The sequence below is a fragment of the Amycolatopsis sp. NPDC051372 genome (assembly GCF_040682095.1).
Lineage (GTDB): Bacteria > Actinomycetota > Actinomycetes > Mycobacteriales > Pseudonocardiaceae > Amycolatopsis.
The window spans coordinates 1-56,807 of sequence record NZ_JBFBAF010000012.1 but is presented as its reverse complement, the minus strand read 5'-3'; the positions used below and the strand labels follow the sequence as shown (position 1 = coordinate 56,807).

Below are 56,807 nucleotides of genomic sequence, written 5' to 3'. Positions count from 1 at the left end.
ACCTTCTCTCTCGCGGTCGTCTGCAGCGCCTTCTCGACCTCCGGCTCGGCGCGGATCGCGACGACGCGTACGTCGAGCACGGCCGAACCCGTCTGCGCGAGCCGCGTGTCCTCCTCGGCCAGCCCCGCGCGGATGCGGTCGCGCACGGCGCCGACACCGTCCACAAGGGCCTCCGCGAGCTGCGTGCGGGTGAGCACGTCGAGGGCGTACTGCTGCACGTTCTCCGTGAGCAGCCCGCTGATCTGCGCCAGCGGGTCGCCGCGCCAGCGGCCCGTATCCGGGTCGACGGAGAAGTCGAGGCGCTGGGCGGCGAGCGCCGGGTCGACCACGCGGAACGTGAGGGCGAGCTGCACCGTCACGTCCTGGAAGTCGGCCGTGCGCGCGTGGAAGAGCAACGGCAGCTCGCGGTCGTCCACCGGGATCTCCGACAGGGCCGCGGCCAGCGGCCGGTACCAGAACGACAGCCCGGTGCCGTCGTGCACGAGCTTGCCGCCGCGCAGGTGCCGGATGTGCGCGGTCGGCACACCGCGCAGGTGCCGGAACCCGAACCGGCGCTTGATGTCCACCATGGGGCCTCCTTATCGTCGCCGTGACGATATGGGCCCGACGGTCTTTTCGTCAAGCTGACGATTACGGTGTAGTGTGCGACACATGGAGGAGTTCCCGCCCAGCGCGGTCACCGTGGACCTCGTCGTGCTCACGATCACGGGGGAGCAGCTCTGCGTGCTGTTGGTGCGGCGGGGGATCGAGCCCTTCCGCGATGCCTGGGCGCTGCCCGGCGGCTTCGTCCTCGCCGACGAGGACCTCGACGCCGCGGCGCGGCGCGAGCTGGCGGAGGAGACGGGCCTGGCCGCCGGCACCGTCCACATCGAACAGCTCGCGGGCTACGGCGACCCGGGCCGCGACCCGCGGCTGCGCGTGGTGACCATCGCCTACCTGGCGCTCGCGCCCGACTTGCCGGTGCCGCAGGCCGGCACGGACGCGGCGGAGGCGCGCTGGACCCCCGTCGCGAGCCTCGACCCGGCGACGCTCGCCTTCGACCACGCGAAGATCTTCACCGACGGCCTCGAACGGGCTCGCGCGAAACTCGAGTACACCCCGCTCGCCGCGGCGTTCTGCCCGCCCGAGTTCACGGTCGCCGAGCTGCGCCGCGTCTACGAGCTGGTGTGGGACGCGCGGCTGGACCCGCGCAACTTCCACCGCAAGGTCACAGGCGCCGAAGGGCTCCTCGAACCCGTCGGCACCACCACGACTCGCGACGGCGGCCGCCCCGCCCGGCTGTACCGGAGGGGGCCGGCCGAGCTGCTGTCGCCGCCGATGCTGCGCACCCGCGGTTGAGGTTCAGGACAGGCGGAGTGTCGCGATTTCCCACGGCCGCAGGGAAAGCCAAAGCTCGCTGTCGGTCACCGGCACGGTTTCGCCGGGCTTGCCCAGCAGGTCCACTCGCCAAGCCGAGGCGAACGGGCCGCGCACCACCGCGTTGGTCGCCTCAGGAGACTGGGCGACCAGCCGCACCTCCAGCGTGCCGTCGCGACGCCGCAAGCTGGTGAGCACCGCGCCCTCGACTGTGAGCCCGTGCCGGGACGCGGGCGGCGCGTCGAGTGGGCCCGCACCGAGGGTGGCGTGCAGTGAATGGCGGTAACGCTCGGCGGCGTCGAGCAGGGCACCGGCGCGCCAGTCGCCCGTGTGCGGGAGGACGGCGAGCTGCACGGTGGTGGTGCCGATCTGCTGGGCGAGTGGCGTCGCGATCTGCGGACCGGCGGGCTCCTCGCGGTACGGGTGGACGTTGCGGCTGAGCCGGCCGCTCGTGCGCAGCACGGTAAGGGCGAGCGCGTCATCCAGGAGCTCGTACTCGCACGCCTGCGTCAGCAGCAGTCCGGCGCCGCCGGCGTCGGCGAAGCCGTGGGCCGGGAACGTCGGGATCGGGTACTCGCTGAAGCCGCCCTCGGCTGTGCGCCCGCGTTCGACGACGGCGAACTGGCCCTCGGCGTGCGAGGTGTGCGCGGCGCGGGCGAGCGGGACGTGGAACCGCACGCGGTGGTCGCGCGAGGCGTTGTCAATCGTGAGGTCGAGGCGGACGAACGGCTCACCCGCGCGCAGTTCGACGGCCATCGTCACCGTGCCACGAGAAGTCGACGGGCTGCGCCGATCGCCCGCCCAGTCCATCTCCGCCGGCCACGAGTAGGTCCGCTCCACGGTGAACGTCGTGCGCAGCGGCCCCTCGACGCCCGGTGTCACCCGCACCGAGTCCGGCCGCGTGACCACGGTGTCCGTGCCGGGTGGGGCGTAGTTGTAGGAATCGCCACGATCGCCGCCGTCGACGATCGTGGCGACGCCGTCGAGGACAGTGCCGTCGGCCGCGGTGATCCGCAGCGTGCCGTCGTCGTGCACCTCGACCGTCACGAGGCCGTTGCTCAGCGACGGGCAGGCGACGACGGGCGCAGTGACCGGATCAGAGCCCGGCACCACGCGCGCGGTCGTCCAGCCGAGAGCCGGCACGTCGACCAAGGCGGTCACCGTCCGCCGCTCGGCCTGGCGGATGCGGATCGTCCACGCGCCCGTCGCGTCGGTCACCGCCGCTCGCACGGCTTCGACGTCGAAGGGTTCCTCGCCGCCGTGCCGCGCGACGGAGAACTCCAGCAGTCGCGCTGAAGACTCGCACCGCCAGCCGGTGATCTCACTGCCGAACAGCTCACGTCCGTGGATGCGCGGCAGGAAAAGCACCAGGTCGGCGCCTGAAGCCGCTTCCTCGTGCAGTAGCTCGCCGGCCACAGCCTCCACCTGCGCGGGCAGGCGCGTGCCGTCGGGCAGCTCCAGCGCGATCTCTGCCCACGGCGCTTCCACGTCCAGTGTCACCAGGTCGCGGCGAGCAGCGGGCGTCGGGTTGAGCACCAGCAGCGAATCCCGTGCGACGGAGCGCGCGAGCCGGCCGGCCACGCGGTCGCGCACCGCCTGCCCGAGGTGGCCCGCCTCGCTGATCCGCGCGAACACCTGCGTCGCCGTCTCGTCGACCCCGCAGCCGGTCACGGAGTCGTGTCCCGACGCGTCGACCAGCCGCCACCACGCCAGCTCCAGGAACCGCTGCGGCCACTCGGCCGAGAACAGCGCGGCGAACGGTTCGGCATAACGCTCCACGAGCCGCTCGGCCCGCGCCATCGCCTGCTTGAGCTGCGGGCGCACCGAAAGGACACCCGGCAGGATGTTGGCCGCGGCGTGGCTGCGCAGCTCACCCCGCACCACGGGCAGCGAAGGGTCCGTGGCGTCGCGCGCGCCGACGTACTCGGCCAGCGTGCTGATCCGCACGTCGACCGACGCCGGATCGAGCCCGGCGACGAGCTTCACCAGCGAGCCGACGGGCGCGGAGTGGTCGGTGCCGTACATCGCGAGCACGGGGTCGGCCCCGAACGAGGGCCGCAGCCGCCGCCCGAGCTCGGCCATGCGGGAGGCGAAGAAGCCGGGGTCGGAGAAGACGTAGGCCGCGTTGCCGTAACCGTCGGCCAGGTACTCCACGCGCACGGAGCTGCCGTCCGGCGCCGTCCAGCGGAACGCGTGGCCGTCCACTCCGGACGGAACCCCGCGCCACACGCACGCGTGCTCGAACCCGGCGCCCGCGAGGATCTGCGGCATCTGCGCGCAGTGGCCGAACTCGTCGGGCAGGTAGCCCACGCGCATCGCGCCGCCGAGCTCGGTGGCGCGCGCCCAGCCGAGCTCCAGGTTCCGCACGATGTTCTCGCCCGAGACGAGGAACTCGTCGAGCAGGATCTGCCACGGCCCCACCGCGAGCTGCCCGGACGCGACCAGCGCGGCCACCCGGTCGCGATTTTCGCCGCGCACCTCCAGGTAGTCGTCGACGGCCGCCATCTGCCCGTCGAGCGTGAACCGCAACCGCGGGTCGGCCTCGGCGCGGTCGAGGACCTCGTCGAGCAGGTCGACCAGGCGCAGGCGGAACCGCTGGAACGGCTCGTACCACTCACGGTCCCAGTGCGTGTGCGGGACGAGGCGGACCTCGGGCGCACTGGTCATCGGGCGGCTCCTTCGGGCGTGATCGGGGAGAACGTGAGTGTGAGGCTCGCCTTCTGGGCGTGCAGGCGGTAGCGCGGCAGCACGCCCGGCCCGCAGGAGGCGGTGCCGAGCCCGTGCTGGGCCAGGTCGAGGTTGAGGTGCACGAGCTCACCCGGCACCAGGTCGACGGTGTGGCGAGCGGCGTCGAGGTCCTCCGAAGTCCAGCGCCGCGCGGTGAAGTCGAACACCGGCTCGCCCTCGATCCGGATCCCGGCCCCGCCCGCGGACGTCAGGCGCAGCCAGCGCGCGTCGGCGCGGTTGCCGTTCTCCTGCGGGTACACGTACGGCGTCTGCAAAGCGTCCACAGTGGAGGAAAACCGGCCGATCCGCGCCGCCTGGCGGCTGTCGGCGTAGGCCTCGCCCGGGCCGGCGCCGAACCACTCGACACCGCCGAACGCGCCGGGCACCGCCATCCGCAGGCCCAGGCGGGGGAGCGTGCACGGCCACTCGCCGTCCGGCTCCAGCTCGACACGCAGGCGCACGCGGTCGCCGTCGGCGGCCCAGCGGTACTCGGCGAACATGCCGACCCCGAGCCCGGGCGGCGCGACCCGCGTCCGCACGACGAGAGCCGACGCTTGCCCGTCCACCTCGGCCACGCGATGCTGCAGCCGGTGCAGGCCCGCGGCCCGCCACCGCGCGGCTTCGGGGTCGTCGGAACCCCGGTCGTTGTCGGTCGGCGCGCGCCACAGGTCCACTCGCGGCCCCTCGACGCGGTGGCCGCCGAGCGCGACGAGCCGGCCGGTGGCGGCGTCGAACGCGCCGGGCCCGAGCCGCAGGAGTCTGCGTTCACGCAGCAGTGGCGCACCCACCGCGGGAGGCACGGGGTCGGTCGCGGGCGTCACGGGCAGCTGCCCCCACGCCACGACGTGGCCCGTGGACGCCCAGCCGGTGTCGGCCGCCAGCACCGCTCGCACGGTGAGCACGCCTTCGCCCGACGTGTCGGGCAGCCGGGGGAGCGGCAGGTCGAGGCTTTGTCCGGCGCGGACCTCGGGCACGGCCAGCTCGCCGGCCGCCAACTCGACGCCGTCGTCCTCGAAGCTCCAGCGGAACACCAGGTGCGCCGACCCGACCACGTCGTAGTGGTTCGAGATCCGCACCCCCGCGGCACTCGCGTCGATCCGCACCGGCTCGAAGACTTTCGCGAACTCGGCCAGCGCGGGCGAGGGCGTGCGGTCGGGGTGGACCAGGCCGTCGATCACGAAGTTGCCGTCGTGGATCTGCTCGCCGAAGTCGCCGCCGTACGCGAAGTACTCGCGGCCTCCGGCGTCGCGCCGGGCGAGCCCGTGGTCGAGCCATTCCCACACGAACCCACCTTGCACGTGCGGGTACCGCTCGAACAGCTCGCGGTACTCCAGCAGTCCGCCCGGCCCGTTGCCCATCGCGTGCGCGAACTCGCAGAGCAGGAACGGCAGCGACCGGCGGCGCTCGTTCGGGTCGTCGCGGCGGCCGATCCGGTCGACCTCCGCGTGGTCGGCGTACATGCGGCTGTACACGTCCACGTACTCGCACTCGAAGTCGCCTTCGTAGTGCACCGGCCGCGACGGATCGCGCTCCCGCGTCCACGCCGCCGTCGCGGCGAGGTTCCGGCCGGTGTGGGCCTCGTTGCCGAGTGACCACAGCACGATCGACGGGTGGTTCTTGTCGCGCTCGACGGTGCGGCGCATGCGGTCGAGGTAGGCCTCGCCCCAGCGCGGGTCGTCACTCGGGTTGCCCGCCCAGCCCAGATCGCCGAAGCCGTGGGTCTCGAGGTCGCACTCGTCGATCACCCACAGGCCGTGGATGTCGCACAGCTCGAGGAAGTACGGGTCCGGCGGGTAGTGGCTGGTGCGCACCGCGTTCACGTTGTGGCGCTTCATGAGCAGCACGTCGGCCAGCGCGAACTCGCGCGGCAGCGCGCGGCCGAACCGCGGGTGGTGCTCGTGCCGGTTGACTCCGCGGAACAGCACCCGCCGTCCGTTCACCTCGAGCACGCCGTCCTCGATCCGAACGGTCCGGAACCCGATCCGCACCGGCACGCGTTCGGCCGGGGTGTGCACCTCACCGTGGTAGAGCCGCGGCGATTCGGCGCTCCACGGCTCCACGGCGATCTCCACCGGCGACCCGGCCGGCAGGTTCTCGACGCCGAGCTCGGGCACGCTCAGCAGCACGCCCTCGGCGGCGGTGACCGAGAGCGTGCCGAGGCCGCTGGCGTGGTCGAAGTCGGCGTGCAGCTGGTAGTCCTCGACGCCGCCCACCGGGCGCGAGAGCAGCGTGACTCCGCGGAAGATGCCCGAGAGCCACCACATGTCCTGGTCCTCGAGGTAACTGCCCGAAGACCACTGGTGCACGCGCACGGCGAGCACGTTTCCGCGCGCACGCAGCAGGTGGCCCACCGCGAACTCCGACGGCAGCCGGCTGCCGCGCGTGACGCCGAGCTCCTCGCCGTTGAGCCACACTTTCGCGCACGAGTCGACGCCGTCGAAGCGCAGCACCGCCGGCTCATCCGGCCAGCCGGCCGGCAGGTCGAACGTGAGCCGGTGATCCCCCGTAGGGTTGTCCGAAGGCACCAGCGGCGGCTGAACCGGGAACGGGTAGTGCACGTTGGTGTAGGCCGGTTTCCCGTGGCCCTGCAGCTGCCAGTGACCCGGCACCGTGAGCGTGTCCCAGCCGCTGTCGTCGAAGTCGTCGCGCGCGATCCCTTCGGGCGCGGCCGCCGGAGAGGGCGAGAGGCGGAACCGCCACGTCCCGGCCAGGCTCACCGACCGCGCGTCCGAGGAGAACGCGGCGCGGGCCGGCAGCGAGCCGTGGCCGGGGGCGGGGTCTTCGACGTACGACGACATGGGTTCCTTTCAGCCCTTGAGAGCGCCGGCGGCGATGTTGCGGATGAAGTGACGGGCACCGAAGAGGAACACGATGATCAGCGGCACGATCGCGACGAGCGTCCCGGCCATCACGACGCTGTAGTCCTTCACGTACACACCCTGCAGCTGCGAGAGCGCCACCTGCAGCGTCACGTGGTTGGAGTCGATCAGCACGACCAGCGGCCACAGGTAGTCGTTCCAGGCGTTGACGAAGGTGAAGATGCCGAGGAACGCGAGCGCCGGGCGCAGCACCGGCAGCCCGACCGACAGGTACGTGCGGAAGAACCCCGCGCCGTCCATCCGGGCCGCTTCCAGCAGCTCGTCCGGAATGGCGCCGCGGGCGTACTGGCGCATCCAGAAGATGCCGAACGCGTTGGCGGCGGCCGGGATGATGAGTGCCTTGAGGTCGCCGACCCAGCCGAAGTTCGCCATCAACGTGAACTGCGGGATCGCCGAGAGCTGCGTGGGCACCACGAACGTTGCGAGCAGGATGCCGAAGAGCACGCTGCTGCCCGGGAAGTCGTACTTGGCGAAGGTGAACGCCGCCAGCGAGTCGAAGAACAGCACCAGCAACGTGGTGACCACGGCGACGATCAGCGTGTTGAGCAGCGAGCCGAAGAAGTCGATCTTCGCGAACACCTCGCCGATGTTGGCGAACAGGTGCCCGCCGAACGTCAGCCGCGGCGGGGTCGCGTAGATGTCGGCGGTGGTGTTGGACGCCATCACGGCGAGCCAGTAGTAGGGGAAGAGGGTGATCAGGCCGCCGACGATCAGTGCCACCAGCGTCAGCACCCGTGCCCGTCTGCTCGTCATCGGCCGGCTCCCTTGGTCTGGACCTGGCCGCGCTCGGGCCGCATCACGAGCCGCCAGTTGAGGATCGAGAAGAGGACGACGACCACGAAGATGCCCCACGCGATCGCGGCGCCGTAACCGAAGTCGTTGTCCGCGAACGCCGTGTTGTAGAAGTAGAGGACCATCGTCATGCCCGCGCCGCCGGGGCCGCCGCGATTGCCGAGCAGCACCTGCGACTCGGTGAAGATCTGCAGCCCGTTGATCGCCGACATCACCACGGAGAACAGCAGCACCGGCCGCAGCAGCGGCAGCGTGATGCGGAAGAACGTCTGCACCGGGCCGGCGCCGTCGATGCGGGCCGCCTCGAACACGTCCGGTGGCAACGCTTGCAGCCCGGCCAGGAAGATGATCGCGTTGTAGCCGGTCCAGCGCCAGATGATCATGATCGAGATCGCGCCGCGGATGGCCCACGGGTCGCTCAGCCAGTCGATGTTGCCGATGCCGAACAGGCCCAGGAACCAGTTCAGGATCCCGAACTCGTCGGAGAAGATCGAGCCGAACACCAGCGACATCGCCACGATCGAGGTCACGTTGGGCAGGAAGTACGCGACCCGCAGCACACCCTTGTACCGCACCGAAGAGTTGAGGCCGACCGCGATGAGCAGCGCGAGCGCCGTCATCGGGACCGTCGAGGCCACCCAGATGATCAGGGTGTTGCCGATCGAGTCCCAGAACGTGGTGTCCGACAGCAGGAACGCGAAGTTCTCCAGCCCGACGAACTTCATCGGGCCGACGCCGTCCCAGCGCTGCAGCGCGAGATAGAGCGAGTACAGCACCGGGTAGACCCCGAAGATCGCGAACAGCACGAAGAACGGTGCGACGGCCAGGTACTGCGGCAGGTAGCGCCACTGTTTGCGGCGGCCGTCGGCAGTGTGGCGGACCGGAGCGCGGCGAGCGCCGGCCGTCTCGGCGGGCAGGATCGCGGTCACGAGAGCACCCCCTGGCGGCGCAGCAGGCGTTCCACCGAAGCGCGGGCGTCCTGCCACGCGTCCTCGGGGTCCTTGCCCGCACTCTCCACATTGGTCAGTTCATCGGTGAAGGTGTCGCTGATCGTGATGTCCCAGGGGCTGAAGTACACGGGCTTGACCTCCCGCGCGATCTTCGAGAACACGTCCATCGTCACTTGTCCGCCGAAGAACGGCTCGGGTGCGAGCAGCCGCGGGTCCCCGTAGGCCGACGGACTGGGCGGGAAGAGGCCCAAGTCCAGGAACGTCTGCGGCTGGTTCTGCGGCGACTGCAGCCACTTCACGATCTCGAACGCGGCGTGCGGGTCGGGGCAGTACTTCGTGATCGCCAGGAACGAACCGCCCTGGTTGCCCGCACCGCCGGGCGGCCGGCACACGCGCCACTTGCCCGAGGTGCCTGGCGCCGACTCCTTGAGCTCGCCGGTGATCCAGGAGGCGTTGACGAAGCTGAGCTCCTTGCCGCTGTTCCAGGCCGCGTGGCGGTCGATCGACTGGCCGTTGACGCTCTGCGAACCCGCGTACCCGGCGGTCAGGCCCATCCGGAACGCCTGCACGGCCCGGTCCCACGCGCGGCGCACCTGCGACTGGTCGTCGAGGTAGTGGTTGGCGTGGTCGAAGTACTTGCGCGGTTCCTGCGCGAGCGAGTACGTGAACACCGTCTTGGTGTCGGTGATCATGTAACGGCCGGGCAGCTTCTTCTGCACCTGCGCGCTGAACGCGAAGTAGTCGTCCCATGTGGACACGGCCGCCGCGACCTCGTCGGGCTCGCTGGGGAAGCCGGCCTGGGCGAACAGGTCGTGGCGGTAGTACAGGGCGGCCGGGCCGACGTCGACGGGGAACCCGAGCTGGAAGCCGTCGGGACTGGTGCCCGCCTGCCACTTCCAGGGCAGGTACTCGTCGCGCAGATTGTCCGCGCCGAGGCTGTTCAGGTCGACGAAATGGTCGGTGTCGGCGAAGTAGGTGGCGATGTCGTCGCCGAGCATGGTGATGTCGGGCAGGTAGGCCTCGCCGGCCAGCGCGGCGAGCAGCCGCTGTTTCAGCTCGCCGCTGACCTGCGAAGGGGTCAGCTTGTCGGCGGCGAACCGCTTCACGGCCTCGCCGAGCACGGCGTCGGACAGGCCGTTCGAGGTGTACCAGAGCGTGATCCGCCCTGGGTTGGCGGTCGTGGGACTGGTGCAGGCAACTGCGCCGAACGCCGAGGCGCCGAGTGCCGCCGCGCCGGTCAGGAACCGTCGTCGAGTCAACGTCATCGGGGACCCTCCGGGAAGCTCCGTGAACGCTCCCGTGAACGTTCACGAATTGCCCGGAAGTGTGCGCGAGGTGCCGTGAGGTGTCAAGCGGTGAGGCTCAGGCGGATTCGCGGACCAGCAGCTCGGCCTGGATCACGAGCTCGTCGGCCGACAGGGGAGTCGCGCCGGTAAGCAGGCGGGCGGCCTGGTCGATCGCGAGGGCGCCCAGCCGGCGCGTGTCGAGGGCGACGCTGGTCAATGCCGGGTCCACGACGGTGCCGAGCTGGAGCCCGTCGAACCCGACCACGGCGAGGTCGCCCGGCACCCGGCGCCCGAGGCGGCGGGCGGCGCGCAGGGCGCCCATGGCGATGATGTCGTTGAAGGTGAACACGGCCGTCACGTCGGGGTGCTCGGCCAGCAGCGCTTCCAGGGCCGCGGCCCCGCCGTCCACCGACTGGGCGGCCCGCTCGACGACCTCGGCTTCGAGCCCGTGCGCGGCGACCGCGGCGGCGAACCAGTCGCGCCGGACGCTCGGTTCGGCGCGGCCTGCGTGGTCGAGCATGCCGATGCGCCGGTGTCCGGCCCGCACGAGGTGCGTGATCGCGGCCTGCACGCCGTTCGCGCCTTCGACCCGGATCGAGCTGAACCGGGGCGTGTGGTGTTCGCGGCCGATGAGGACCACGGGGATGCCGCGGGTGAAGCGGTCGAGCTCGTCCTCGGGCCGGCTGAAGTAGCCGACCACGGCGTCCACCTGCGAACCGATCACCTGCAGCGTGCCGAGCTCTTCCTCGGCGCTGTCGGAGGTGTCGTACACGACCACGTGCCAGCCGCGGGCGCGCGCGGCCTCGAGCGCGGCGGCGGCGACCTCGGTGAAGAACGGGTTGAGCAGGTCGGGGATCACGAGCCCGATCGTCGTGGTGTCCTGCCGAACGAGGCCGCGGGCGAACCGGCTCGGCCGGTAGCCGAGCTCACGGGCCGCGTCGAGCACCCGCTGTTTCGTGGTGCCGTCGATCTCGGCTTTGTCGTTGAGCGCCCGCGACACGGTCTGGCGCGACACCCCCGCGCTGCGGGCGACGTCGTGGATCGTCACCTTCCGGGACGTTTCCGACGACACCATCACGGACCTCCCGCCGTGCGACGCGTCCACGCCGCCGGATCCGAGTATGCCCGCACCGCACACGCCGGGCCGGGAACGGTGCCCGGCCCGGCGTGTGCGGTGCGGCCCGGTGCCGGGCTCAGGCGTTGTCGCCGACGCGCACGCCGCGCCGGCGCGACACGATCCTCCAGCCGACCGCCAGGACGATCGCGAGCACGGGGATGGAGTAGAACGCGATCTTCTCGGCGCCGTCGGAGAAGCCCATCAGCACGACCACCAGCAGGAGGAACCCGAGCGTGGCCCAGCCGGTGTAGGGCGCGCCCGGCATGCGGTAGCTCGGCCGCTCGACCTCGCCGCGCAGCGCGGCCTGGCGCATCCGCATCTGCGAGTAGATGAGCGTGGCCCACGTGGCCACCACACCGAGCGAGGCCACCGCGATGGCGATGTCGAACGCCTCCTGCGGCACGATGTAGTTCAGCACCACGCCGAGCACGTAGACGATCGACGTGAACAGGATGCCGCCGTAGGGCACGTGACGGCTGTTCATGCGGCCCACGAACTTCGGCGCCTCGCCGTGGTCGGCCAGCGCCCGCAGGATGCGCCCGGTCGAGTAGAGACCCGAGTTGCACGACGAGAGCGCGGCGGTGAGCACCACGGCGTTCATCACGTCGCCGATGCCGCCGATGCCCAGGCGCGAGAAGACGGTGACGAACGGGCTTTCGGCGCCGCTGTAGAACGACCACGGCATCAGCATCGCCAGCAGCAGCACCGAACCGACGTAGAAGACGCCGATGCGCCAGACGACGCCGTTGATGGCCTTCGGCAGTACCTTGCGCGCGTCCTTGGTCTCGCCGGCCGCGATGCCGACGACCTCGATCGCGGAGTAGGCGAAGATCACGGCCTGCAGGGTCATGAGCGCGATGCCGATGCCTGCGGGGAAGAAGCCGCCGTGGTCGGTCAGGTTGTGCACGCCGGCCGGCGTGCCGCCGATGTTCGCGCCCGCGAACACGAGCCCGATCGCCGTGATCAGGAAGACCACGATCGCGAGCACCTTCACCACGGAGAACCAGAACTCCAGCTCGCCGAACAGCTTCACGCTCACCAGGTTCACGCCGATCAGCACGCCGAGCGCGACGAGCGCGGTGATCCACTGCGGCACGTCGGGCAGCCACTTGTGCACGTAGATCGCGACGGCGGTGATCTCGGCGATGCCGGTCATCGCCCAGTTGACCCAGTACATCCAGCCGGAGACGAAACCGGCCCACGGCCCGATGAACTTGCGGGCGTAGGTGACGAAACTTCCCGAACTCGGTTCGTGCAGGACGAGTTCACCGAGTGCGCGCATGACGAAATACGCGGCGATGCCGCAGATGGCGTAGGAGAGCACCAGTGACGGGCCGACCTGCTGGAGCTTGCCGCCGGCCCCGAGGAAGAGGCCGACACCGATCGCGCCGCCGATCGCGATCATCTGCACCTGGCGGTTGCCCAGTGCTTTCGTGTAGCTGTCACCTTCGCTGGCGACCACTGTGGAATCCATGGTTGCGTGACGCTAGCGGTGCGGGCGCGCGTGACCAAGCACACCAAGGAAGACTTAAGGTGTGCGACACCTCACTCGGGGGAAATCTCGGGAAAACGCTCCCTCGATTTGACAGCGGCGTCATTCTTCCGGTGATTTGATCAAGACTTGACTCGCGCGGGGCGGCGATTCTGCCGACCGGGATTTCGGAATATCTCTCAGGTTCGCGGGGAACTTCAGGAACACTTCCGTGGCCGGGAGGGTAATGCGGCGGGCGTGCACGCGCGACGGCCGTTACCTTCGCGACATGACCACCGAACTGCCCGCGTCCCAGCTCTCCGTGTCCATCGTGGACGAGATCGAGCAGCTGAAAGGCACCTACCCGGGTTACCGCCGGGCCCACGCCCGGGGCGTCTGCTACGACGCCACTTTCGTCCCGTCCGGCGTCGCCGCCGACCTCACCACGGCGACGCACCTGCGGGGCGAGCCCGTGCGCGCGACCGTGCGGTTCTCCCACACCGACACCAACCCGCATCTGCCCGACGCCGGCACGGCCGTGCGCGGGCTCGCGGTGAAGTTCCACCTCCCGGGTGGCGGCAACACCGACATCGTCGGCGTGAACCTCGACCGGTTCATCGCCGCGACGCCCGAGGACTTCCTCGCGCTGCTCAAGTCGGCCGAGCCCGACCCCGCCACCGGCGCGCCCGACCTCGGCAAGGTGCAGGCCCACGTGGGCGCGCACCCGAGCGCGGGCCCGGGCCTGTTCACCGCCTCGCAGCTGCCCACGCCGGTCAGCTACGGCACCACCACCTACTGGGCGATCCACGCGTTCTTCTGGCGCGCGGCCGACGGTTCCCTGCGCCCGGTGCGTTACCGCTGGGTGCCCGAGGCCGGCGACCACGTGCTCGCCGCCGGCGAGGGCGGCGACTGGTCGGCCGAGCATCTCACCGAAGAGCTCGGCGAGCGGCTGGCGCGCGGACCGGTCGAGTTCACGCTCAAGGTGCAGCTCGGCGAGCCGGGCGACCCGACGAACGACGCCACGCTGGTCTGGCCCGAGGACCGCACGGAGATCACGGCCGGCCGGCTGGCGATCACCGCCGAGGTCACCGACCAGAAGCACTGGAACTCCCAGGTCTTCGACCCCACGCTGCTCACCGAGGGCATCGAGCTGTCCGACGACCCGATCCTGGCCGCCCGCAGCGCGATCTACGCGGTCTCCTACGACCGGCGCAGTCACGACCGCTGACCGGGTGCGGGGTCAGATGAGCGTGCTCATCGTGGTGGCCGCCTTCAGCCCCGAGCCGGTGAGGATGACGGCGGTCCTGTCTCCGGGCGCGAGCACGCCGTCGGCGCGGAAGACGTCGACGGCGGCCGCCGCGGTGGCGCTGGTCGGCTCGGCGTAGAGGCCGATCCGCGGAAGCTCCCGTGCGGCGCGGGCGATCTCGTCCTCGGCGATCGCCACCGTCGCCCCGCCCGAGCGGCGGATCGCGGCGAGCACCTCGGGGAGGCGGACGGGTTCGCGGATGGCGGTGCCCTCGGCGATCGTCGGCGCGAACCGCGTCGGCACGGCGTGGTCGGCGCCGGCGCGGAAGGCGGCGTCGATCGGCGCGCAGTTCGCGGGCTGCGCGACGAGCAGGCGCGGCCGCTTCGCGATCGCGCCGGAGGCGAGCAGCTCGCCGAACCCTAGGTCGAGGCCGAGGACGATGCTGCCCGCGCCGGCCACGGTCACGACCGTGTCCGGCGCGGTGTACCCGAAGTCCTCCCACAGCTCGTACGCGAGTGTTTTGGTGCCCTGCAAGAAAAACGGGTGCCAGTTGTGGCTCGCGTAGGTGGTTTCACCGGATCGGCGCAGAGCTTCGGCGGCGGTGGCGTCGCGGGTGCCCGGCACGAGGTCCACGATCGCGCCGTACGCGCGGCTCTGCAGGATCTTCGCGGGCGACGTCGACTCCGGCGCGAGGATCGTGGCCGCGATGCCCGCGGCGGCCGCGTAGGCCGACACCGAGGAACCGCCGTTGCCGGAGCTGTCTTCGAGGACCTCACGCACGCCGGCCTGGGCGAGCGCCGAGAGCATCACGCTGCTGCCGCGGTCCTTGAAGCTGCCGGTGGGGCTGAACCACTCGAGCTTGAACCGCGTGTCGTGCCCGCGCCACGGCCGCTCGACCAGCGGCGTGCAGCCCTCGCCGAGCGAGATCGGCCGCAGGTCGCCCGGCAGTGCGGCGCGGTAGCGCCACAGCGACCGCGTGGCGGTGTCCACCTGCTCGCGCGTGATGCCCGGCAGCGCTTCCACAGTGAGCGGCGCGCCGTCGTCCCCGCACCAGCGCAGCGCGTCGAGCGGGTAGCGGCGGCCGGAGCGTTCGTCCACGTAGTCCACGAGGGACACTCTGGCCACGCTCACCCGTCCGGTCAATGTGACGCGTCACGGGTGGTCCCGTCACCGGAACGAGTGGCTATCCACAGTGGACACCTCGCCCTACGGTGGACCCGCGGGAACGACCGCCGAGCGGGTGACGAGGAGGGCGCATGACGGCCACCGCCGAGGTGACGCAGGAGGAGCCGGCCGCGCTGGGGGCCGGGTTGTCGCGGCGGAAGATCAACGCGGTGTTCAGCGCGGTGCTGCTCGGCATGCTGCTCGCGGCGCTGGACCAGACGATCGTGGGCACGGCGTTGCCCACGATCGTGGGTGACCTCGGCGGGGCGGGGCACCTGTCGTGGGTCGTCACCGCGTACCTGCTGGCCGAGACAATCATGACCGTGGTCGTCGGCAAGCTCGGCGATCTGTTCGGGCGCAAGCTGATGTTCCAGCTGTCGGTCGTGATCTTCGGGGTCGGGTCCTTCTTCTGCGGCTTCGCCGACAGCTTGGTGTGGCTCATCGTGTGGCGGGCCGTGCAGGGGCTGGGCGGCGGTGGCCTCATGGTGACCTCGACGGCGCTCATCGCCGACGTCGTGCCGCTGCGCGAGCGCGGCAAGTACCAGGGCGCGCTCGGCTCGGTGTTCGGCGTGGTGACCGTGGCCGGGCCGATGCTCGGCGGCTTCTTCGTGGACCACCTGTCGTGGCGCTGGGCGTTCTACGTGAACATCCCGCTGGTCGTCGTGGTGCTCATCGTGGCCGCGTCCGCGATGCCCAACGCGCGGGCCGCCCTCAAGCCCGTGATCGACTACCTCGGCATCCTGCTCATCGGCCTCGCCGCCACCGGGCTGACGCTCGTCACGAGCTGGGGCGGCACCACCTACGCGTGGGGCTCGCCGACGATCATCGGGATGGCGATCGGCTCGATCGTGCTGCTCGGGCTCTTCGTACTGGTGGAGCTCCGGGCGAAAGAACCGATGCTGCCGATGCGGCTGTTCCGCAACCCCGTGTTCACCGTGGCCGGGATCATGAGCTTCGTCGTCGGCTTCGCGATGCTCGGGGCGCTGTCCTACCTGCCCACGTACATGCAGTACGTGCAAGGCGTCTCGGCGACGTCGTCCGGGGTGCGGCTGCTGCCCATGGTGCTGGCGCTGCTGTTCGCGTCGATCCTGTCGGGCAACCTCGTGAGCCGCACCGGCCGGTACAAGATCTTCCCGCTGGTGGGCTCCGCCTTGATGACGGCCGGGCTCTACCTGCTCTCGCGCCTGGGCCCGGACACCGGGTTCTGGGAGTCGGCGCTGTACATGGCGGTGCTGGGTCTCGGGATCGGCCTCGGCATGCAGGTCCTCACCATCGCCGTGCAGAACACGGTCGACTACCGCGACCTCGGCGTCGCGACGTCCGGTGTCACGTTCCTGCGGTCGATCGGCAGCTCGTTCGGCGCGGCGATCTTCGGCACGGTCTACGCCAACCAGCTCGGCCCGAACCTGGCCCACGCTCTCGCGGCGCACCCCCTGCCGCCGGGAGTCGATCCGCGGGCGACGCAGGTGCCGCAGGCGTTGCACCAGCTTCCCCCGGCGGTGTCACAGCCCGTGATCGCCGCGTACAGCGATTCACTGCATGTGGTGTTCTTGTCGGCCGCTCCGGTGGGCCTCGTCGCGCTGGCGCTGGCGTTCTTCCTGAAGGAAGTGCCGCTGCGGGACACGTCCAGGGCGGCCGCGCCCGACCTCGGCGACGGGTTCGCGATGCCCGAGGCGCGTGACCACGATCGCGAGCTGGAACGGGCTGTCGCCACGCTCTTCTTTCGCGAGCGGCGCAAGGTCGCGCCCGCCATCGCGGCGCGCTCCGGTTCCGAGCTCGACCACGGCGGCCTGTGGTGCCTCGTGCAGGTCCACCTGCGTGAACGCCGTGGCGAACCGGCGACGCTCACGGCGATCGGGCAGCACTACGGCGTGCCCCCACAGGTACTGGAACCCGCGTTCGCGCGGCTGGAGCTCACCGGGTACCTCAGGTTCTCCGGCGGGAGCTGGGCGCTCACCGCGGCCGGGCGCGAGGAGTTCGGCAAGCTCGTGCGCGCCTGGCGCGACTGGCTGGCCGAGCGGCTCGCCGACTGGGGCACCGGCGACCGCGCCGAGCTCGACGCCGCGATCGGCCGCGTCGCCGCGCGCATGCTCGACCAGAGCGCTGACGCTGAGCGCACGGGCCGCCACGCTCTGGTCTGAAAGAACCGGGACGTTACGGGCGGGGCGTTAACATCGCCGGAACGAATACCCCCTATTGTTCCCGGACCATGTCGGTGGATGAGTCAGTGGTCACGATCCCGGAAGATGCGGACAGCCGTGTCGAGCCCCGATCCAGGAGTGCCGTACGGTCACGCTCCGTGCGCTTCCGTTGGCTGCCCTGGGCCGCGGCCATCCTGGGCCTGTTGTCGTTCTTCCTCGTGCGGGGGAGCCTGACCGACGACGGGTACATCACCCTCGCCTACGCCAAGAACCTCGCGCTCCACGGCGAGTGGTCGCTGGTGCCGGGCATCACGGCGAACTCGGCGACCTCGCCGCTCGACGTCTTGTTGCTCGGGCTCCTCACGCTCGTCACGCGCATCAGCGGCGCGGCTCACCCGGTGGTCGCGCTGGGCGCGCTCACCGTGCTCTCATCCGCCGCCATCGGCTGGGCGTGGCAGCGCCTGGCGCGCTCGTTCGGGCTCGCGACGTGGGTCGGCCTGCTCGGCGTGGTGATCGTGGTCGTGAACCCGTTCCTGCTCTCGGCCACGGGCCTCGAGGTCCTGCTGGTGCCGGCGATCCTCCTGTGGCTCACGGTGTTCGCCGTCGAGGGCCGGCCGGCCCTGTTCGGGGTGTTCGCGGCGCTGACGGTGCTCACCCGCCTCGACCTGGTCGTGTTCGTCCTCATCATCACGTTCAGCACGCGCGCCATCCGGCAGCACTTCTGGCGCGCGTTCGGCACGGCCGTGCTGGTCGCCGCGCCGTGGTTCCTGTTCAGCTGGTTCGCGCTCGGCTCGTTCATCCCCGACACCCTGGTCATCAAGCAGGACCAGGAAGGCCTCTTCGGCGCTTGGGGCTACTTCAGCGGCCCGGTGATGTACTTCCTGTACCAGCCAGTGACGGTGATCTTCACGTTCGCGGCGGCGGTCGCGGGCACCGTGGTCCTGCTGGCCTGGCTCGGGCTGCGTTTCGCGCGTCGCTGGGACGACTTCCCGGCTCTCGCGCCGGTCGTTGGGCTCGGCCTGGGCGGCGTCGTCTACTACATCGTGTACTCGACGCTCGGCGTCGGCCCGTACCACTGGTACTACGTGACGCCGACGACCACGATCGGGTCGTTTGCCGTGCTCATGACCGGCATCTGGCTCGCGGAGTCCGGCCGGCGGCCGGGGCTGCGCAAAGCCGCACCGCTCACGGCGCTGGGCCTGGCCTGGGTGACCGCGCTCGGCATGGTGTCGATCGACCTCGCGCAGGGCGTGCCGTGGTCCTCGCCGGTCATCTTCGGCAACTGGGCTAGCTCGACCGACTACGCCCGGGTGGGCCGCGAACTCGGGCAGCGGCTCAACGGCGCGTCAGTGGCGGGGCCGGGGGAGATCGGCACGCTCGCCTACTACTGCGACTGCCAGATCCTCGACGTGTTCTCCGACCGCAGCCAGGTCGCGTCGATCGTGCGCAAGCGGATCGCGGAGGACGGGGCCGTCTCGCGGCTCGGCCTGCGCATCAACTACCACTGGTTCGACCGGAATCAGCCGCCGCGCCAGGTAGACTACCGGCTTCTTTACGGCAAGGGCCCGGCTTCGGGACCCGACTCGTGGACGGTGTACTCGGCCGCCAAGGGCATCGGGCACTTCACGCTGGAGCCCGCGCGCTGAGACCCTGCCCGACCCCTCCCGACGAGGAGTCCGCGTGGCATCGACCAGCACCACCGCACCCGGCGACGTCGAGGACGCCGGACCGGCACCACGCCGCCACGGCGTGCTCGCGCTCGTGGTCGCCGTGCTCTCGGCCGGCGCGTTCGCCTTGTTCCGCAACCACCTGATCGACGACACCTTCATCACGCTCTCCTACGCCCGCAACCTCGCGTTCCACGGGCACTGGGGCCTGATCGAGCTGGGCACGTCGAACACGGCGACCTCGCCCTTGAGCGTGCTGGTGCTGGCCGGGCTGACGCTGGTGGTGCGCGACGCCGTGCCGGCCGCGGCGATCCTGTACGTGCTGTGCCAGGTTGTGATCGCCGTCGGCCTGGCCCGCCTGGGTGACCGCGCGGGCCTGCCGCGGTGGTTCTCGCCGCTGGCCGTCGCGCTGCTCACCGTGAACCCGCTGCTGATCTCGTCGATCGGGCTCGAGGTCGAGTTCGGCGTGGCGACGGTGGTGTGCCTGCTGGTGTTCTCGGCCGAGCGGCGGCCGGTGCTCGTCGGCGTGGCCACCGGCGTGCTCGTGCTCATCCGGGTGGACCTGGTGCTGATCGCGATCGTGGTGGTCCTCCTGCGGGCGCGGTTCTGGGCCGGGCTCGGCAAGTCGGTGCTGGCGGCGGTGGTCGTCGCGCTGCCGTGGTTCGTGGTCAGCTGGTTCGTGCTCGGTTCCGCGGTGCCGGACACGCTGATCATCAAAACGCTGCAGAAGTCCTGGGGCGCCTACGGGTTCTCGAACGGCCCGGCGCTGTACGAGAGCGTTTTCCCTGGGGCGACGTGGCTTTCGTTCCTCCCGGCGGCGCTGGGCGTGGTGGCTTTCGCGGTGTGGCTCCTCACGCTGGTGCGGCGCGGCCCCGCGGCGAGGACGCTGCTGCCGTTCGCGGCCCTGGTGCTCGCTGGGGTCGTGCACTACCTGGCGTACTCGCGGCTGCACGTACCGCCTTATCACTGGTACTACGCGCCGAGCATCGCCGTGACCACGCTCTTCTTCGCCGCAGCGGTCGCCGCCGTGGCCGGGTGCGCACCGGCGGTGGCCCGCTGGGCGGCCGGGGCGCCCGCGGTACTGGCGGCGGTCGGGCTCGTGGTCGTGAGCGCGGCGTTCTACGCCTGGGGTGGGCTGCCGCGGCCGTTCGCGCCGATCATGTCCAACCACACCACCACCGGCCAGTACGAGCGAATCGGGCCGGAGCTGGGCCGGCTCGTCGGTACCGGCACGGTGCGCAGTGGCGGCGAGATCGGCGTGCTCGCGTACAGCTGCGGCTGCTCGATCGTGGACCTGTTCGACGACCGCGGCGCGGTCGGCCCGGCGATCGCGAAGCGCGAGGCGACGATGGGGTCGTTCGGCCGCAAGCTCGTCGACCTCAACTTCCGCTACTTCGACTACGGAGCGGTGGCCGTGAAGCCCGAGTACGCGCTGGTCCCGACCCCGGTCGGCGCGGCCGCACCGGCGAACGTGCTGGCAAAGTGGCGGATCGCGTCGCCGTGGGCCGGCGAGCAGGTGCTCTACCTCGTGCGCGGCGACGGGACCTGACGTGGGCCGGGCCGTGGCTCCCGCGCGTCTCCCGGCCGAGCCGGGGCAGCCCGCGAGACGAGGCCGTGGCCGGGCAGTGCTGTGGCCGGCCACGGTGGCCGTGGTCTCCGCCGTGGTGTTCCTCGGCGTCAAGGGAAGCCTGATCGACGATTCGTTCATCACACTCGGGTACGCGCGCAACCTCGCCGAGCATTTCCACTGGGGACTGGTCGAGGCCGAGACGGCGAACTCGGCGACTTCGCCGCTGAACGTCCTGCTGCTCGCGCTCGGCGGCACGCTCACGCGGGTCGCGGGCGGCCAGGTCCACCCGGTGGCCGGCGCGGGACTCGTGTTCGTGGCGGAGATGACGGCCGTGGGCTGGGGGTTCGCGCGCATCACCCGGGCGCTGCGGCTGCCGTTTTTCACGGCTGTGGCGGGGACGGCGGCGATCCTGGTCAACCCGTTCGTTTTGTCGGCGACCGGGCTGGAGGTGCACCTGATTTCGGCGGCGCTGGTCCTGCTCACGGCGTACGCGCTGGAAGGCCGGGCGATCGGGTTCGGCGTGGTGGCCGGGCTCGCGGTGCTGGTGCGGCTGGATCTGGTGGTCTTCGTGGTGCTGTTCGCGCTGGGGGTCGGGGCGCTGCGGGGCCGGCTGCTGCCCGTGGTGGGCGTGGCGCTCGCGGTGTGCCTGCCGTGGTTCGTCTTCAGCTGGCTCGCACTCGGCTCGGCGATCCCCGACACCTTCCTGATCAAGACGACGCAGGGCGCGTTCGGCGAGTACACCTACGGCAACGGGCCGGAGTACTACCTCGACCCGAAGCGCTGGAAGGCGACGCTGGTGGCGTTCGCCCCGGCTGCCGGCGGGCTGGTGGCGCTGCTCGGCTGGCTGGGGTGGCTCGTGGTGCGCCGGGAACAGGCCGCGCGGTTCGGACCGGTGGGCGTGCTGGGTGTGGGAGGGCTGGCGTACTACGGTGCGTACTCGCTGCTCGGCGTGCCGCCCTACCAGTGGTACTACGTGGCGCCGATCGTCGCGCTCACGGTCGTGTTCGTGGTCGCAGCCGGGTGGCTGGCCCGCGGCGGCGCGTTCCGGGTGGCCGTGGCGAGCCTGGCGTTGGCGCTCGCGGTGCTGCCGGCCGGATACCTCGACGTGCACCGCGGGGTGCCCTGGACGGCGCCGCCGATCTTCGGCAACTGGGCCACGGCGGCGGACTACGCCCGTGTCGGCCGGGAAATCGGCGCGCGGGTCGGCGACGCGACGGTGGCGGCCCCGCCCGAGATCGGCACCCTCGCGTACTTCTGCGAGTGCGCGATGGTCGACACGTTCGCCGACCAGGGCCGCGTCGTCCCGCTGGTGGCGCAGCGCATCGCTGCGGCGGGACCGGTCGGCGGACTCCTGCTGCGGCTGGACTACCACTGGCTCGACCGCGCCCGCCGGCCCCGGCCCGTGGACTACCGCCTCGACTGGAGCTGGACGCCGATCTCCGGGCCGGACACGTGGCACCTGTCCTCACCGGCGACGGGCAACGGCTGGGTGCGGCTCGTGCGGATCTGATCGCGCCCGCGCCCCGCAGCGGTTACCGTCACGGCATGGCGAAAGACTCGGCGGTGGGGGTCGCGGTCGGGGACCGCATGGTGCGCATCTCCAACCCGGACCGGGTGTACTTCCCGGCCCGGGGCGAGACGAAGCTGGACCTGGTGAACTACTACCTCTCGGTCGGCGAGGGCATCGTGCGCGCCCTGCGGGAGCGTCCGTGCATGCTGCACCGGTTCCCTTCAGGCGTCGCGGGGGAGAAGGTGCACCAGAAGCGCGTGCCGAACGGCGCGCCGCCGTGGCTGGAGACCGTGCGGGTGCACTTCCCTCGCTACGGCCGCTACGCCGACGAGCTGTGCGTGACGGAGGCGGCGCACGTCGCGTGGGCGGTGCAGATGTCCACTGTGGAGTTCCACCCGTGGAACTCGCGTCGCGCGGACACGGAAAAGCCTGACGAGTGGCGGATCGACCTCGACCCGATGCCCGACTGTCCCTTCGACACGGTCCGCAGCGTCGCGCGCGTCGTCCACGAGGTGCTGGACGAGCTCGGCGCCGTCGGCTGGCCGAAAACCTCCGGCGGGAGCGGGCTGCACGTCTACGTGCGCATCGAACCCCGCTGGGGCTTCGCCGACGTGCGCCGCGCGGCGCTGGCCTTCGCGCGCGAGGTGGAGCGGCGCGCGCCAGACGAGGTGACGACCACGTGGTGGCGCAAAGACCGCGATCCGAAGAAGCTATTCGTGGATTACAACCAGAACGCGCGTGACCACACGATCGCCAGCGCGTACTCCGTGCGCGGCGTGCCGGAGGGCACCGTGTCGACGCCCATCCGCTGGGACGAGGTCGACGACGTCGAGCCGCGCGAGTGCACCATCGCCACAGTGCCCGCGCGCTTCGCCGAGCTGGGTGACCTCCACGGGGGCATCGACGACGCGGTGTTCTCACTGGAGCCCCTGCTCGAATGGGCCGATCGCGACGGGTTGGAAGCCGACGACTCTTGATGATCAGGCAATCCGGGAGGCGGCAGCTCCGTTGTGCAGGAAGCGGGCGCGGCCGTGCTCGTCCGAGCCGACCAGGGACAGGACCTGGTGGCCGTCGAACTTCGGCTCGAGCGTGATGATCGTGCTGTCGCCGAGGCGGACGACCTCGACGCGATTCTCGCGCTTGCCGAGGAGGGTCGCGGCGCGCTCGTTTCGGGGGCGGTAGGTGAGGGACGAGCGGCCGTTCTCGGCGGTGAGGGCGATGTCGTACAGCGTGGTGCGGTACGTGCCGCACATGCGGTCCGCGTCGATCGGAGCGGGGTTCGCGGGCGGCACGGAAAGCGGTGCCGTCCCGACGCCGGCGAGCTCCCCGAGCACCATACTGAAGATCTCGTGCGCCAGTGGCTCACTGCCCGCGCTGTTGGTCAGCACCACCACCGCGACGCCGGCCGAGGGGACGACGCGCAGGAACGCCTTCTGTCCTTTGGAGACGCCGGTGTGGCCGAGCACGCCGTCCTGGTAGAGCATCCAGCCGAGCCCCCAGCCGAGGATGCCGCCACCGAAGTCCGGGACGGACTCGAGCTGGGGTTCGCGCAGGGCCGCGAGCGTCTCGTCGGTGAGGTGCAGGCGGACGAACTCCAGCAGGTCGCGGGCACTCATCGCGAGGTGCGAGCCGCTGGGCACGCAGTGGTAGCGGACCGCCCACGACGGGGTGGGCACGAGCTGTCCGCCGGCCTCGACGTGGCCGACCGCGGCGCGGTGCAGGATCGCCTCGTACGGGTCGGTGGCGACGGTCCGCAGGCCCAGCGGTGTCACGAGGTGATCGCGCAATGCGGCGTGGAAGGGCTTGCCGCGCAACACTTCCACGAGCCGGCCGAGCAGCGCGTACCCGCTGTTGGAGTAGGAGAAGAGGGCGCCCGGCGGGAGGAGCTGGTGCGCGTCGGCCAGAGCGGCGACGAACTTCTCGATGGCGTCGTCGTTGCGACCGGCATCGACGTAGTGGTTGCCGTCGAGGCCGCCGGTGTGGGTGAGCAGGTGGCGGGCGGTCAGTGACGCGGTGGCGGCCGGGTCGCTCAGCCGGAAACCGGGCACGTACTCGCGAACGGGATGGTCGAGATCCAGCACGCCCTCGTTCACCAGTTGCCGGACCAGGGTCGCGGTCCAGATCTTGGTGATCGAGCCGATCTTGAACACCGAGTCCGTCGTGGCCTCGACTCCCGTGCGCAGGCTCAGCACGCCCGCGGCCTCGTCCCTGATCTTTCCGCCGGCCAGCACCGCCACCTGCGCGCCCGGCACGTCGTACTTCGTGATGAGCTCGCCCAGGTTCCACCCCACCCCGCCAACCTAGCGGCCGTTCCGGGACGGACTGGGCGAGCACACTCCGCCGACCCTACCCGCGAGATCGCGCCGGCTTCCCGATTGTGCGGTGCGATCGGCCCCCGGCCGATCCGACCGCACAATCGGGAAGCCGGCTCAAAGGCGATCTCGCCCGCCCCGACGGAGTCGGGGCCAAAAATTTACAGCCGTTCGATGATCGTCGCGTTGGCCAGGCCGCCGGCTTCGCACATGGTTTGCAGGCCGTAGCGGCCGCCGGTCTGCTCGAGTACCGACAGCAGCGTCGTCATCAGGCGCCCGCCGCTGGCACCGAGCGGATGGCCGATCGAGATGGCGCCGCCGTTGACGTTGACCTTGTTCAGGTCCGCGCCGAGCTCCGCCTGCCACGCCAGCACGACGCTGGCGAACGCTTCGTTGACCTCGAACGCGTCGATGTCCGACAGCTTCAGGCCCGCGCGGTCGAGCACCTTGCGGGTCGCCGGGATCACGCCGGTGAGCATGTAGAGCGGGTCGTCGCCGACCACCGAGAACGAGTGCAGGCGCGCCCTCGGCTTGAGGCCGAGCTTCTTCGCCGTGTCGCTGCTGGTGATGAGCACCGCGGACGCGCCGTCGTTGATCGGCGAGGAGTTGCCCGCCGTCACGCGCCAGTCGATCTGCGGGAAGCGCTCGGACCACAGGTCGGCCTTGAACGCCGGCTTGAGGCCCGCGAGGACCTCGGGCGTGGTGCCCGGGCGCACCGACTCGTCGGTGGTCACGTCGACGAGCGTGCCGTCGGGGCCCGGCGCCTTGAGTGCGGCGACCTCGCCGGCGAACTTGCCGTCAGCCCAGGCCTGGGCCGCGCGGCGGTGGCTCTCGGCGGAATACGCGTCGAGCTGCTCGCGCGAGAAGCCCCACTTGGCGGCGATGAGCTCCGCGCTGATGCCCTGTGGCACGAGGCCTTCGGGATAGCGGGCCGCGACACCGGCGCCGAACGGGTCCTTGCCGGCCATCTGGCTGCCCATCGGCACGCGGCCCATGGACTCGATGCCGGAGGCGATGGCGATGTCGTACGCGCCGCTCAGTACACCCTGCGCGGCGAAGTGGATGGCCTGCTGGCTGCTGCCGCACTGGCGGTCGACAGTCACGGCGGGCACCGACTCCGGCAGCCCCGCGGCGAGCGCGGCCCAGCGCGCGGTGTTCATGCTCTGCTCGCCGATCTGCCCGACCGCGCCGCTGATCACGTCGTCGATCAGCGCGGGGTCGATGCCGGTGCGTTCGACCAGCGACCGGATGGCGTGCGCGTGCAGGTCGACCGGGTGGACCCCCGCCAGCTTCCCCGTTGGCTTGCCCTTGCCGATCGGTGTCCGAACCGCGTCGACGATGACCGCGTCCCTCATGACCTGCCTCCTCGCATAGCCGCTTAATCCAGTTGTACGCCTTATGGGTTTGATAACACAACTCACTCGGCGAAGGCTGTCGGCCACCTCACACCCTCTGGTGACGTGCTAGGTTGGAAATTCCTGCTGGGGTGTAACGGAGGTGGGACGGATGGCAACGCGAGGCCGGGAGTGCTCGATCGCGGACGCACTGGAGGTGGTCGGCGAGCGGTGGAGTCTGCTCGCGCTCCGGGAGGTCCTGCTGGGCGAGCGGCGGTTCAACCAGATCGCGGAGAACACCGGGGCCAGCCGCGACATCCTGGCGGCGCGGCTGCGCAAGCTGGTCGACGCCGGCGTGCTCGAGAAGCGCCAGTACGAGGACCACCCACCGCGCTTCGAGTACCTGCCGACGGAGTCCGCGAAGGCGCTCCAGCCGGTGCTGCTCGGCCTGATGCAGTGGGGCGACCGGTTCATCCGCCAGGGCCCGCCGCCGACTGTGTACGAGCACGACTGCGGTGAAAAGCTGCACGTGAAGAGCGTGTGCGCAGATTGCGGCGAGCCGATCGCGTCGAAAGGCCTGCACGCGGTCCGCGTGGGCGCGGTGCGCTGATCTTCCGGTGAAGCACACGGCTTCCGGGCCGGGCGGGCGCGTGCCAGGATGGCCGCGGAAGCCGTCCGGCCGGGCGGTGGTGCCGGGAAGGGGCGGCGTGCCGGAACGGATCCTGGTGACCGGCGGGACCGGTCAGCTCGGCAGGGTGGTCGTCGAACGCCTGAGGGCGGCGGGGGAGCAGGTGCGCGCGCTGAGCCGCCGGCGCCGCGGCGGAGGCGGCGCCGAATGGGTCGTCGGGGACCTGCGCTCCGGGCGCGGGATCGACACCGCGCTGGCGGGCTGCGACGTCGTTCTGCACTGCGCCACCGACTACCGGCACGAGGTCGCCACGATGCGCACGCTCGTCGAGGCCGCGCGCTGGACGGGCAACCCGCCGCACGTCGTGTACGTGTCCATCGTCGGCGTCGACCGCGTGCCGCTCGGCTACTACGCGGCGAAACTCGCCGCGGAGGAGGTGCTCGCGAGTTCCGGGCTGCCGCACACGATCCAGCGCGCGACGCAGTTCCACGCGCTCGTGCGCGCCGTGCTCGCGGGCGCGGCCCGGCTGCCCGTCGTCCCGGTGCCGCGGTGGCGGTTCCAGCCCGTCGATGTGCGCGACCTCGCGGTGCGCCTGGCCGAGCTCGCCAAGGCGGAGCCCGCGGGCCGGGTGCCGGACTTCGGCGGGCCGGAGGTGCTGGCGGCGGCGGACCTGGCGAAGGCGGTGCTCGCGGCGAGTGGCCGGACCAAGCGCGTGCTGCCGGTACGGCTGCCCGGCGCGTTGTTCCGCGCGTACGCCGAGGGTGGCAACCTCGCGTCTGGCCACGCCGACGGGGTGATCACCTTCCGGCAGTACCTGGCGGAGCAGCCGAATCCGGTGGCTCTGCGCTACCACTGACTGCGCGCGGCGTGACCAGCAGCTTCAACACGTCGGCGAAGAGCGAGTCCGGCACCGCCGACGCTTCGACGCCGCGCTCCACCGCGAGCCCGTTGGACAGCGCCAGCACCACCACGGCGAGCTGCTCCGGCGGCAGCGGAAGCTCGACGCCGTGCTGGGCCGCGGCCCGCGTGATGGCCGCGGTGATGGCGTCGCGCAGCTGTGCCCGGCGCAACGCGAGTCCCTTGTGGACGGCGGGGTTGCGCATCGCGATTCCCCAGTACTCCAGTAGAAGCCGGTGCCACGTCGCGTCCGTGTCGACACCCGCGGCCAGCCGCGCGCCAGCCTCCGCGGTGGCCTCGCCGAGATCGCTCAGCTCGTCGAACGCCGTGGTGGCCGAACGCATGCGCTCCACGATGTGCTCTTCCATGATGGTGAGCACGAGGTCGTCGCGGCCCTCGAAGTTCGAGTAGACCGCACCCTTGGTGAGGCCGGCCGCCGCGGCGATGTCGTTGAGCGACGTGGCCGCGATGCCCTGCCGGGCGAACACCTCGCCCGCGGCGTCGATGATCTTGCGTCGGGTCTCGGCGCGGCTCGGGCGACGGCGCGGGGTCCGCGAAGGGGCCATGAGCCGGAGACTACAGCTCCCTCACCTGGACGTTTTTCGTTGACTGTGATCCAGGTCATCTGGTAAGCCTCTGACTCGATACCGGTTGGTATTGAGTTGAAGGTTCCGTGCCCACCATCAGCGTCGACATCCGCCGAAAGCTCTCCACCCTCGCCGTCGTCACCGCGATGGCCGCGACGGTCTTCACGGCCGCGCCGTCCGCCACCGCCGCGCCGTCGCCCGGAAATCTCGCGAGCGAACCGTTCTACGCCCAGCCCTCGCCGTTGCCGGAAGTCGCGCCGGGCACCGTGCTCGACTCGCGCCCGGTCACCATCCGGGCGCTGACCCTGCCCGTGCCGGTGCGCGCGTGGCAGGTGAAGTGCCGCTCGACCGACACCTCTCCGGTCCGAGCACGCCGACGGGCCTGATCGGCTATTCGGGTGGTGCGCTCGCCAGTGAGTGGGCCAACGAGCTGCAGCCGCGGTACGCGCCGGAGCTGAAGTTCGCCGGGGTCGCCGCCGGCGGCGTGCCTGCGGACCTCGACTACATCGCCCGCCGCATCGACGGCGGCCCGTTCGCGGGGATCTACGTGGGCGCCGCCGTCGGGCTGGCCCGCGCGTACCCCGGGATCGACACGGACACGCTGCTCAACGCGCGCGGTAAGCAGGCGTTCGCCGAAGTCGGTGGACAGTGCATCGAGCATTCACGGTCGGACAGGCGTTCCGGCGCATGCGGGACTACACGACCGTGCCGCAGCTGCTCGACGTGCCCGCGGTGAAGCGCGTGATCGCCGAGAACACCATGGGGCGCTTCAAGCCCGGCTCGCCGGTCTACGTCTACCAGGGCGTGTTCGACGAGCTTGCGTTCTCGCCGCCGGTGGACAAGCTCGTGCGCACGTACTGCGCGCAGGGCGCTGCGGTGCAGTACCGCCGGATCCCGATCGGCGACCACGTGACGGTGGCGGTGCAGGGCGCGCCCGGCGCGCTGGCCTACCTCGCCGACCGGCTGGCGGGCAAGCCCCACCCAGCACCTGCTGAGCGCGTCCGGGTGCCCCCCCGCCGGTGGAGGGACCGCCACCCGAGTCCTCCGAGGAGTTTGATCCGGCTCCGCCGGAAACCGATCCGCCTCCGTCGTTGGCGGGCAATAATTCCGAAGAATCTTGACCAGGTTCGGGCAGACATCCTATGTTTGGCGAGCTTCAGGCCTCGCTCACGGCCGGATTCCGCCTTCGACGACGAACGGACCTGTCATGTCGGACCTCTCCTCCCCGCCCTCCCGTCGGACCTTTCTCAAGCTCGGTGGCGCCGTCGGCGCGGGCTTCGCCTTGAGCGGGTTTCGCCCGTTCAAGGCGCAAGCGTCGCCCGCGCGACCGCCGTCCGCCAACCTCGTCTCGGACAACGCCGCGACCACGCTCTGGTACCCGGCGCCGGCTGTCGAGTCGCACGTGATCGAGCAGGCGTTGCCGATCGGTAATGGTCGGATCGGTGGCCTCGTCGGTGGCGACCCCGCAGCCGACTACGTGTACTTCACCGACTCGTCGCTCTGGACCGGCGGGCTCAACGACACGGTGCAGGACGACGGCCAGCTGCCCTACGGCAAGGACGACTTCGGCAGCTTCGGCCTCCTGGCCAAGGTGCGGCTGAAGTTGCCCGCCCACACCGGCGTCAGCGGCTACCGGCGAACCCTGGACCTCAGCAACGGCCTCGTCACGGCGACCTACGGCCTGCGTGGCGCGACCTACCGGCGCGAGGTCTACGCGAGCTACCCCGACGACGTCGTGGTGATCCGGCTGACGCAGCAGGGCGGCGGTTCCTACACCGGTTCGGTGACGCTGGAAGGCACTCGCGACGAGAAGCCGACGGCGGGCGGCGGCGCCGTATCGCTCGGCGGCACCTTCGCGAACGGCCTGAAGTACAGCAGCGCCGTCACGGCCGCGTCGAAGGGTGGGCGCGTCGCCGTTTCGGGTACGGAGGTGACCTTCACCGGCTGCAGCGAAGTGGTGATCGTGGTCTGCGGTGGCACGAACTACGTTCCCGACGCCGCGCGGCACTACCTCGACGCCGGGGCGAACCCGGCTTCCGTGGCTGTCGGCAAGGTGAACGCCGCGGCCGCCGCGTCCGGCACCGCGCTGCTCGCGACCCACGTGCAGGACTACCGCAAGCTGTTCGACCGGATGAAGGTCGACCTCGGGCAGTCGCCGGCCAACCGGCGCACGCTCGACTCGTGGTCGCGCATCGCGGTGCGCTACACCGACCCGGGCACGCCAGACCCGGAGCTCGAGGCGAGCTACGTGCAGTTCGGCCGTTACCTGACGATCACCGGCTCCCGCAGCGGTCTCCCGATCAGCCTCCAGGGCCTGTGGCTCAACAACAACTCGCCCGACTGGTACAGCGACTACCACACCGACATCAACCTGGAGATGAACTACTGGCTCGCCGACCGCGCGGGCCTGAAGGAGTGCTTCACCGCGCTGGCGGACTACTGCCTCGCGCAACTGCCCTCGTGGACCGACACGACGAAGCGGCTGTTCAACGACCCGCGCAACCGGTTCCGCAACAGCACCGGCAAGATCGCCGGCTGGGCGATCGCGTTCTCCACCAACATCTACGGCGGCTCCGGCTGGGCGTGGCACCCGGCGGGCAACGCGTGGCTGTGCAACAACCTGTGGGACCACTACGAGTTCACCCAGGACAAGGCCTACCTCGCGAAGGTCTACCCGGTGCTCAAGGGCGCGACGGAATTCTGGGAGGCGCGCCTGGTCACGAAGAACATCGACGGCAAGGACTACCTGGTCAGCGACACCGACTGGTCGCCCGAGCACGGCCCGGACGCACAGGGCAACACCTACTCCCAGGAGCTCGTCCACGACCTGTTCGGGCACTTCACGCAGGCGACGCAGATTCTCGGGCGCGACGGCGACTACGGCAAGACGATCACGGGGATGCGCGACCGGCTGCACCTGCCGACCGTCAGCCCGGTCACCGGCTGGCTGCAGGAGTGGCTCTCGCCGGAGAACCTGGGGGAGACCACCCACCGGCACCTCTCGCCACTCATCGGGTTCTTCCCCGGCGACCGCATCAACACCGACACCGCGTCGAAGGAACTGATCGACGGCGTGCGCAACCTGCTGATCGCCCGCGGGATGGACACCTTCGGCTGGGGCTGCGCATGGCGCTCGGCGTGCTGGGCCCGGCTCAAGGACGCCGACCGCGCGTACCAGCTCTTCCTCACGGTGCTGCGGCCCTCGTTCAACAACGGCAACGGCACGGCGGCCAACTTCTTCGACATGTACAGCCAGGGCAGCTACACGATCTTCCAGATCGACGCGAATCTCGGCGGGCCGGCCGCGGTGCTGGAAATGCTGCTGTACTCGCGCTCCGGCGTGATCGAGCTCCTGCCCGCGCTGCCGTCGGCCTGGGCGGGGTCCGGGCACGTGACCGGCATCGGCGCCCGCGGCGGGTTCGAGGTCGACCTCGAATGGCGGCGCGGCAAGGTCACGAAGGCGGTCGTGCGCAGCGTCGGCGGGACCGAGACCGAACTGCGCGCCGGTACCTGGAAGCAGCAGATCCGGCTGCGCCCGGGACAGTCGATCACCGTCACCCCGCGGTGACCGGACCGGCGCCGGAAGGTTCCCGTCCGTACCTTCCGGCGCCCGTGCCCCCGTCGATTCGACCTCGAACAGTGTAGCGTTCAACTATACGAGTCGGATGGATCGGAGCGGGCATGAACATCGCGTTGTGGATCGCGGCGGGGATTTCGGCAGTGCTGTACTTGGGGGCGGGCGGAATGAAGCTCGCCACGCCGCGGAAGAAGCTGCTCGAGAACCCCAACATGGGCTGGGTCGAGGACTTCTCGGACACCTCGGTGAAGCTGATCGCGCTCGCGGAGGTGCTCGGCGCGATCGGGCTGATCCTGCCGTGGGCTCTGGACATCGCGCCCGTCCTGACGCCGATCGCGGCGGTGGGCCTGGCGATCGTGGCCCTCGGCGCGATCGTGGTGCACGCGCGGCGCAAGGAACCGAAGGGTGTGCCGGTCAACGTGGTACTGCTGGTGCTGACCGTCTTCGTCGCCGTGGGCCGCTTCGCCGGCTGAGCGCGGCCTCACCCGGGCGTCGGTCTCGACCCGTCCGCGGAGCCGCGGCTGGCTTAGGCTGGGGCGGCGAGGGACGGAGGCCCGAGGTGGACGTCGATCTGCGGAAGGTGCGCTACTTCGTCGCCGTGGCCGAGGAACTGCACTTCGGCCGGGCGGCGGAGCGGTTGCACATCGCGCAGCCCGTGCTGTCACGCCAGATCAGGGCGCTGGAAGAGGAGCTGCGCGCGCAGCTGTTCGTGCGTGACCGGCGCTCGACGGAGCTCACGGCCGCCGGCCGGCAGCTGCTCGAGGACAGCCGGCCGATCCTCGCCTCGGCCGACGCGTTGCGGCGGCGCGTGGCGCTGGCCGCGCGCGGCGCTTCGACCTTCACCATCGGATTCATGCCCGGCATCACCGTGACCCAACCCGTGCGCGCGCTGACGGACCGGCATCCCGGCCTCGACGTGGAGCTGGTCCGGACCACGTGGGATGACCAGACCCAGGTGCTGCACGACGGCCGGGCCGACGTCGGCATCGTCCGGCTGCCGGTGGACCCGCGCGGGCTGACCGTGCGGCCGATGTTCAGCGAGCCGCGTGTGGCCATCCTGCCGGTGTCGCACCGCCTGGCGGGCAAGGAATCCGTCGACGTGGCCGATCTCGCCGACGAGCACCTGCTCAACGACCCGGACGCGGTGCCGGAATGGCGGGCCGTCGCGACCGAGCTTCGCGCCGGCGGCGCCGCGCGGCCCCGCGGGTTCCGCAGTATCGAGGAGAAGCTGGAGCACGTGGCCGCCGGTCTGGGCATCGCGATCGTGCCGCTGTCCACTTCGGAGTACTACACGCGCCCCGACGTCACCCACGTGCCGGTCGGCGACCTCCCGCCGGGCCAGGTCGCCTTGGCCTGGGTCGCCTCGCGGCGCTCGCGGCTGATCTACGAGTTCGCGGAGCTCGTCACAGCCTGACTGCGCGTGACGTGGTGGTGTGGTAGGCCAAGACCATGAACGCGCTGGGTTCCTACGTCGAGTCGTGGTCTCCTGAACCGGTCACCGACACCGACGCGCTGCCGGCCGGACCGGCGGCCGCGCTGTCGGCGGCGCTGGACCTGCCGCGGCCGGCTGCCGTCGCGGGGCAGGCGCTACCGCCGCTGTGGCACTGGCTGTACTTCCTGGAGTGGCCGCGGCATTCGGAGATCGGCGCCGACGGCCATCCGGCGGACGGCCACTTCCTGCCGCCGCTGCCGGACCGGCGGCGGATGTTCGCCGGTGGACGCCTGGAAGTCCGGGCCCCGCTCGTGCTGGGCACGCCGGCCGAACGGACGCGGTCGCTCGGCGAGGTCGCGGTGAAACACGGCCGCACGGGCGAGATGCTGTTCGTGACGGTGCGGTCGGAGATCAGGCAGGACGGGACCGTGCGCGTGGTCGAGGAGCAGGACATCGTCTACCGCTCCGGCGAGGACGCCGGGCGCACTGCGCTGGCGGCGCTCGACGTGTCCGGAAAGCCGGAGTCGGCCGCCGAGTGGCAGCAGGCGTGGACGCCGGATCCCGTGCTGCTGTTCAGGTTCAGCGCGCTGACGGCCAACGCGCACCGCATCCACTACGACGAGCCGTACGTCACCGGCACCGAGGGGTACCCGGGTCTCGTGGTGCACGGCCCGCTGCTCGTGCTGCTCTTGCTGGAGCTGGCGCGCACCCGGGCGCCGGAACGCCCGATCCCGTCGCTGTCCTACCGCTTGCGCCGCCCGGTCTTCGCAGGCGAGCACCTCCTCGCGACCGGCGTGCCCGGCGACGGCGGCGCGGCGCTGCAGGTCGACTCCGCGCGCACGGAAGCCGTGGCGACCGCGGACGTCGTGTTCGCCTGACTGCGGTTCAGGCTCGGCGGGCCTCGGCGGGGGACACCGGCGGGTCGGCCTCGACGCCGTGCAGCACGTGGGCCAGGACTTCCGCGCCGCGGACGACGCGCGGGCCGGGGCGGTTGAAGTAGGCCGGACCGTCGAGCAGCCACACCGCACCGGCGCGCACAGCGGGCAGCTCGGCCCAGCCCGGCAACGAGGTGAGGACGTCGAACTCCGCCGCTGTGCGATCGGGGCTGAAGCCGCACGGTAGGACGAGCAGCACGTCCGGGCGCGCGGCTGCGACGGCGTCCCACGGGATCGGGTGCGTGTGCTCGCCGGGCGCCGCGAGCAGCGGTTCGCCGCCCGCCGCGGTGATCTGCTCGGGCACCCAGTGCCCGGCGGGCCACAGCGGGTCGAGCCATTCGAGGGCGACCACGCGTGGCCGCGGCCGGCCGGCGACGCGAGCGCGGACGGCGTCGAGTCGCGCGGTGAGTGAGCGGACTCGATCGGCGGCGAGGGCCGGCACGCCCAGCGCGTCGCCGAGCGTCGTGACGCAGCCGAGGACCTCGGCGAGCCGCCGGGGCTCCAGGCTCAGGACCTTCGGCCCCGCGTCGAGCATCCGCACGGCTTCGGCGACTCGGGTGTAAGAGACCGCGCACACCTCGCACAGGTCCTGGGTGAGCACGAGATCCGGCGCGAGCCCGGCCAGCCGCGCGGTGTCCACCGAGTACAGCGAAGACCCGCGGTGAGCCGAACCCCCGACGGCGTCGGAGATCTCGCGACTGGTCAGCACGGCGTCGTCCACCTCGGCCGCGGTCACGACGGGCACCGACTCGACGCCGGGCGGCCAGTCGCATTCGTGGGTGCGTCCGACCAGGTCATCGAGGCGGCCGAGCTCCGCGACGAGGTCGGTGGCGGCGGGCAGCAGCGACACGATCCGCATGGTTCGAACCTAGCCCGCGCCGCATCGTCTCGCACGGGGTAGGCAGGACCGCGATCACCGTCAGTTACGCGACCCGGTGAAGTCTAGGGGAACCTGTCGAAAGACCGGGATCTCCCTCAAAACCGGCCGGACCTTGTCGTGTGGCCGGTGTGACCGTGGGTAGCGTGCGGCTTTCGGGAAACCGAAAGGGAGGCCCTCGGGTCACCGACAGGGGAGAAGCGGCAGAAATGTACGCCGAGGAGCGCCATCAGACGATCCTGGATTGTGCAGAAGGCCCGCGACGCCGCGCTCGGCCAAGGCCAGGTGGTGCTGCTGCGCGGCCCGGCGGGCATCGGCAAGACGAAGCTGGTGGCAGCCGCGCTCGACGAGCTCGACACCGTCGCCGCGACGGTCCTCACCGTCACCTGCGTGGCGCGCAGGAACGGCCGGGTCGACGTGGCCGGGCTGGCGACGCAGTTCGACATCACCAGGGAGACGGTGCAGCCGCCGGTCAGGCGGCCTGGTGCAGCGCCGCCAGCAGCGTCGCGGCGCGCGCGTCGACGTCCTCGGCCTGCAGTTCGTTGGTGGTGAAGGAGAACGAGACACCACGGTTGGGCCACGCGCCGTGCCGGCCGCCGCCCGCGCCCGAGTGGCCGAACGCACCCGGGTCGGCGCCGTCGGGACCGTAGGTGCCGATCGGGTCGGCCAGCTCGAAGCCGAGACCGAAGCGCAGCGGCCGGTCGTTGATCGCATCGACGCCCTCGCTCCACGTGCGGGTCGCTTGCGTCAGCACGGCCGACGGGACGAGGGAACCCGCCAGCAGCAGGTCGTAGAGTCGCGCCATGCTCGTGGCCGTGCCGACGCCGCTGCCGGCCGCGAGCTCGGCGCCGCGGTACCCGGGGGAGTTCATGGTGTCGGTGGAATCCAGCAGGCCGCGGTACATGCGCTCGACGACGCGCCGGCGCTCCTCGTCCTGCAGGAACGTGCTGATCCGGTAGCCGGGCGCGCGTTGCAGCGTCGCGACCGGGATCGACGGCGGGGTGCCGAGCCGCAGATCCAGCCTGTGCGGGGCGGTGAGCAGCTCGTGCAGCAGCTCGCCGACGCGCTGGCCGGTGACGCGGCGGATCAGTTCCGTGGCGAGGTAGCCGTAGGTCAGGGCGTGGTACGCCACGCGCGCGCCCGGTGTCCACAGAGGACTCTGCGAGGCGAGGGCGGTCGCGTTGGCCGCATTGTCGGCCATCGGCACCTCGGCGTCCACATAGGGCAGCCCGACGGTGTGCGCGAGCACCTGCGACACGGTCACGTCGGCCTTGCCCGCCGCCGCGAACTCCGGCCAGTAGCGCGCCACGCGTTCGCCCGGGCCGAGCTGGCCGCGCGCGGTGAGCATCGCGACGAGTGTGGCCACGATCCCCTTGGTGCCGCTGAACAGCACCACGCGCGTGTCGCGGGTCCAGGGGACCCCGGGCGCGGCGGATCCAGAGCACAGCTCGACCACGAGGCGGCCACGCCGGAAGACGCTGAACGCGACCCCGCCCGAGGCCGCGGCGGCCACCTCGTCGAACGCTTCGCGCACCGCCTCGAACCCCGGCCGCACCTCGCCGTGGCCGGTCATAGGCGCGGCGTGGTGGCCAGCAGTTCGCCGGTGTAGGAGTGGGCGGGCGCGGTCAGCACGGCTTCGACCGTACCCTCTTCCACGATCTCCCCGCCGCGCAGAACGGCGATCCGGTCGGCCACCTCGGGCGCGAGCGCGATGTTGTGCGTCACGAACAGCACGGCCATCCCCAGCTCGCGGCGCAGCTCGCCGAGCAGTTCCACGATGGTCGCCTGCACCGACACGTCGAGCGCGGAGGTCACCTCGTCGCACACCAGCACGTCGGGGGTCGTCACCAGCGCCCGCGCGATCGCCGCGCGCTGGCGCTCGCCGCCGCTGAGCTGGTCGGGCAGTCGGTTCGCGAGCGACCGGCCGAGCCGCACGCGGTCGAGCACCTCGGCCACGCGCTCGCGCCGCTGTGGACGCGACAGCGACGTCAGGTGCACCAGCGGCACCTCGATCGATTGCGCGATCGTGCGGCGTGGGTTGAGCGAGGAGAACGGACTCTGGAACACATACTGGATTCGCCGCCGCTCGTCGTTGCTGCGCTGGCGTGTGCCGGGTGCGAGCGGGGTCCCGTCGAGCGCGACAGTTCCGCTGAAGCCGCGCGTGAGACCCGCGACGCACTGCGACAGCGTGGTTTTGCCGGACCCGGATTCGCCCAGCAGCATCACGCACTCGCCGCGGGTCACCTCCAGGTCCACCCCGCGCAGCACCTCCTGGCGGCCGTACGCGACGTGGATGCCGCGCGCGGCCAGCACCGCGTCCGAGGGCGGCGGAGCGACGCCGGGTTCCGCGCCCAGATCCGGCACGGCGGCCAGCAGCTCGCGCGTGTAGGCGTGTTCCGGCCGCTTCAACACGTCCTCGGCCGGCCCGGTCTCGACCACGCGGCCCTGGTACATGACCGAGACGCGGTCGGCGAGCTGCGCGACCACGGCCAGGTCGTGGGTGATGTAGAGCGCGGCCACGCCGTGCTCGGCCGTCAGCCGCCGCACTGTCTCCAGAACGAGCGCCTGCGTCATCACGTCGAGCCCGGTCGTCGGCTCGTCGAGCACCACGACGCTCGGCCGGCACGCGAACGCCATCGCGATCCCCACGCGCTGCTGCTGCCCGCCCGAGAGCTGGTGCGGGTAGCGCCGGCGGTAGGCCGGATCGGCGGGCAGCCCGACCTCTGTGAGCACCTCGGCCACGCGCTCCTCGACCGGGCCGGGGTAGCCGTGCGTCTGCAGCACCTCGGCGATCTGCAGCCCTATCCGCAGCGCCGGGTTCAGCGACAGCGCCGGGTCCTGCGGCACGTAGGAAACGGTCGTGCCGCGGAGTTTCCGACGCTCGGGCGTGGCGAGTGAGAGCACGTCGACGGGTTCGCCCTCGCGCGGGTGCAGCGTCACCTCGCCGCCGTCCGCCACGAGCCCGCGGCGGAAGTGACCGAGTGCGGCCAGCCCCGCCGTGGTCTTGCCCGACCCGGACTCGCCGACGAGCGCCAGCACCTCGCCCGGCGCGATGCGGTAGGCGACGTCGTGGAGCACCGGCCGGCCCGCGGCCGTCTTCACCCGCAGGCCGGTCACTTCCAGCGCGAGTTGCGCGTTGCCCACCGCGGTCACGAGCGTTCCTCCCGGGTGCGCCCGGCCGCGGCCGAGGCGAGCGAGTCGGCCACGAGGTTCGTGCCGACGGCGAGCAGCGCGATCGCCACCACCGGGAGCAGCGCGCCCCACGGCTGCACGACCAGCGCGATCCGGTTCTCGTTGATCATCAGGCCCCAGTCGGCCGCGGGCGGCTGGATCCCGAGCCCGAGGAACGACAGCGACGCGATGTAGCCGATGGAGTAGGTCAGCCGTAGACCGAGCTCCACCATGAGCGGGCCGGTGATGTTCGGCAGGATCTCGCGCAGCAGGATCCGGCTGCGCGGCACCGCGTACATCTCCGCGGCCCGGATGTAGTCCTCGCCGCGCACCGCCACCGTCGCCTGGCGCGCGACGCGAGCCGTGCGGGGCGCGTGGGTCAAGCCGATCACCAGCACGAGCAGCCAGCCCTTCGGCCCGATCACCGCGATGGCGAGCAGCGCGATCACCAGCTGCGGGAACGACAGCAGCACGTCGTTGCCGCGCATCAGCAGGCTGTCGAGCCGGCCTCCGCCGTAGCCCGCGACCATGCCGAGCAGCGCGCCCAGCACGATCCCGAGCACGGTGGCGAGCACCGCGTAGAGCAGCAGCGTGGTGCCGCCGGCGAGGAACCGCGTGAGCACGTCGCGGCCGAGGCCGTCGGTGCCCGCGAGCCCGTCCGGTTTGAACGGCTTGCCCGCGAAGTCCGTGGTGCTGTAGCCGGTGAGCACCGGCCCGAGCCACGGGCCGAGCAGCGCCACCAGCACCACGATCCCGGCCAGCACCGTGCCGACCTTCGCCTGCGGGAACCGCCACGCCGTACGGAGGAGTCCGCGGGCCTTGACGGGTGCTTCGCCGGCCGTGGTGGCCGGTGCGAGCTCGTCGTCGACGGCGGTCATCGGCTCGCCTCCGTCCGCAGCTTGGGGTTCGCGAGGATGCCGACCACGTCGGCGAGCAGGTTCACCACGATGTACACCGCGGCGATGATCAGCGTCACGGCCTGGACCACGGCGACGTCGCGTTTGCTCACCGCGTCGATCAGCGACTGCCCGATGCCGGGGTAGCGGAAGAGGAACTCGACCACCACGACCCCGCCCGCGAGCCACGCGAGCTGCAGTGCCACGACCTGCGCGACGGGACCCACGGCGTGCGGCAAGGCGTGCCGCAGCAGCACGGTCCGCTCGCGCACGCCCTTGAGCCGCGCCATCTCGACGTAGCCGGAGTCGAGAACCTCGTTCATGGTCGCCCGCATCATCCGGGCGATGTACGGCGTCACCACCAGCACGAGCGTTGCCACCGGCAGCACGAGCTGGCTCGGCTGCCGCCACACCGGTTCACCGGGCGCGGTGAGCGTGACCGAGGGCAGGACCTTGAACACCGTGGTCGCGAACAGCACGATCAGCGCCACGCCGATCACGAACTCCGGCAGCGCGGCGATCACCAGGCTGATGCCGGACACGGTCTGGTCCGCGGCCCGGCCGCGCCGCATCGAGCTCCACGTGCCGAGCACCAGCCCGAGCGGAGTCGCGATCACCGCGGCGAGCACGAGCAGCACGAGCGAAGCCACGATCCGGTCGCCGAGCAACGTCGTCACCGGGCCCTGCGTGGACGTCGAGGTGCCGAGATCGCCGGTGAAGAGTCCGCCGAGCCAGCTGAGGTAGCGCTGCCAGACCGACTCGTCGAGGTGCAGCTGGTGCTGCAGCGCGGCGATCCGCTCCGGTGTCGCTTGCTGGCCGAGGATGGCGCGCGCCGGGTCTCCCGGCAGCAACAGCGTCGCCACGAACACGAGCAGCGTGACCAGCCACAGCACCACGAGGCTCACGAGCAGCCGCTTCACGATCATCCGGGTCATGCCGCACCTCACTTTCCTGAGTCGACGGGCGCTGTGCCGAGCCATGCTTCGCGGAACTGGTAGCCCGACAGCGAGATCCCCGTCCGGTCCGGCACGAGGCCCGCCACGTAGACCTGGTGGGCGTCCACCTGGTCGACGAAGCCCCACACGATGAGGCCGCCGCGTTCGTACTCGATCCGCTGCGCCTGGTGCAGCAAGTCCGTGCGGGCCGCGGTGTCCACAGTGGCGCTCGCGCGCGTGACGAGGTCGGTGAACTGCGGGTCCTGCCAATGGGTTTCGTTGTACGGCGACTTCGGCAGCGAACCGTTCGCGACCTGCGGCAGGTAGTTGCGCGTGTACCAGAAATCCTGCGCGAAGTCCCATGACAGGTAGTTCTCGCCGTAGAACGTGGTGGTGTCGACCTTGCGGATGCGCACGTTCACACCCGCCGCCTTCGCCTGCTGCTGGAACACCTGCGCCGCCTCGACCGCGCCGGCCTGGATGGGCGCGGTGACGAGCTCGATGTCGAGGTTCTCGTGCCCGGCTTCGGCCAGCAGTCGCTTCGCGGCCAGGATGTCCTGTTTGCGTTGCGGCAGCTGCGAGTCGTACGCCGGGTCGAACGGCGCGTAGAGGTCGTTGCCGGGCCGGCCCTGACCGCTCAGAACCTGGTTGATCATCTGGTCACGGTCCACCACCAGCCGCAGCGCCTGGCGCACGCGCACGTCGTCGAACGGCGGACGGTCCACGCGCATCGTGAAGGGCAGCCAGGTACCCGTGGCCGAGCGCAGCACACGCATCCGAGGGTCGCTGCGCAGCACGTCGATGAGCGCCACCGGCACCTGGTCGATGGCGTCCACCTGGGACGAGAGCAGCGCGTTGATCCGGGCGTCGTCCTCGGCGAAGTTGATCAGCACCAGCTCGTCGAGGTAGGGCTGGCCGGGCCGCCAGTAATGGTCGTTGCGCACGAAGGTGCTCTGCAGACCGGCGGTGAACTCCTTCAGCCGGAACGGCCCGGTGCCGATCGGCCGCTTCACGTCGAAGTCCGCCGGCACGATGCCGAGCGAGTATTGGCCGAGCAGGTCGTCGAAGCCGGCGTTGGGCTCGGTGAGCCGGAACTCGACGGTCCGCTCGCCCGTCGGCACCACCTGGCCGAGCATGGTCAGGCTGGCGGCGCCGCTCTTGGGGTCCTTCGGGTCCGTGATCCGCTTGAACGTCGCCACGACGTCGGCGGGGGTCACGGCGCGGCCGTCGTGGAATCGCACCCTGTCGCGCAGCACGGCGGTCCACGTCCGCGCGTCCGGCGACGACGTGAGCGATTCGGCGACGAGCATCTGCAGCTTGTAGTCGTGGTCGCGCAGCAGCAGGGGTTCGTAGAGGTTGAGCACCCGGGCGATGTCCGGGTTCGCCACGGGAATGTGCGGATCGAGCGTGTCGGACGCGCCGCCGCCGGTCACGCCGACGCGCAGGGTGCCGCCGCGGCGCGGTGGTCCGCTCGGCGCGGCGGCCGCGACACCGGAGCCGCCGCAGGCGGCGAGCAGGGGAGTGGCGAGCAGGGCGGCACCGCCGAGCGCCGCCGTGAGGAACCGGCGGCGCGAGAGGGAATTCGGCTCACATCGTTCTTCCATGGGTGTCTTCCGGTGGGAGGCTGGCCGGGCGGAGGTTCGGGATGGTCAGGCGATGGCGCGCCCGGCGTGTTCGGGGAGCGGTGCGAGGTGGGCGCCGAGGCGCTCGGCGACGGCTTGGGGAAACGGCGAGGCTCTGCCCTCGGCGACGTGCAGGCACAGCAGTTCCTCCGTGGCCACGAGCTCACCGCCCACGCGCAGCTCGTGCCACAGCCGCACCTTCTTCGCTCCGACGGCCAGCACGGAGGTCGTCACGGCCAGTTCGGCGTCCGGCCCGACCTCTCGCAGGTAGCGGACGTGCGCTTCCACGGTGTACAGCGAAGCCCCGGTGGACTCGCGGTAGGCGGGATCGAGGCCGACGGCGTCCATCAACGCGGTGGTGGCGTCGCCGAACACCAGGACGTAGTAGGGCTCGGAGAGGTGCCCGTTGTAGTCGATCCACTCGGGACGGACCCGGTCGTGGTAAACCAGGACCTCACCCACGGCGGGCCTCGCCGACGGCGCGCTGGACGGCGATGATCGCCCGGTCCCGCTCGGCCACGAGGTCGGCGATCGTGCGCGGCGCGGCCTCGTCCTCGCAGCCGTCGACCACGGCGTTGCGCAGCTCGGTCGTGAGCTCGGGCGCCTCGAGCCGCGTCCACGGCGCCTTCAGCGACGGTCCGAAGTGGTCCAGCATGTGCGCCATGCCGCCTTCACCCCCGGCGAGGTGGAACGTGAGCATCGGCCCCTGCACCGGCCAGCGCAGGCCCGGCCCGTCGGTGATCGCGGTGTCGATCTGCTCCACGGTGGCCTCGCCGTTCGCCACCATGTGCAGGGCTTCGCGCCACAGCGCCTCCTGCAGCCGGTTGGCGATGAACCCGGGCACCTCGTGGTCCATCGTGATCACGGTCTTGCCGACGTGCCGGTAGAACTCGCTCGCCCACGCCACGGCCCACGGCGCGGTCAGCTTCCCGCCGACGACCTCGACGAGCGGGATCAAGTACGGCGGGTTGAACGGGTGGCCCACCACAAGCCGTTCCGGCGTCTTCGCCGCCACCTGCATCTCGGTCATGCCGTACCCCGAGGTCGAGGACGCGACCACGACACCGGCCGGCGTGACGGCGTCGATGTCGGCCAGCAGCTTCTGCTTGAGCGGCAGGTCTTCGGGAGCGCTTTCCTGCACGAACCCGGCGCCCTCGACCGCCTCCGCGAGCGTCCCGGCGACCGTGAGCGCGTCGCGGCTCGCGCCTTCGGCCAGGCCCAGCGACATGAGCGCGGGCCATGCGGCGTCGACGAGCCGGCCCAGCTTCGCCGCGGCGTCGGGCGCGGGGTCCCACGCCCGGACGCGGTAGCCGCGCGCGAGGAAGTGCGCGACCCAGCCGCCGCCGATCACCCCCGCACCGACGCACGCGACGGTGTCCACAGCGGATACGTCAGGCACGGACACGCTCCTTGAGGCCGAGGATCTCGCGGGCCCGGTCGGCGGTGGCGATGCCGGCGCCGAGATCGGTGACGATCTGCACGGCGCGCTCCACCAGCTGCCCGTTGGTCGCCTTGACCCCGCGGGCGAGGTAGAGGTTGTCCTCGAGCCCGACGCGCACGTGCCCGCCGAGCAGCACCGACTGCGCCACCCACGGCATCTGGTCGCGCCCGATCGCGAACGACGCCCACTGCGCGCCCTCGGGCAGCAGCTTCACCATCGCCTGCAGCAGCCCGGGGTCGGCGGGCGCGCCGTACGGGATACCCATGCACAGCTGGAACAGCGGCGGCGCGTCGATCAGCCCTTCCTCCACCATCTTCGAGGCGAACCACAGGTGACCGGTGTCGAAGATCTCCAGCTCCGGCTTCACCCCCAGTTCCTGGATGCGTTTCGCGCCGGTGCGCAGCATGTCCGGAGTGGACACGTAGAGCTGGCTGCCCTCGCCGAAGTTCAGCGAACCGCAGTCGAGCGTGCAGATGTCGGGCAGCAGCTCCTCCACGTGCGGCAGGCGATCCATCGCGTTGACGAGGTCCGTGCCGTCGATCGGCTTGAGCGGGTCCTCCCGGTCGAGCACGAGGTCACCGCCCATCCCGGCGGTCAGGTTCACGACCACGTCCACTCCGGACTCCCGGATCAGCCGCACGGCCTCGCGGTACAGCGCCACCTCCCGCGACGGCGCCCCGGTCTCGGGCTCGCGGACGTGGATGTGGACGACGGCCGCCCCGGCTTCCGCGGCTTCGATGGCGCTCGCGGCGATCTGCGCCGGCGTGACCGGCACGTGGGGACTGCGGCCGACGGTGTCGCCCGCGCCGGTGAGGGCGCAGGTGACGATGACCTCGTGGTTCATCAGGCTCCCTTGACGATCGACCTTTCGATGAAGTCGTGCAGGTGCGCGCGCATGGTGGCGACGGTGCTGCCGGGCTTGCGGGTCAGCACCTGGATGCCGAGCCCGTCGATCAGCGCCGTGAGCTGCTCGGTGACGGCCTCGGGATCGGCCACGCGGAACGCGCCCTGCTCCTGGCCGGTGCGGATGGTCATGAGGATCGTCCGGTGCCAGCGGTCGTAGGAATCGTGGTAGAGCGACCGCAGTTCCGGGGCGAGGGACACCTCGTTCCACACCTGGAGCCAGACCGACCACTCGGCGCGCAGCACGCCGTCGGCCGGGAGTTGCAGTTCGACCAGCTTGAGCAGCCGGCCGTGGGCGTCGTTGACGGCGTGCAGCTCCGCGACCTGGCGGTCGAAGGCGAGCTTCACGTTGCGCCGCAACGCTTCGTTGAGCACTTCCGTCTTGCTGGGGAAGTGGTAGTGGATGGTGGCGGTGCTCGTGCCGCAGGCCTTCGCGATGTCGGCGATGCGCACCCGGTGGTAGCCGCGCTCGGCGATGAGCAGCCACGCCGTCTCGAGGATCCGCCGCCGCGGCTCCGACTGCGTGTGGTGCTCGGGATCGCTCTCCGGCCGGGCGGCGAGCGCGGGGACCGCCGTCACGGTCTTCGCGTCGTCACTGCCGTTGAGCAGCCAGTTGACCGTGACGCCGGAGTACTCGGCGACCCGGACGAGCTCGTGCGGCGAGAACCGGCGGGTGCCGGTCAGCGCCTTGGACAACTTCGTCTCGTCGAGCCCGATGGCGGCGGCGAACTCCCGCTGGGCTCCCGGCATGGACCGGATCAGCTCCCGGACCCTGGTCCGCAGCTCCTCCGACTCGTCCATGCCGGAGGACCGTAACCCCGCGTTGCGATTATCGCAATGGTCCGGACACTTTCACTGTCGTGTTCGCGTAGTTTTGGCGCGGTGTCGGCGACTTACGACGGGGTGCTGACTGTCGGATCAGTCAAGCCCCCGGTTTGACCGCCGGTGGCGCGGGCATTACCGTCCGAGCGTGACCGCCGCCCCGTCCTGTGCCGTGCACACCGAAGTGGTCGACGGCGTGCTCGTCGCCACCCTGGACCGGCCCGGTGGCAACAAAATCGACTCCCGGATGAGCTTCGAGCTCTACACCGCGTGGGCGCGGCTGCGCGACGACCCGGCGCTGTTCGCCGGCGTGGTGACCGGCGCGGGATCGGCGTACTTCTCGGCCGGCTGGGACCTCGCGTCCGGCTCCGGCGGGTTCGCCGGCGTGGCCGACTTCTTCCGGCTCGGCAAACCCATGATCGCGGCCGTCAACGGGCTCGCCCGCGGTGGCGGGCTCGAACTCGCGCTCATGACCGATCTCATCGTCGCCGCGGACCACGCCGAGTTCGCCCTGCCCGACCCCCGCGGCGCGGTGCCGCTGCCCGAGCGGCTCTCCGAAGAGGCCGTCCACGGACTGTGCCGCACCGGACGGCTCACCGCGGCCGCCGCCGCGCGGTGCGGGGTCGTGCACCGGGTCGTGCCGGCGGGCACCGAACTCGCGGCGGCGGTGGACCTCGCGCGCTCGCTCGGCAGCGCTCCCGGTGCGGCCGCGGCCGTGAAGGAGATCGGCCTCGGCGCGCACCGCGGCGACAGCTCGTTCGACTAGTTCTCCTTGGGCACCACGGAGAACCGGCGCAGCGCGAGCGCCGGGTTCGTGGTCCGGACCTGCTCGAGCCGGTCGGTGGAGAGCTGCGCGACCGCTACCCCCGGCCGCTCACCGAGCGACGCCGTGACCACACCCATCGGATCGACGACGAGGCTCGACCCCCGATCCCATCGGCGCGATCTGCCCGGCCGCGGCGACGTACACGGTGTTCTCGATCGCACGTGCCTTCACCAGCGTCGTCCAGTGGTACTCCTTCAGCGGCCCCGGCACCCACTCCGCCGGCAGCAGCACGGCTTGCGCGCCGGCGTCGACGAGCCGGCGCGTCACCTCGGGGAACCGCAGGTCGTAACAGGTCTGCAGGCCGAAGGTCAGGCCGGCGGCCTTGAACGTCGCGGGCTCGGTGATCTCGCCGGCGCGGATCACGTCGGACTCGCGGAAGCCGAACGCGTCGTAGAGGTGGATCTTGCGGTACAGCGCGGCGAAGTCGCCGTCCGGACCCGCGGCGACGAGCGTGTTCCAGATCCGCCCGCCCTCGGGCATGGCTTCGTTCATCCCGGCCACCACGGTGATCCCGTGCTCGCGCGCGAGTTCGCGCAGCCCGGTGGCGAACGCGCCGTCGAGGGGCTCGGCCGACGCCACGAACCGCTCGTCGACCTTCGGCACGGTGAACATCGAGTACTCGGGCAGCACCACGACCTCGGCGCCGCGGTCCGCGGCCTCGCCCGCGAGCCGCGTGACTTCCGCGAGATTGGCCGGTTTGTCGTCGGTGGGCGCGAACTGCGCGACGGCGACGTACACCACGACAAGTGTCCTTTAAGGAGCGACGGCGATCGCCACCGAGTCTGTGTACTCCGTGTATACATGACGGATTGGATCCGGTCCAGAGGTGTAGGCTCGCCTGCGCGCCGACGCGGGCGCGGGACGAGGGGAGACGCATGACCACCACCGCACCGGGACCGGTCCCGGTCGAGGGCGGCGGACCGGCTCGGGATCGGGTGTACGCCTGGCTGCGCGACGGGATCATCTCGGGCGCGCTCGAAGGCGGACGCTTTCTCGACGAGCTGTGGGTTTCGGGGGTGGTCGGCGTGTCGCGGACGCCGGTGCGCGAGGCGTTCCACCGGCTCGAGGCCGAGCGCTTCATCAGCCTGCTGCCGCGCAAGGGCGCGCAGGTCCGCACCGTCACGGCGCGCGAGCTGGAAGAGGTCTACCAGAGCCGCCGCCTCATCGAGGGGCACGCGATCACCGAGGTCTGCGCCGCGGGTGCGGGTGCCCCCGCCGAGATGGCCGGCCTGATCGAGGACATGGGCCGCTCGGGCGCGGAACGCGACTGGTTTGCCGTCTCGGGGCTCGACCGCCGGTTCCACCGCGCGATCGTGAACGCCGCCGGCAACACCGTGCTCACCGAGCTGTACGACACACTCCGCTCGCGCCAGCAGCGCGTCGCCGTGCGGGCGCTGGAGGCGCGGCCGGAACGGCTGTCGATCATCGACGCCGAGCACCGGCAGCTCGTGGCGGCGCTCGACGAGAGTGACACGGACACGGCGCTGCGGATCCTGAACCAGCACCTGCGGCCGGTTTCCGAGGTGGTCTCGGCCCTTGACCGGACCTGAACGGGTGTGAGCGGCGCGGCACTACGGGCGCTGATGATAGGAAGGTCGGGTGACCGAACCGAACTCGATCGACGCCGCCGCTGACGAGGCCGTCACGCTCACCAGCGACCTCATCCGCATCGACACCACCAACACCGGAGACCCCGACACCCTCATCGGCGAACGCGCCGCCGCCGAGTACGTCGCGGAGCAGCTCACCGACGCCGGCTACGAGATCACCTACGTCGAGTCCGGCGGCGAAGACCGCCACAACGTCATCGTCCGGCTGGCCGGAGCCGACCCGTCGCGCGGGGCGCTGCTGATCCACGGGCACCTCGACGTCGTGCCCGCCGACCCGGCCGAGTGGTCGGTGCACCCGTTCTCCGGCGCCGTGCAGGACGGCTACGTCTGGGGTCGCGGCGCGGTGGACATGAAGGGCATGGTCGGCATGACGCTGGCACTGGCCCGCCACTACAAGATCCACGGCATCGTGCCGCCACGCGACATCGTGTTCGCGTTCCTCGCCGACGAGGAGGCCGGCGGCAAGTACGGAGCGCAGTGGCTGGTGGAGAACCGGCCGGAGCTGTTCGAGGGCGTCACCGAGGCGATCAGCGAGGTCGGCGGGTTCTCGATCACGCTGAAGGACGACGTACGCGCGTACGTGATCGAGACGGCCGAGAAGGGCATCCGCTGGATGAAGCTGCGCGTGCGCGGCACGGCGGGCCACGGTTCGATGATCCACCGCGACAACGCGGTGACCAAGCTCGCCGAGGCCGTCGCGAAGCTCGGCAGCCACCAGTTCCCGCTCGTGCTCACCGACTCCGTGCGCGAGTTCCTCGCCGGGGTCACCGAGATCACCGGCTGGGACTTCCCCGAGGACGACCTCGAGGGCTCGGTCGCGAAGCTGGGCAACATCTCCCGCATGATCGGCGCGACGCTGCGCGACACCGCGAACCCGACGATGCTCACCGCCGGCTACAAGTCGAACGTGATCCCGTCGGTCGCCGAGGCCGCGGTCGACTGCCGCATCCTGCCCGGGCGCATCGAGGCGTTCGACCGCGAGCTCGACGAGCTGCTCGGCCCGGACATCGAGAAGGAGTGGATGGAGCTCCCGCCGGTCGAGACCACGTTCGACGGCGCGCTCGTCGACGCGATGACCGCCGCGGTGCTCGCCGAGGACCCGGGCGCGCGCACGTTGCCATACATGCTTTCCGGTGGCACCGACGCGAAGTCGTTCCAGCAGCTCGGAATCCGCAACTTCGGCTTCGCGCCGCTGAAGCTGCCGGCGGACCTCGACTTCTCCGCGCTCTTCCACGGCGTGGACGAGCGTGTGCCGGTGGACGCGCTGAAGTTCGGCACGCGCGTGCTGGATCGGTTCGTGCGGTCGTCCTGAGCGCCGGAAACCACCGAGCTGCCCGCGTTCACGCTCGCCGACGGGACACCTCTGCACCTCGTGCGCCGGGGTGACCCGTCGGCCGGCGTGACCGTGGTGCTCCTGCACGAAGTACTGGAACGCGCCGTGCCCGAAGGCCAGGTGGTGCTGGTGGGCCACGACATGGGCGGGCTCGCGATCATGTCGCTCACGCAACGCCACCCCGAGCTGTTCGCCGCGCGCGTGGCCGGGCTCGTGCTGCTCGCGACCTCGTCCGGGCGGCTTGCCACGGAGGCTTCGGCGGCGTGGCCGGGCGCGCTCGGGGTGCTGGGCAGGACCTGGAACTGGTGCTGGGCGCCAAGTTGTTCGGGCTCGTGTGCTCGTGCACACGAGCCGCGCGGTGAGCGCGGGGTTGCGCTGGTGGCTCTTCGGTGACGACCCGGATCCGGAGCTCGTGGAGCTGACCGTGACGATGATCCGGCGCAACTGGCCGCACACCGTCGCCGTGTTCCGCCCGGCGCTCGACGCGTACGCGCGCGAAGCGGCTCTGGCACGCGTGGGTTCCTTGCCGGTCACGGCGATCGTGGGGGAGCGGGACCGGATCATGGCGGCCACGGACGTCGAGCACCTCGTCGGGGATCTCGAACACGGGACGGCCCTCGTGCTGCGGGGTGTCGGGCACGCCGTGCCGCTGGAGGCCGCCGCGCAAGTCGTGCCGCGCATTGTGGCGCAGGTCCGCGAGGCATACCGACAACATCGTAGTTCTTGACAATTTCGTTTTTCGGACGCACGATGGGCGCATGTTTCCCGTTGCGGTGATCGAGGACGCGGCCGCGGCCGAGGTGTCGCTCGACCCGGTCCGCGCCCGGCTGCTGGCCGAGCTGGCGGAACCGGCGTCGGCGACCATGCTCGCGGCCCGCGTCGACCTGCCCCGCCAGAAGGTCAACTACCACCTGCGCGCGCTGGAGAAGCACGGGCTCGTGGAGCTGGTGGAGGAGCGGCGCAAGGGCAACGTCACCGAGCGCATGATGCGCGCGACCGCGGCGTCGTACGTGATCTCGCCGTCGGCGCTGGCGGCGGTGCAGCCGGACCCCTCGCGGTCGCCCGACCGCTTGTCGGCGCGCTGGCTGCTCGCCGTGGCGGGCCGGCTGGTGCGCGACGTCGGGATCCTGATCACGGGCGCTGCCAAGGCGCGCAAGCGCGTCGCGACGTTCGCGCTCGACGGCGAGGTGCGCTTCGCCTCGGCGGCGGACCGGGCCGCGTTCGCCGAGGAGCTCGCGGTGGCCGTGACGACCTTGGTGGGGAAGTACCACGACGAGGGTGCGGAGAACGGGCGCGCGCACCGCGTGATCGTGGCTGTGCACCCGAGCGTGCCGGACGAGGAGGCCTGAGATGGCGGAGTTCACCGGGAAAGAGTTCGAGCTCCGCGGATCGGCCGAGGTGGCCGCCACGCCGGAGCAGATCTGGGCGGCGATCGCGACCGGGCCGGGTATCGACTCGTGGTACATGGGCCGCAACGAGGTCGAAGGCGGCCTCGGCGGCGTCGTGCGCGGTTCCTTCGCGGGCTACGAACCGGACATGGCGATCACCGCGTGGGACCCGCTGGAGCGGCTCGTCTACGGCACGGAGACCGAGCCCGACGGGCGCCGGATCGCCTACGAGTTCCTGATCGAGGGACGCGACGGCGGCAGCTCGGTCGTCCGCTGCGTCACCAGCGGATTCCTGCCCGGCGACGACTGGGAGGACGAGTTCGAGGCGATGACCGCCGGCGGCGCGCTGTTCTTCCGCAACCTCGCCGAGTACGTCACGTACTTCGCCGGCCGCACGGCCACGCCGGTCACGGCGTTCGGCCCGCCCGTGTCCGACTGGGACCGGTTGTGGGCGGCACTCGGGGCCGAACTGGGCTTGCCGGGCCGGCCCGAGGAGGGCGACCGCGTACGCGTCGAGCTGGCGGGCCGGTCCGTCGAAGGCGTTGTGTACGCGGTGAACCCTCAGACGGTGGGCGTGCGCACGGCCGACGCGCTCTACTGCTTCCTGCAGGGCTTCCACGGCCCGCTCATCGCCTGCCACCACGTGTTCTCCGCCGACGGCGGCGACGAGCAGAACTGGCAGGAGTGGCTCGGGCGGCTCAGCGCCTGAGCGGGTCCCTGGCTCCGCAGGTCGGTCGATAGGTTCGCCGCCATGGTGATTCGCGCGGTGGTGTTCGACATCGGTGACGTGCTGGAGATCGCGCCCGACCTCGGCGTCGACAGGCGGTGGGAGGCCAGGCTCGGCCTCGAGGAAGGCGAGATCACCCGGCGATTGGCCGACATTTGGGCAGCCGGTGCCGTCGGCACCATCACCGAGGACGAGGTGCGTGACACGATCAGCAGCAGGCTCGGCGTCGGCACAGGACGAGCCGACGCGATCATGGCCGATGTCTGGGAACAGTACCTCGGCACCGGCAACGCCGACCTGATCGACTACGTACGCGGGCTGCGGCCGCGCTGTCGAACCGGCATCTTGAGCAACAGCTTCGTCGGTGCCCGGGAACGGGAACAAGCCGCATACGGTTTCGAGGACCTGGTGGACGACATCGTCTACTCGCACGAGGTCGGGATGAGCAAGCCGGATCCGGAGATCTACCGGCTGAGCTGTACGCGGCTTGGTGTGACCCCCGAAGAAATGATCTTCCTCGACGATCTCGAACCCAACATCGACGCTGCGCGTGCGGTCGGAATCCACGGAATCCACTACCGGGACAACGGCCAAGCGATCACCGAGATCGAAGGGCTTCTGGCGTCCGCCGGCGCGTGAACGAGCGCCACCGCCGCGGTGGCCGAGATTCACGGCACCACGCACTGACATCCGTGCCGCGGCGTTGCCGGCGCGCTCACCCACAAGAATCCGGCAGCCGGCGCGCCGGACGCACTGAGCCGGGTCCCGGGTTTGGTCAGGTGGCGAGCCCGGGCAGGCGGTCGGCGGCGGTGCGCTTGCGCCGCAACCAGACCCGCCGTGTGCCGTCGGCGTAGAGCCGCACCGTGCGCAGCTCCCAGCCGGCGAACTCGGCGTGGATCGAGAGCTGGATCGCCGCCGCGCGCCGGGACACACCCGGGGGCAGGCGCAGGCGGCGGTACTCCCAATCCCCTTCGACCACCGCCTCGTCGACCGTCGTCATGGCTGGATCACCTGGGTCCCTTCTCCTGCGGCCGAGCCGACGAGCACTCGGCCGCTCCGGTCGTCGACGCTCACCGAGTTCGGCTGGCGCACGGTCGGGAATCGGTACTTCTCGGTGGGCTCGCCACCGCGGACGTCGAAGCCCACCACCTGGTTCTGCCCGGTCAGGGTGACCCACGCGAGGTTGCGCTGGTGGTCGTAGGCGATGCCGTAGATCCCGCCGGGCACCGGGTAGCGCTGGCGCAGGATCAGCGGGCCGACGGAGAACGCGAGCAGCGCGCCCGCGCGGGCGTCGGTGACCAGCACGCGCCCGTAGGAGTCGCTGGTGGCGTTGGCGGCGCCGTCGCCGGCGCGCAGGCCCTCGCCCATGGTCCCCGCGTTCACGTCGACACTGAACACCGCGGTGCGCAGGCGGTCGAGCACGACCACGCCCTGCCCGGTGTCCACGACGTCGTCGGCGCTGTAGAGCTGGCCGGTGATGGTCTTGGCGACCGCGCCGCCGGCCAGGACCTCGACGGCCTTGCGGTCGCGCACGGCCACGATCGTGTCCGCCCCGTCGGCCACACTGGCGGTCGGCTGGCCGGCGACCGGTTGCGTGGTCAGCTGCCCGCCGGGCAGCGAGATCTTGGCGAGCTCGCCCTTGGTCGGGATGCTCGCGATCGCCTGGCCGTCGGACGTCGTCAGCGATTCGGCCGGCCCGGGCAGGGGCACGGTGGCCTTGGGGGTGCTCAGCGAGTCGAGGTCGTAGACGAGCACCGACGGCGGCTGCGTGACCGCGACCGCGAGCGTGCGGGTCTTCTCGTCGGTCGCCATCGCCGACACGGCCGGTGTAGCGATCACCTGGCCCGCGGGCTTCGCCGTCACGGCGGGGGAGACCGCCGGCTTCGCGGCCACCGGGTTCGCCACCACCTGCAGCGAATCGGTGTTGTCCTGACCCGAAGCCGAGCATGCCGAGAGCGCGAGGGCACCGACCAGCGGAATCGCGATCCGCGACGCGGCGGTGAGCCGACGCACCTTGAAGCCTCCAGCTGTCCCTCGGCGAGGTGTCCTCACCAGCATCCCCCACGATTCCCGTGCCGTCACGTGTGCGTCATCCAACAGACACCTGCGCCTCATTTCGGTCCCCGCTCCGGGTAGCCCACTTCGACGCAGCTCACGTCGTCGAGCGCGCTGCGGATCGCGGGCGGGAGCGTGAGCTCCTCCGCCGCCAGCGAACCCGTCAGCTGGCCGGTGTCGCGGGCGCCGACTACCGGCGCCACGACCCCCGGCCGGTCGCGCACCCAGGCCAGCGCGACGACCAGCGGCGAGGTGCCGAGCCCGTCGGCCGCCGTGGCCACGGCCTGCACGATCCGCGCCGCGCGGTCCGTACGGTGGTGCTCCACGTACCCGGCGAACTCGCTGGACGCGCCGCGCGAGTCGGCAGGCGTGCCCGTGCGGTACTTGCCAGTCAGCACGCCGCGGCCCAGCGGCGCCCAGGGCAGCAGCCCGATGCCGTGGTGCAGCGCGGCGGGCGCGGCTTCGCGGTCGACGCCGCGCTCGAGCAGCGAGTACTCGTACTGGCAGGACACGATCGGCGCCACAGCGCCGGCGCGCGACGCGGTCGTCGCCAGCTGCCAGCCCGCGTAGTTGGAGACGCCGACGTAGCGGACCTTCCCGCTGGTCACGGCGTACTCGAGGGCCGAGAGGGTCTCCTCGATCGGCACGCCCGCGTCCCACGCGTGCAGCTGCCAAAGGTCGACGTGGTCGGTGCCGAGCCGGCGCAGCGAGCCGTCGAGCGCGCTCAGCAGCGCGCCCCGGGAAGCCCCGCCACCGAAGGGCCCTTCGGTGCGCCGCGCGACGGCCTTCGTGGCCACCACCACGTCGTCACGCGGCACGAGGTCGCCCAGCAGGCTCCCGAGCACGCGCTCGGCCTCGCCTTCGGCGTAGATGTCCGCGGTGTCCACGAGGGTGCCACCGGCGTCGACGAACGCGACGAGCTGGCTGGCCGCCTCCTCGGCGTCGGTGTCGCCGCCCCACGTCATCGTGCCGAGCGCCAGGCGCGAGACCCGCAGTCCCGACCGGCCGAGCTGTCGCTTTTCCACGACCACCGAGCCTAGCCGTCGGCCCGGCCCGTAGTTGACCAAGGTGACGCCGTGTCGCGACCGGCCACCCCGTCGGTGCACCCAGGGCACGGCCCGAGTCGCGGGATCGGTACGTTTCCGGCCGTGCGAATGGGACTCAACCTCGGTTACTGGGGCACCGGGGACAGCTCCGCGAACCTGGCCCTGGCCAGGAGAGCGGACGAACTCGGGTATTCGGTGGTGTGGGCGGCCGAGGCCTACGGCTCCGACGCCGTGACGATGCTCACCTGGATCGCCGCGCGGACCGAGCGGATCGACGTCGGCAGCGCCGTGCTGCAGATCCCGGCGCGGACGCCGGCGATGACGGGCATGACCGCCGCCACGCTCGACACGCTCTCGGGCGGACGCTTCCGGCTCGGCCTGGGTGTCTCGGGCCCGCAGGTGTCGGAGGGCTGGCACGGCGTGCGGTTCGCCGACCCGGTGGGCCGCACCCGTGAGTACGTGGAGATCGTGCGGGCCGTGCAGTCGCGGCGCCGCGTGCGCTTCAGCGGCGAGCACTTCGAGCTGCCGCTGCCCGACGGGCCCGGGCTCGCGCTGGGCCTGACCTTCCGGCCCGAGCGCAAGCAGGTGCCGGTGTACCTCGCCGCGATCGGGCCGAAGAACCTCGCGCTCACCGGTGAGGTCGCCGACGGCTGGCTGCCGGTGTTCTTCTCACCCGAGCACGCCGGTGAGCAGCTGGCGCACCTCCGCGCCGGCGCCGAGGCGGCCGGGCGTTCGCTCGACGGCTTCGACGTCGCCCCGGCGGTGCCGCTCGTGGTCGGCGACGACTGGCGCGAGTGCGCCGACGCCGTGCGCGCCCACGCCGCGCTCTACGTGGGCGGGCTGGGCAGCCGGGAGCGGAACTTCTACAACCGCCTCGCCGCGCGGATGGGGTTCGAGGCCGCGGCGGCCGAAGTTCAGGAGCGCTACCTCGCCCGCGACTACGAGGGGGCTCAGGCCGCTGTGCCGCTGGAGTTCCTCGACGCGACGTCGCTGCTCGGCCCGCGGGAGCGGATCGCCGAGCGGATGGCGGAGTTCGCGAAGGCGGGCGTGACGACGTTGTCCGTGACTCCGTACGGGGAGTCCGCGGAATTCGAGGCGGCTCTGCGGACCGCCGTGGAAGCGATCGAGCTGGCGGGAGTGGCCTGATGGGGTGGTTCGAAGCACTGGTGCTGGGACTGGTGCAGGGGCTCACGGAGTTCTTGCCCATCTCCTCCAGCGCGCACCTGCGGATCGTGGCCGCGCTCGTCGGCTGGGACGACCCGGGCGCGGCGTTCACCGCCGTGACGCAGATCGGCACCGAGCTCGCGGTGATCCTGTACTTCGGGAAGAAGATCGGCCGGATCCTGCAGGCCTGGTTCTTCTCCCTCTACCGGCGCAGCTGGCGCCGGGACCCCGACGCGCGGCTGGGCTGGCTGATCATCGTCGGCTCGATCCCCATCGTCGTGCTCGGCCTGCTGTTGCAGGACCAGATCGACGAGGCCTTCCGCGACCTGCGGATCACCGCGTCCACGCTGATCGTGTTCGGCGTGATCCTGCTCATCGCCGACCGCGTGGGCTCGCAGCGGCGCTCACTCGACCACCTCACCGTGCCGCACGGCCTCGGGTTCGGCTTCGCGCAGGCCCTGGCCCTGATCCCGGGCGTCTCACGCTCCGGCGGCACCACCAGCGCCGGCCTGCTCATGGGCTACACCCGCGCCGACGCCGCGGAGTACTCGTTCCTGCTGGCCCTGCCTGCCGTGTTCGGCTCGGGCCTGTACAAGCTCACCGACATCGGCAAGAACGGCGAGACCGCGCAGTGGGGGCCGACGATCCTGGCGACACTGGTGGCCTTCGGCGTCGGGTACGTGGTGATCGCGTGGCTGATGTCCTACATCAAGCGCAAGAGCTTCGTGCCGTTCGTGATCTACCGCATCGTGCTCGGCCTGCTGCTGTTCGGGCTGATCATCGGCGGGGTCCTCGACCCCAATGCCGGACCTGTCGGGAGCTGAGTGTGGTCAGGCGGCAGCGCGGGCGCGAGCCTGGGGTGATCGCTCGCCGAGCACCTCGCGGTAGTGGTTGATCAAGCGGTCGCCGGAGGCTTCCCAGGTGCTGCGGACCGCGGTGGCGCGGCCCGCAGCACCGAACGCGGCGCGCTGCGCGGGCGACTCCGCGAGCCGGAGCACCGCGTCGCGTAGGGCGCCCGCGTCGAGCGGGGTTACCAGATGCCCGGTGTGCCCGTCCACGACGAGGTCCAGCGGACCGCCGGCCGCCGGCGCCACGACGGGGAGGCCGCTCGCCATCGCTTCCTGGATGGTCAGCCCGAAGGTTTCGAAGGGCCCGGTGTGCGTGAAGACGTCGAGCGACGCGTAGATGCTCGCCAGCTCGGCACCGACGCGCAGGCCCAGGAAGGTCGCGTCGGGCAGCGCCGCCTGCAGGCTGGGCCGGTTCGGCCCGTCTCCGACGACGACCACCCGCACCCCCGGCAGTGCGCAGACGTCGCGCAGCAGCTCGACGTGCTTGTCCGGCGCGAGGCGGCCGACGTACCCGACGAGGACCTCGCCGTTCGGCGCGAGCCGGCGGTGCAGCTCCGGATCCCGGTGCCGCGGGTCGAAGCGCACGGCGTCGACGCCGTGGGGGAGCAGGTGCAGGCGAGGGATGCCCTGCGCTTCCAGCGCCCGCTTCGATGCGCTGGACGAGACGATCGTGCGGTCGGCCGGTCCGTGGATCCCCCGCAGCCGGTGCCATACGTACCTCGCGCCACCGGGCACCCGCGGGGCGTAGGAAGCGCAGTATGCCGCGACGTCCGTCTCGTACACCGCCACGATCGGCACCTGCCGCTTCAGGGCGGCCCGTACCGCGTGGGCACCGAGCAGAAGCGGGCTCGACAGGTGCACCACGTCGGACTGGTGCTCGGCGATCGCACGCGCCACCGCTCGGGTCGGCAGCGCCATGCGCACGTCCGGGTAACCGGGCCACGACAGCGCGGGCACCCGCACGACGCGTGAGCTCCCGACCTCCGCCGGCGCCTCCTGCCGCAGCCCGGTGGGCGCGGTGGGCGCCACCACCAGCGGCGCGTGACCGCGCTCCGTCAGGTGCTCGGCGACCCGGAACGCGGTGTGCGCGACCCCGTTGACCTGCGGCGGGTACGACTCGGTCACGACGAGGACCCGCAACGAAGATCCCGCGCGATGGCTGGACGTCATTCGGAGATCCAAACCGATGACGCCCACCTCACATCCCCGGGAACAGCCCCCCAACACGAGGTGCCCAACAAGCGAAGCCCGGGACTGCCCCGAGGCCACCCCGGCGCGCGATCGCGCCAGCTTCCGGACATCCCCCGGGAACACCCCCCACCACGAGGTGCCCAACAACCGAAGCCCGGGACTGCCCCGAGGCCACCCCGACACGCGATCGCGCCGACTTCCGGACATCCCCGGGAACACCCCCACCACGAGGCGCCCAACAACCGAAGCCGGGGACTGCCGAGGCGACCCCGGCGCGAGATCGCGCCGGCTTCCGGATTGGGGCGGTGCGATCGGCCCCCGGCCGATCCGACCGCCCCCAACCGGAAACCGGCTCAAAGGCGAACGCGCACGCC

At 71.4% G+C, this 56,807-nt stretch carries 52 protein-coding genes and 2 pseudogenes (1 of these 54 running past the window's edge); 26 read left to right on the top strand and 28 right to left on the bottom strand.

All coding sequences use genetic code 11. The features are described from left to right. Positions 1–569: the 5' portion of an SPFH domain-containing protein gene (locus AB0M56_RS19520; RefSeq protein WP_364177845.1), read on the bottom strand. Its footprint begins 433 nt before the window's first position; the window shows 569 of its 1,002 coding nt (coding positions 1–569); it begins with the start codon at positions 567–569; the stop codon falls past the left edge of the window. A gap of 82 nt (positions 570–651) precedes the next feature. Between AB0M56_RS19520 and AB0M56_RS19515 the strand changes: the two genes are divergently transcribed. Beyond that, positions 652–1,338, top strand: coding sequence for an NUDIX domain-containing protein (locus AB0M56_RS19515; RefSeq protein WP_364177842.1), 687 nt, complete (start codon positions 652–654; stop codon positions 1,336–1,338). A gap of 3 nt (positions 1,339–1,341) precedes the next feature. On the opposite strand, the gene AB0M56_RS19510 is transcribed toward AB0M56_RS19515, so the two are convergent. From AB0M56_RS19510 to AB0M56_RS19480, 7 genes are all read right to left on the bottom strand, one after another. Then, positions 1,342–4,023, bottom strand: coding sequence for a glycoside hydrolase family 38 C-terminal domain-containing protein (locus AB0M56_RS19510; RefSeq protein WP_364177839.1), 2,682 nt, complete (start codon positions 4,021–4,023; stop codon positions 1,342–1,344). After that, on the bottom strand, positions 4,020–6,881 hold the full coding sequence (locus AB0M56_RS19505) for a glycoside hydrolase family 2 TIM barrel-domain containing protein (protein WP_364177836.1): 2,862 nt from the start codon (positions 6,879–6,881) through the stop codon (positions 4,020–4,022). The genes AB0M56_RS19510 and AB0M56_RS19505 overlap by 4 nt, the downstream gene beginning before the upstream one ends. A 9-nt stretch (positions 6,882–6,890) precedes the next feature. Continuing rightward, a complete protein-coding gene (locus tag AB0M56_RS19500) occupies positions 6,891–7,715 on the bottom strand; it encodes a carbohydrate ABC transporter permease (RefSeq protein WP_364177833.1) in 825 nt (274 codons plus the stop codon). Next, positions 7,712–8,683, bottom strand: coding sequence for a sugar ABC transporter permease (locus AB0M56_RS19495; RefSeq protein ID WP_364177830.1), 972 nt, complete (start codon positions 8,681–8,683; stop codon positions 7,712–7,714). The genes AB0M56_RS19500 and AB0M56_RS19495 overlap by 4 nt, the downstream gene beginning before the upstream one ends. Next, positions 8,680–9,969 (bottom strand): ABC transporter substrate-binding protein, encoded by a 1,290-nt coding sequence (locus tag AB0M56_RS19490; protein WP_364177827.1) that lies wholly within the window; start codon positions 9,967–9,969, stop codon positions 8,680–8,682. Before AB0M56_RS19490 ends, AB0M56_RS19495 begins: the two co-directional genes overlap by 4 nt. A 97-nt stretch (positions 9,970–10,066) precedes the next feature. After that, positions 10,067–11,065 (bottom strand): LacI family DNA-binding transcriptional regulator, encoded by a 999-nt coding sequence (locus AB0M56_RS19485; RefSeq protein WP_364177824.1) that lies wholly within the window; start codon positions 11,063–11,065, stop codon positions 10,067–10,069. Between the two features lie 118 nt (positions 11,066–11,183). Then, on the bottom strand, positions 11,184–12,581 hold the full coding sequence (locus AB0M56_RS19480; RefSeq protein WP_364177821.1) for an amino acid permease: 1,398 nt from the start codon (positions 12,579–12,581) through the stop codon (positions 11,184–11,186). A gap of 286 nt (positions 12,582–12,867) precedes the next feature. Between AB0M56_RS19480 and AB0M56_RS19475 the strand changes: the two genes are divergently transcribed. Next, positions 12,868–13,806 carry a catalase family peroxidase gene (locus tag AB0M56_RS19475; RefSeq protein WP_364177818.1) on the top strand — a complete coding sequence of 313 codons (939 nt, stop codon included), beginning with the start codon at positions 12,868–12,870 and terminating at the stop codon, positions 13,804–13,806. A 12-nt stretch (positions 13,807–13,818) separates the two neighbouring features. Here the strand turns inward: AB0M56_RS19475 and AB0M56_RS19470 are convergent, their stop codons facing one another. Beyond that, positions 13,819–14,931, bottom strand: coding sequence for a pyridoxal-phosphate dependent enzyme (locus AB0M56_RS19470; protein ID WP_364177815.1), 1,113 nt, complete (start codon positions 14,929–14,931; stop codon positions 13,819–13,821). 149 nt (positions 14,932–15,080) lie between these two features. Between AB0M56_RS19470 and AB0M56_RS19465 the strand changes: the two genes are divergently transcribed. From AB0M56_RS19465 to ligD, 5 genes are all read left to right on the top strand, one after another. Beyond that, positions 15,081–17,129 (top strand): MDR family MFS transporter, encoded by a 2,049-nt coding sequence (locus AB0M56_RS19465; RefSeq protein ID WP_364177812.1) that lies wholly within the window; start codon positions 15,081–15,083, stop codon positions 17,127–17,129. 158 nt (positions 17,130–17,287) lie between these two features. After that, positions 17,288–18,775 (top strand): hypothetical protein, encoded by a 1,488-nt coding sequence (locus tag AB0M56_RS19460; RefSeq protein WP_364177809.1) that lies wholly within the window; start codon positions 17,288–17,290, stop codon positions 18,773–18,775. Positions 18,776–18,809: 34 nt separating this feature from the next. Next, entirely contained in the window at positions 18,810–20,345 is a 1,536-nt protein-coding gene (locus AB0M56_RS19455; protein ID WP_364177806.1) for a hypothetical protein, read from the top strand. Between the two features lie 76 nt (positions 20,346–20,421). Next, positions 20,422–21,876, top strand: a complete 1,455-nt coding sequence (locus AB0M56_RS19450; protein ID WP_364177803.1) for a hypothetical protein — start codon at positions 20,422–20,424, stop codon at positions 21,874–21,876. A gap of 35 nt (positions 21,877–21,911) precedes the next feature. Beyond that, positions 21,912–22,853: a non-homologous end-joining DNA ligase gene (gene ligD / locus AB0M56_RS19445; RefSeq protein WP_364177800.1), complete on the top strand. Its 942-nt coding sequence runs from the start codon at positions 21,912–21,914 to the stop codon at positions 22,851–22,853. A 3-nt stretch (positions 22,854–22,856) separates the two neighbouring features. Here ligD and AB0M56_RS19440 read toward each other — a convergent pair whose 3' ends face one another. Next, entirely contained in the window at positions 22,857–24,167 is a 1,311-nt protein-coding gene (locus AB0M56_RS19440) for a serine hydrolase domain-containing protein (protein WP_364177798.1), read from the bottom strand. 182 nt (positions 24,168–24,349) lie between these two features. Further along, positions 24,350–25,543, bottom strand: a complete 1,194-nt coding sequence (locus tag AB0M56_RS19435; RefSeq protein WP_364177795.1) for a thiolase family protein — start codon at positions 25,541–25,543, stop codon at positions 24,350–24,352. Positions 25,544–25,694: 151 nt separating this feature from the next. Between AB0M56_RS19435 and AB0M56_RS19430 the strand changes: the two genes are divergently transcribed. Together AB0M56_RS19430 and AB0M56_RS19425 are read left to right on the top strand one after the other, a co-directional pair. After that, positions 25,695–26,132 (top strand): helix-turn-helix domain-containing protein, encoded by a 438-nt coding sequence (locus tag AB0M56_RS19430; RefSeq protein WP_364177792.1) that lies wholly within the window; start codon positions 25,695–25,697, stop codon positions 26,130–26,132. 97 nt (positions 26,133–26,229) lie between these two features. Then, the gene (locus AB0M56_RS19425) at positions 26,230–27,006 is read left to right on the top strand and encodes an NAD(P)H-binding protein (protein WP_364177789.1); all 777 of its coding nucleotides are present in this window, start codon (positions 26,230–26,232) and stop codon (positions 27,004–27,006) included. Here the strand turns inward: AB0M56_RS19425 and AB0M56_RS19420 are convergent. After that, a complete protein-coding gene (locus tag AB0M56_RS19420; protein ID WP_364177786.1) occupies positions 26,948–27,613 on the bottom strand; it encodes a TetR family transcriptional regulator in 666 nt (221 codons plus the stop codon). The two genes, AB0M56_RS19425 and AB0M56_RS19420, sit on opposite strands and share 59 nt — an antisense overlap. A 107-nt stretch (positions 27,614–27,720) precedes the next feature. Between AB0M56_RS19420 and AB0M56_RS19415 the strand changes: the two genes are divergently transcribed. The 7 genes and pseudogenes from AB0M56_RS19415 to AB0M56_RS19385 all read left to right on the top strand — a co-directional run bounded on the left by AB0M56_RS19415 (position 27,721) and on the right by AB0M56_RS19385 (position 33,521). Then, positions 27,721–28,020, top strand: coding sequence for a hypothetical protein (locus AB0M56_RS19415; RefSeq protein ID WP_364177783.1), 300 nt, complete (start codon positions 27,721–27,723; stop codon positions 28,018–28,020). Further along, positions 27,972–28,370: a lipase family protein gene (locus AB0M56_RS19410; RefSeq protein ID WP_364177780.1), complete on the top strand. Its 399-nt coding sequence runs from the start codon at positions 27,972–27,974 to the stop codon at positions 28,368–28,370. The genes AB0M56_RS19415 and AB0M56_RS19410 overlap by 49 nt, the downstream gene beginning before the upstream one ends. Continuing rightward, positions 28,322–28,552, top strand: a pseudogene (locus tag AB0M56_RS19405) (lipase family protein); the annotation flags it as partial. The gene AB0M56_RS19410 and the pseudogene AB0M56_RS19405, both read left to right, overlap by 49 nt. Positions 28,553–28,841: 289 nt before the next feature. Beyond that, a complete protein-coding gene (locus AB0M56_RS19400) occupies positions 28,842–31,202 on the top strand; it encodes a glycoside hydrolase N-terminal domain-containing protein (RefSeq protein WP_364177778.1) in 2,361 nt (786 codons plus the stop codon). A 113-nt stretch (positions 31,203–31,315) separates the two neighbouring features. Continuing rightward, positions 31,316–31,684 (top strand): DoxX family protein, encoded by a 369-nt coding sequence (locus AB0M56_RS19395; protein ID WP_220240630.1) that lies wholly within the window; start codon positions 31,316–31,318, stop codon positions 31,682–31,684. A gap of 86 nt (positions 31,685–31,770) precedes the next feature. Next, positions 31,771–32,625, top strand: a complete 855-nt coding sequence (locus AB0M56_RS19390; protein WP_364177775.1) for a LysR substrate-binding domain-containing protein — start codon at positions 31,771–31,773, stop codon at positions 32,623–32,625. 35 nt (positions 32,626–32,660) lie between these two features. Next, positions 32,661–33,521 (top strand): hypothetical protein, encoded by an 861-nt coding sequence (locus AB0M56_RS19385; protein ID WP_364177772.1) that lies wholly within the window; start codon positions 32,661–32,663, stop codon positions 33,519–33,521. 7 nt (positions 33,522–33,528) lie between these two features. Here AB0M56_RS19385 and AB0M56_RS19380 read toward each other — a convergent pair whose 3' ends face one another. Further along, positions 33,529–34,437: a cobalamin-binding protein gene (locus AB0M56_RS19380; RefSeq protein WP_364177769.1), complete on the bottom strand. Its 909-nt coding sequence runs from the start codon at positions 34,435–34,437 to the stop codon at positions 33,529–33,531. Between the two features lie 264 nt (positions 34,438–34,701). On the opposite strand from AB0M56_RS19380, the gene AB0M56_RS19375 reads away from it, so the two are divergent. Then, positions 34,702–35,007: a hypothetical protein gene (locus AB0M56_RS19375; RefSeq protein ID WP_364177766.1), complete on the top strand. Its 306-nt coding sequence runs from the start codon at positions 34,702–34,704 to the stop codon at positions 35,005–35,007. Here the strand turns inward: AB0M56_RS19375 and AB0M56_RS19370 are convergent. Genes AB0M56_RS19370 through AB0M56_RS19330 form a run of 9 tightly spaced genes read right to left on the bottom strand, consistent with a single transcriptional unit; the run spans position 34,928 to position 44,224 of the window. Beyond that, a complete protein-coding gene (locus tag AB0M56_RS19370) occupies positions 34,928–36,028 on the bottom strand; it encodes a serine hydrolase domain-containing protein (protein WP_364177763.1) in 1,101 nt (366 codons plus the stop codon). The two genes, AB0M56_RS19375 and AB0M56_RS19370, sit on opposite strands and share 80 nt — an antisense overlap. Next, positions 36,025–37,608: an ABC transporter ATP-binding protein gene (locus AB0M56_RS19365; RefSeq protein WP_364177761.1), complete on the bottom strand. Its 1,584-nt coding sequence runs from the start codon at positions 37,606–37,608 to the stop codon at positions 36,025–36,027. Before AB0M56_RS19365 ends, AB0M56_RS19370 begins: the two co-directional genes overlap by 4 nt. Then, entirely contained in the window at positions 37,605–38,504 is a 900-nt protein-coding gene (locus AB0M56_RS19360; RefSeq protein WP_364177758.1) for an ABC transporter permease, read from the bottom strand. Before AB0M56_RS19360 ends, AB0M56_RS19365 begins: the two co-directional genes overlap by 4 nt. Continuing rightward, a complete protein-coding gene (locus AB0M56_RS19355) occupies positions 38,501–39,457 on the bottom strand; it encodes an ABC transporter permease (protein ID WP_364177755.1) in 957 nt (318 codons plus the stop codon). Before AB0M56_RS19355 ends, AB0M56_RS19360 begins: the two co-directional genes overlap by 4 nt. Before the next feature lie 8 nt (positions 39,458–39,465). Then, a complete protein-coding gene (locus AB0M56_RS19350; RefSeq protein ID WP_364177752.1) occupies positions 39,466–41,061 on the bottom strand; it encodes an ABC transporter substrate-binding protein in 1,596 nt (531 codons plus the stop codon). A 45-nt stretch (positions 41,062–41,106) separates the two neighbouring features. Next, on the bottom strand, positions 41,107–41,541 hold the full coding sequence (locus AB0M56_RS19345; RefSeq protein ID WP_364177749.1) for a thioesterase family protein: 435 nt from the start codon (positions 41,539–41,541) through the stop codon (positions 41,107–41,109). Further along, positions 41,534–42,478, bottom strand: a complete 945-nt coding sequence (locus tag AB0M56_RS19340) for a 3-hydroxyacyl-CoA dehydrogenase NAD-binding domain-containing protein (RefSeq protein WP_364177746.1) — start codon at positions 42,476–42,478, stop codon at positions 41,534–41,536. The genes AB0M56_RS19345 and AB0M56_RS19340 overlap by 8 nt, the downstream gene beginning before the upstream one ends. Next, positions 42,471–43,364: a 3-keto-5-aminohexanoate cleavage protein gene (locus AB0M56_RS19335; RefSeq protein ID WP_364177744.1), complete on the bottom strand. Its 894-nt coding sequence runs from the start codon at positions 43,362–43,364 to the stop codon at positions 42,471–42,473. The genes AB0M56_RS19340 and AB0M56_RS19335 overlap by 8 nt, the downstream gene beginning before the upstream one ends. After that, positions 43,364–44,224: a TetR/AcrR family transcriptional regulator gene (locus AB0M56_RS19330; RefSeq protein ID WP_364177741.1), complete on the bottom strand. Its 861-nt coding sequence runs from the start codon at positions 44,222–44,224 to the stop codon at positions 43,364–43,366. Before AB0M56_RS19330 ends, AB0M56_RS19335 begins: the two co-directional genes overlap by 1 nt. Positions 44,225–44,393: 169 nt before the next feature. Here AB0M56_RS19330 and AB0M56_RS19325 point away from each other — a divergent pair, with 169 nt between their 5' ends. After that, on the top strand, positions 44,394–45,011 hold the full coding sequence (locus AB0M56_RS19325; RefSeq protein ID WP_364177738.1) for an enoyl-CoA hydratase-related protein: 618 nt from the start codon (positions 44,394–44,396) through the stop codon (positions 45,009–45,011). Here AB0M56_RS19325 and AB0M56_RS19320 read toward each other — a convergent pair. Both AB0M56_RS19320 and AB0M56_RS19315 read right to left on the bottom strand, forming a co-directional pair. Next, complete coding sequence (locus tag AB0M56_RS19320; RefSeq protein ID WP_364177735.1) at positions 45,008–45,148, bottom strand: hypothetical protein; 141 nt, start codon at positions 45,146–45,148, stop codon at positions 45,008–45,010. The genes AB0M56_RS19325 and AB0M56_RS19320 overlap by 4 nt on opposite strands. After that, positions 45,120–45,812, bottom strand: coding sequence for a carbon-nitrogen hydrolase family protein (locus AB0M56_RS19315; RefSeq protein ID WP_364177732.1), 693 nt, complete (start codon positions 45,810–45,812; stop codon positions 45,120–45,122). The genes AB0M56_RS19320 and AB0M56_RS19315 overlap by 29 nt, the downstream gene beginning before the upstream one ends. 134 nt (positions 45,813–45,946) lie before the next feature. Between AB0M56_RS19315 and AB0M56_RS19310 the strand changes: the two genes are divergently transcribed. The 6 genes and pseudogenes from AB0M56_RS19310 (at position 45,947) to AB0M56_RS19285 (ending at position 50,768) form a co-directional block, all read left to right on the top strand. Then, complete coding sequence (locus tag AB0M56_RS19310; protein ID WP_364177730.1) at positions 45,947–46,621, top strand: GntR family transcriptional regulator; 675 nt, start codon at positions 45,947–45,949, stop codon at positions 46,619–46,621. Positions 46,622–46,670: 49 nt separating this feature from the next. Further along, entirely contained in the window at positions 46,671–47,993 is a 1,323-nt protein-coding gene (locus AB0M56_RS19305) for a M20/M25/M40 family metallo-hydrolase (protein ID WP_220240646.1), read from the top strand. 18 nt (positions 47,994–48,011) lie between these two features. After that, a pseudogene (locus tag AB0M56_RS19300) lies at positions 48,012–48,741 on the top strand (alpha/beta hydrolase). Positions 48,742–48,772: 31 nt separating this feature from the next. After that, positions 48,773–49,363, top strand: a complete 591-nt coding sequence (locus AB0M56_RS19295) for a helix-turn-helix domain-containing protein (protein ID WP_364177727.1) — start codon at positions 48,773–48,775, stop codon at positions 49,361–49,363. A 1-nt stretch (position 49,364) separates the two neighbouring features. Further along, the gene (locus AB0M56_RS19290) at positions 49,365–50,111 is read left to right on the top strand and encodes an SRPBCC domain-containing protein (protein WP_364177724.1); all 747 of its coding nucleotides are present in this window, start codon (positions 49,365–49,367) and stop codon (positions 50,109–50,111) included. 42 nt (positions 50,112–50,153) lie between these two features. Beyond that, complete coding sequence (locus tag AB0M56_RS19285; protein WP_364177721.1) at positions 50,154–50,768, top strand: HAD family phosphatase; 615 nt, start codon at positions 50,154–50,156, stop codon at positions 50,766–50,768. A gap of 136 nt (positions 50,769–50,904) precedes the next feature. Here the strand turns inward: AB0M56_RS19285 and AB0M56_RS19280 are convergent, their stop codons facing one another. The 3 genes from AB0M56_RS19280 to AB0M56_RS19270 form a co-directional block, all read right to left on the bottom strand. Further along, positions 50,905–51,129: a DUF5703 family protein gene (locus tag AB0M56_RS19280; protein ID WP_285967049.1), complete on the bottom strand. Its 225-nt coding sequence runs from the start codon at positions 51,127–51,129 to the stop codon at positions 50,905–50,907. After that, positions 51,126–52,142 carry a hypothetical protein gene (locus AB0M56_RS19275; RefSeq protein WP_364177718.1) on the bottom strand — a complete coding sequence of 339 codons (1,017 nt, stop codon included), beginning with the start codon at positions 52,140–52,142 and terminating at the stop codon, positions 51,126–51,128. Before AB0M56_RS19275 ends, AB0M56_RS19280 begins: the two co-directional genes overlap by 4 nt. 98 nt (positions 52,143–52,240) lie before the next feature. Continuing rightward, positions 52,241–53,209 carry an aldo/keto reductase gene (locus AB0M56_RS19270; protein WP_364177715.1) on the bottom strand — a complete coding sequence of 323 codons (969 nt, stop codon included), beginning with the start codon at positions 53,207–53,209 and terminating at the stop codon, positions 52,241–52,243. A gap of 123 nt (positions 53,210–53,332) precedes the next feature. On the opposite strand from AB0M56_RS19270, the gene AB0M56_RS19265 reads away from it, so the two are divergent. Both AB0M56_RS19265 and AB0M56_RS19260 read left to right on the top strand, forming a co-directional pair. Beyond that, complete coding sequence (locus AB0M56_RS19265) at positions 53,333–54,376, top strand: LLM class F420-dependent oxidoreductase (protein WP_364177712.1); 1,044 nt, start codon at positions 53,333–53,335, stop codon at positions 54,374–54,376. Further along, complete coding sequence (locus AB0M56_RS19260) at positions 54,376–55,218, top strand: undecaprenyl-diphosphate phosphatase (RefSeq protein ID WP_364177709.1); 843 nt, start codon at positions 54,376–54,378, stop codon at positions 55,216–55,218. The genes AB0M56_RS19265 and AB0M56_RS19260 overlap by 1 nt, the downstream gene beginning before the upstream one ends. A 6-nt stretch (positions 55,219–55,224) precedes the next feature. Here AB0M56_RS19260 and AB0M56_RS19255 read toward each other — a convergent pair whose 3' ends face one another. Beyond that, the gene (locus AB0M56_RS19255) at positions 55,225–56,412 is read right to left on the bottom strand and encodes a glycosyltransferase family 1 protein (RefSeq protein ID WP_364177707.1); all 1,188 of its coding nucleotides are present in this window, start codon (positions 56,410–56,412) and stop codon (positions 55,225–55,227) included. Positions 56,413–56,807 lie beyond the last annotated feature (395 nt).

Bases quoted from the DNA above. Each gene is read 5' to 3' on its own strand.
- AB0M56_RS19430 (WP_364177792.1), top strand. From the start codon at position 25,695: ATGGCAACGCGAGGCCGGGAGTGCTCGATCGCGGACGCACTGGAGGTG.
- AB0M56_RS19475 (WP_364177818.1), top strand. From the start codon at position 12,868: ATGACCACCGAACTGCCCGCGTCCCAGCTCTCCGTGTCCATCGTGGAC.
- AB0M56_RS19335 (WP_364177744.1), bottom strand. From the start codon at position 43,364: ATGAACCACGAGGTCATCGTCACCTGCGCCCTCACCGGCGCGGGCGAC.
- AB0M56_RS19320 (WP_364177735.1), bottom strand. From the start codon at position 45,148: ATGGGTGTGGTCACGGCGTCGCTCGGTGAGCGGCCGGGGGTAGCGGTC.
- AB0M56_RS19395 (WP_220240630.1), top strand. From the start codon at position 31,316: ATGAACATCGCGTTGTGGATCGCGGCGGGGATTTCGGCAGTGCTGTAC.
- AB0M56_RS19370 (WP_364177763.1), bottom strand. From the start codon at position 36,028: ATGACCGGCCACGGCGAGGTGCGGCCGGGGTTCGAGGCGGTGCGCGAA.
- AB0M56_RS19485 (WP_364177824.1), bottom strand. From the start codon at position 11,065: ATGGTGTCGTCGGAAACGTCCCGGAAGGTGACGATCCACGACGTCGCC.
- AB0M56_RS19280 (WP_285967049.1), bottom strand. From the start codon at position 51,129: ATGACGACGGTCGACGAGGCGGTGGTCGAAGGGGATTGGGAGTACCGC.
- AB0M56_RS19490 (WP_364177827.1), bottom strand. From the start codon at position 9,969: ATGACGTTGACTCGACGACGGTTCCTGACCGGCGCGGCGGCACTCGGC.
- AB0M56_RS19260 (WP_364177709.1), top strand. From the start codon at position 54,376: ATGGGGTGGTTCGAAGCACTGGTGCTGGGACTGGTGCAGGGGCTCACG.
- AB0M56_RS19360 (WP_364177758.1), bottom strand. From the start codon at position 38,504: ATGACCGCCGTCGACGACGAGCTCGCACCGGCCACCACGGCCGGCGAA.
- AB0M56_RS19435 (WP_364177795.1), bottom strand. From the start codon at position 25,543: ATGAGGGACGCGGTCATCGTCGACGCGGTTCGGACACCGATCGGCAAG.
- AB0M56_RS19330 (WP_364177741.1), bottom strand. From the start codon at position 44,224: ATGGACGAGTCGGAGGAGCTGCGGACCAGGGTCCGGGAGCTGATCCGG.
- AB0M56_RS19290 (WP_364177724.1), top strand. From the start codon at position 49,365: ATGGCGGAGTTCACCGGGAAAGAGTTCGAGCTCCGCGGATCGGCCGAG.
- AB0M56_RS19500 (WP_364177833.1), bottom strand. From the start codon at position 7,715: ATGACGAGCAGACGGGCACGGGTGCTGACGCTGGTGGCACTGATCGTC.
- AB0M56_RS19380 (WP_364177769.1), bottom strand. From the start codon at position 34,437: ATGCGGATCGTGTCGCTGCTGCCCGCCGCCACCGACCTCGTCGCGGAG.
- AB0M56_RS19255 (WP_364177707.1), bottom strand. From the start codon at position 56,412: ATGACGTCCAGCCATCGCGCGGGATCTTCGTTGCGGGTCCTCGTCGTG.
- ligD (WP_364177800.1), top strand. From the start codon at position 21,912: ATGGCGAAAGACTCGGCGGTGGGGGTCGCGGTCGGGGACCGCATGGTG.
- AB0M56_RS19505 (WP_364177836.1), bottom strand. From the start codon at position 6,881: ATGTCGTCGTACGTCGAAGACCCCGCCCCCGGCCACGGCTCGCTGCCG.
- AB0M56_RS19310 (WP_364177730.1), top strand. From the start codon at position 45,947: ATGACCACCACCGCACCGGGACCGGTCCCGGTCGAGGGCGGCGGACCG.
- AB0M56_RS19400 (WP_364177778.1), top strand. From the start codon at position 28,842: ATGTCGGACCTCTCCTCCCCGCCCTCCCGTCGGACCTTTCTCAAGCTC.
- AB0M56_RS19350 (WP_364177752.1), bottom strand. From the start codon at position 41,061: ATGGAAGAACGATGTGAGCCGAATTCCCTCTCGCGCCGCCGGTTCCTC.
- AB0M56_RS19295 (WP_364177727.1), top strand. From the start codon at position 48,773: ATGTTTCCCGTTGCGGTGATCGAGGACGCGGCCGCGGCCGAGGTGTCG.
- AB0M56_RS19465 (WP_364177812.1), top strand. From the start codon at position 15,081: ATGACGGCCACCGCCGAGGTGACGCAGGAGGAGCCGGCCGCGCTGGGG.
- AB0M56_RS19515 (WP_364177842.1), top strand. From the start codon at position 652: ATGGAGGAGTTCCCGCCCAGCGCGGTCACCGTGGACCTCGTCGTGCTC.
- AB0M56_RS19480 (WP_364177821.1), bottom strand. From the start codon at position 12,581: ATGGATTCCACAGTGGTCGCCAGCGAAGGTGACAGCTACACGAAAGCA.
- AB0M56_RS19420 (WP_364177786.1), bottom strand. From the start codon at position 27,613: ATGGCCCCTTCGCGGACCCCGCGCCGTCGCCCGAGCCGCGCCGAGACC.
- AB0M56_RS19510 (WP_364177839.1), bottom strand. From the start codon at position 4,023: ATGACCAGTGCGCCCGAGGTCCGCCTCGTCCCGCACACGCACTGGGAC.
- AB0M56_RS19355 (WP_364177755.1), bottom strand. From the start codon at position 39,457: ATGACCCGGATGATCGTGAAGCGGCTGCTCGTGAGCCTCGTGGTGCTG.
- AB0M56_RS19285 (WP_364177721.1), top strand. From the start codon at position 50,154: ATGGTGATTCGCGCGGTGGTGTTCGACATCGGTGACGTGCTGGAGATC.
- AB0M56_RS19385 (WP_364177772.1), top strand. From the start codon at position 32,661: ATGAACGCGCTGGGTTCCTACGTCGAGTCGTGGTCTCCTGAACCGGTC.